Below are 57,071 nucleotides of genomic sequence, written 5' to 3'. Positions count from 1 at the left end.
CCTTCGGACAACCCATTATCCAGTCGGTGAATGCCAGTAGCGGTGTCATCAGTCTGGCCAGCCCCATCGGCATTGCCTATTCGGCAGGCATGCGGGTGCTGTGCATGCCGCCACTCAATGCCGGACAGATTTGGTCGCACAAGAATTACTGGGCTGGGGCCAATGCATTGCAAAAATCCGTGGCGATTGAGGTGCTGGCCATCATGCCGCGTGCCCAGGGTTGCTGGCCCGCCGCCTGGCTGTATGGTGATGGCACGGTAGTTCGCCCGGCACTGACCGGCTCGGAAATCGACATCATGGAGATGTACTGCGCCAGCTTTTCCCCAAAATTACCCGGGGTACTGATCCAGACCACGCACAGCCCATCCGGTGCGGCGCAAGTGCATAGTGTTGCCACCGGCAACGGAACTTGGCTGACTGCCAGTTACTGGCGTCCACCAGCATCGGTCATTGATGGAAACCCGCATCGCTTCCAGATGATCTGGAACGGCAGTGCCGTGTATTACTTCGTCGACGATGCGTTTGTTTGTGCCGACCTGGGCATGGCAAGCTGGACAGGCCAGCCAGCGACCATAGGCTGCAATCTGGCAGTCGGCTCGGTGCAAGGCAGCAGCATGCAGATGGGCCTGTATCCGGCGCATACCCCCATCAGCGGCGTGATTGACAGCTTCATCATCCAGCAAATCAACGCCTGGACTCTGTAATACCGGCCCGGCCCCACACTTGCTGGGCCGGTTTACACCGCAGCCCCTGAATTGATAAGGGCGACGCGGAGACTGCGCATGATTGTTCAGGCTCAAATCACATCCGGGTCGATGAACAGGCTGGAGCCATCGCTAAAGCGCGACAGGCGGAAGGGATGGGCGTCCACCACCGGCGTGGTGTCGCACAGCAAGTCGGCAGCCAGTTGCCCCGCACCCGGCCCGATGCCAAAGCCATGACCGCTAAACCCTGCCGCCAGTACCAGGCCGGGCAAAGCTTCCACCCTGGAAATCACCGGGACCAGATCCGGCGTCAGGTCGATGCGCCCGGCCCAGCTGGCGGCCATTTCCACTCCGGCAAGTTGTGGCCGGCCATGGCGGAAGTGCGCCAGTGCCTTGCTGGTGATGGCCGGATCGGGAAGCGGGTTGTAGATGCGTTCCTGCTCGAATACCGTCGGCACACCGGCAGCAGGCAGCTGCTGCCAGCGTCGCTGTTGCTGAAAACTGTGCCAGCCCAAGCCAAGACGAATATTGCGCCAGTTACGCAGCAATAACGGCGTGAAGCGACCAAGATAACGGAAGCTGTCCGGGCCAACTTCATGCTGCTCGCCTTCCAGCAGGGTGACGGTATAACCGCCATCCAGCCGGCGGCGCAGGCAGACATCGGCACTGCACAGGGTGCCGGGCACCACTTCCGGCGCGGGCGTGGTGCGCAACACCGTGGCGCGGACATTCAGCTGCGGCAACACCACGCCATGCTGGCGCAGCAGCAGTGAGGACCAGGCACCACCTGCCAACAACACGCGCGGCGCACGCACGATGCCGTGCTCGGTTTCCACCCCCTGTACCCGGCCCAGCTCCAGCAGCAGGCGGCGCACTGCGGTTTGCTGATGCAGGGTCACCCCCAGGCGGCGCGCCTCACGCGCCAGGGCCGGTACGGCGACGCCGGGTTCCGCCCGGGCATCATCCGGGGTGTGCAGGCCACCCAGCCATGGGCCATTAACGCTGGGCAGGGCGGCTTCGGCAGCAGCAGCATCCAGCTCGTCCACATGGATACCGGCAGCACGGCCATTGACCGCCCAGCGGCGCCAGCGCGCCAGCACGGCAGGGTCACGCGTCAGGCTGAGCAAGCCGGTACGCCGGAAACCCAGGTCGGTATCCAGCTGTTGCTGCCAGGCATCCCACAGCGACAGGCTGTGCACGATCAGGGGTAATTCGCGCCGGTCGCGGCCTTGCTGGCGCACCCAGCCCCAGTTGCGGCTGGATTGCTCGGCCGCTACCAGGCCCTTTTCCAGCAAGGCCACTTTCAGGCCACGCCGGGCCAGCTGCAAGGCAGCACTCACCCCGACCACACCGGCACCGATGATGACTACATCGGCACTGACGGGGAGCGGGTCGTTTTCTTCCACCCAGCTGAAGGGTTGGCGCAGGATGTCTGCAAAGGGTTGAGCGTTCATATTGTTTATCCACTTGATTCGGTAGTAAGGCGACCGGCCTGCATGTGGACGGCACGATCGCACAGGTGATCGATCACATCACCATCATGGCTGACCAGCAGCATGGACAAGTTTTGTTGCTGTTTCAGTCTGGTCAGCAGGTTGAGGATTTCCGCCTGTACCGACATATCCAGCGCCGAGGTGGGTTCATCCAGCAGCAACAGCCGCGGCTGCAGCAGCAAGGCACGCACGATGGCAATACGCTGGCGCTGGCCGCCGGAAATCTGGTGCGGATAGCGCGTGGCGATGTCCGGCTCCAGCCCCACGTCCTGCAAGGCCGCATCCACGCGTGCCGCGATATCCTGCTCGCCCAGCAACTGCAATGGCTCGCTCAGGGTACGCCGCAAGCGATGGCGCGGGTGCAAGGAGGCGTAAGGGTCCTGGAACACCATCTGCACATCGCGCCGCAACTGGCCGGCAAAACGATGTCCGGGTCGCAGTTTAGAGCCAAACATGGACATGACACCATGCCAGTGCGGGTTCAAACCAGCCAAGGCCCACAACAGGGAAGACTTGCCGCAGCCGGAAGCGCCAATCAGGCCGAAACACTCGCCCTGCCTTACTTCCAGATTGACATCGTGCACCACCTGACGGCTGTTTCTGCCTGCCTGGTGACTGACGCCAAACCCCTGTAAACGGATGATGGTTTGCTGTGTCATGCCAGCGTCTCCAGCCATTGCCGGTCAAATACCGGCAGCACCGTGCCGTGACTGTGCTTGCCGGGGCGGCAGGCCCACAGCGTACGGGTATAAGGGTGGGTAGCCTGCGGTAAATCCGCTGCTGCCAGTTGGTCCACCAGTCGCCCCTGATACATCACCAGCGCGCGCTGGCAATGCTGCGCCACCAACGGCAAGTCATGGCTGATCAGCAGCAGGCCACTGCCCTGCTCGGCCACCAGTCGCAACATCAGCGCCAGCATCTGCTCCCGTAGGGCGGCATCCAGTGCCGAGGTGGGTTCGTCGGCAATCAGCAAGGCCGGCTCGGTAATCAGGGCCATGGCCAGCATCACCCGCTGGCCCATGCCGCCGGATAGCTGATGCGGCAAGGCATGTTGCAGGCGGGCCGGGTCGGGCAGGCCGACTGCATCCAGCATGTGCAGCACCTTGTCGCGCCTTTCCCGCGCCGACAGGCGGCTATGCAGCAACAAGGGTTCCTCCAGCTGAGAGCCAATGCGCAAAGCCGGGTTCAGCGCGTATTTGGGGTCTTGCAGCACCATGGCAATCTGCCGCCCCCGCAGGCTGCGCCACTGTTTTTCATCCAGCGACAGTACATCCTGCCCGGCAAAGGACAAGCGCTGTGCCTGCAACTGGCAGGACGGCGCCAGCAAACCCATCAGCGCACGTGCAGTCAGCGACTTGCCGGAGCCGGACTCACCTACCAGCGCCACGCACTCGGTGCCCATGGCAAAGGAAATGCCTTTTACCAACTGGCGTTGCGGCTGCTGGCGCAAGGAAATGGTCAGCCCCTCTACATCCAGCAAGCACGGCTTTTGTTGATCAGGCGGCATGGCGCGGGTCCATTCTGTCACGCAGGCCATCGCCCAGCAGATTGAATGCCAGGCTGGTGAGCAGGATGGCACCACCCGGTGCCGCTGCCACCCACCACTGGTCAAAAATCACCTTGCTGCCTTCTGCCACCATCGCACCCCATTCGGCCATCGGCGGTTTCACCCCCATGCCGAGAAAACCCAGCCCGGCTGCTGCCAGAATGATGCCCCCCAGGTTCAGTGCAGTGCGCACGATGGCACCGGGCAGGCATAGCGGCAGGATATGCCCCACCATCAGCCGCCAGCCCTTGATGCCCTGCATGTGGGCGGCAGCCAGGTAGTCGCTGCGCCGCAGACTGAGGGTTTCGGCACGCGCCTGCCGGGCGAAACCGGGCCAGCTGGTCAGCGACAGCGCCAGCGCACCATTGAGCAGGCCCGGCCCCATGATGGCGACAAAGGCCAGCGCAATCACCAGGCTGGGCAAGGCCAGAAAGGCGTCGGTAAGCCGCATCAGCAGCACCTCCAGCCAGCCGCCTCGATAGCCGGCAGTAATGCCCACCAGCAGCCCCAGGGGCACGGTAAGCAGCAGGATGAGCGCCACCAGCAGCAAGGTGGGCCGGGTGCCGAACAGCACCCGCGACAACAGGTCGCGGCCGAAGCCGTCGGTTCCCAGCCAGTGACTGGACGATGGCGGCTGCAAACGCTCGCTGATGTTTTGCAGGTTCGGGTCCCAGGGGGTCAGCCAGGGCGCCAGTACCGCCAGCACGATGATGCCGCTGATGATGGCGCTGCCCAGCGTGAAAGCATTGGTTTTGGACAACAATGACATGATGATTTATCGCGATGAGGGGTGAGCGATGTCGGCCTGACGGCTGCGCGGGTCCAGCAGCAACACCAGACTGTCCGCCAGCATGTTCAGCAGCACGAAGCTGCTGCCTATCACCAGCGTGGACCCAAGTATGGCAGCCACATCCGAGGCAAACAGCGCCGTGGTCAGGTAGCGGCCTATACCCGGCCAGGCAAACACGGTTTCGGTGAGCACCGCACCTTCCAGCAGGCTGCTGTAAGACAAGGCCAGCACCGTTACCAGCGTGCCGCTGACATTGGGCAGCACATGCCGCCACAGGATGCGCCAGCGCCCCGCACCCTTGGCGCGCGCCAGCGTGACGTACTCCTTGCCGCACTCTTCCAGCAATGCCGCCCGCAACAAGCGCGTGATACCCGCCATGGAAAGCATGGCCAGCAGCAGCACGGGCAGCCACAGGTGCGAGACGGCATTGCGCAATATTTCGGCATCGCCACTGCGCCAGCTGTCCAGCAGGATGAAGCCGCTGCGCTCATTCAGGCTGTACAGGTAAGCATCATCCAGCTGGCCCGGCCCGCCGGCCCAATGCAGGCGCGCATAAAACAGCAGCAGACCCAGCAGCCCCAGCCAGAACACCGGCACCGAATAACCGAGCAAGGAAAAACAGCGCACCAGATTGTCCAGCCAGCCGCCGGGCTTCAGTGCCGACAGCAGGGCCAGCGCCACGCCGCACACCGAAGCCACGACGATGGCATAGGTCGCCAGCTCCAGCGTAGCCGGAAAGGCGCGCGCCAGATCGCTGGCCACCGCTTGGGCGGTGGTGCTGGAAATGCCCAGATCGCCATGCAGCAAGCGCAGCAGATAGCGGCCCAGTTGCAGCGGCAAGGGCTGGTCCAGCCCCAGCTCATGACTGACCTGGGCATAAGTCTGCTGACTGGCATGGTCGCCAGCCACCTGCAACACCGGGTCGATGGGCGCCATGCGCGACAGGAAAAAGGTCAGCGTCAGCAACACCAGCAGGGTCAGCAGCATGGTCAGCAACTTGCGCGCCAGGCCCCACAGCGGGCCAAACAGCAGACGCTCAAACATGTTGCGCATTACTTGCTGACCTTGTCGTAAAACACCATGTCCGGGTTTACACCCTGCACATAGCCTTTCAGGTTGCTGCGCACGGCAATCAGGCTGCGGGCCTGCAGGCCGATCACAAACGGCGAGGACTTCTGTACCGTCTTTTGCAACTTCTGATAGGCGGCGGCGCGGCTGGCCGGGTCGGCAATATCAATAGCCGCCAGTGTTTGCCGGTTCAGCTCCGGAATATGCCAGCCGGCACGCCAGGCCAGGGTCTTGCTGCCGTTTTCCGGGTTATAGGCAAAGGCCGAGGCATTGGTATGCGGGTCGAAATAATCCGGCCCCCACGATGTCAGCACCGCATCGTAATCCTGAGCCTTCACCTTGGTGGATACCTGTGCGCTGATGCCCGGCAGCAGCTCCACCTTCACCCCGCCCTTGGCAAAGCTGGCCTGCAAGGCCTGGGCGATGTCCAGATAAGGCGGCTGGTTGTTCACCGACAATTTCAGCGTGACATTGCTCAGCCCGGCCCGGGCCAGGATGGCGCGCGCCTTGTCCGGGTCGTAACGGTAAGGCTGGTCTTTCAACACCCCCGGATAGCCATCGGGCAGGAAGGACTGATGCACCTGGAACTGGCCTTGCAGCAGCTGATTGGCAATCTTCTGGTAATCGAACAGCCAGCGCGCAGCCTCCCAGAATGCCGGATTACCCAGCGCCGGAGAGGCCTTGCTGTTGATCTGCAGGAAATACAGGGACGCATAAGGAATGGCCAGCGGCTTCACGCCGGGTTTGCCTGCCAGACCTGCCAGCTGGTCCGCTCCCAGATTGCGTGCGATGTCGGCATCGCCCTGCTCCAGCAACAGGCGGCGTGCTGCGGCATCCGGCACGTTCTTGATGACAATGCTTTTGAGCTTTGGCACGCCGCGTGGTGAAGCAGGGTTGGCATCCAGCACCAGTGCCTCGTGCGGCACATAGCTGCGAATGCGGAAAGGGCCGCTACCGGCGGAATGACTGCCCAGCCACTGATGGCCCAGGTCATTGTCCTGCTGATGTGCCAGCGCCTCCTTGCTGTCCACAATGGAAGCTACCGGGGCAGACAGCAGACGCAAGACAAAGTCGGCACTGGCGTCCAGTGTCCAGCTCAGCTGTACGGTCTGGCTATCCACGCGCCGGATCAGGCTGTCCACGTTCTGCGCCGTCCAGCCCAGCTGGCTCAGGATGAAGGATGGTTCCTGGTTCAGTTTCACCACCCGCGCCAGTGAAAACACCACGTCGTCTGCGGTGAGCGCATTACCCGAGGCAAAGCGCGCCTTGGGGTTGAGTTTGAAAATCAGGCTGCGCTTGTCCTTGCCAACCTGCCAGGAAAGCGCCAGGTCCGGTTTAAGTCGCTGCGGGTTTTGCACATCGGCCTGTACCAGACGCTGGTACAGATTATTGAAAGCCTGCACCGTAGTCAGCTCAAAACCCTGGGCCGGGTCAAAACTGGAGGTATCATCAATAGACTGGGCAATAACCAGGGTATTGGCCGGCGTTGTGGCCAGCGCCGGATAGCAGAATGCTGTCAGGCTGGCCAGCAGCGGCATGGAGTACGAGATTTTTTTCATTTGCTTTATTTATCTGCCAGTAATCAGCCAGATATTAAACAAAGCATTGGCAACCACTAAATCAGAATTTCTGCTATGCAAATCAGCAAGAAATCAAACAAATTTACTCACCGCATTTAACGATTTTTTACCTGAACCACCCTCCTCCGATAATGGCATTCCTGTCACTCGCAATACCGTCCGGTTCAGGAAAATCTGCATTGCTTATACATAAATGGATTTTGGAAAAAACCCGTCAAATCAAATAATGGGTATCCAATTCAAGGAGGATCAAGCATGCAAAAGCAGATTGCGCTTGCCATATTGACCGGGCTGACGCTGTGCCAGCTGGCCAATGCCGGCACCCCGAAAAATGTCCTGGTGGTGGCACAGTCCATTGACGACCTGGCCAGCCTGGACCCGGCCGAAGGTTTCGAATTCAGCAGCGTACAGTCATTCAACAGCCTGTATCAGCGTCTGGTGCAATCCAACCGCAGCAACCCGGCCAATATCGAAGCGGCGCTGGCCAGTCACTGGGTGGCCGGCAAGGACGGACAGTCCCTGCAATTCACCCTAAAGCCGGGAGCACGCTTTGCCAGCGGCAACCCGGTCCGGCCGGAAGATGTCATCTTCTCGCTGTCACGGGCAGTCAAGCTGAACAAATCCCCGGCCTTCATCCTGAATGAACTGGGTTGGAAAGCCGAAAATGTCGATGGATTCCTGAAAAAGACCGGCAACAACCAAGTGGAACTGTCCTGGCCCGCCAAGGTGGGCCCCAGCTTTGCGCTGAGCATTCTCTCGGCCCCGATTGCCTCCATCGTGGATGCGAAAACCGTGCAGGCCAACGAACAGAATGGCGATGCCGGCAATGGCTGGCTGAAATCCCACTCGGCCGGCAGCGGCAGCTTCCAGCTGCGCGAATACAAGCCGCATGAAGCACTGGTGCTGGATGCAAATCCCCGCTCCCCGGCCGGTGCGCCACTGCTCAAGACGGTGATTTTCAAGAATGTGCCGGATGCCGCCGCCCGCCGCCTGCAACTGGAACAGGGTGATGCCGACATTGCCCGCGACCTGAGCGCGGACCAGATTGCCGCCCTGAGTGGCAAAACAGGGGTGAAGGTACAGGTTTTCCCGTCCGCCGCACTGTATTACGTCGCTTTCAATACGGTCAGCCCCAGCAACAGCAGCCTGAAGAACCCGGCCGTATGGGAAGCGGCACGCTGGCTGATCGACTACGACGGTGTGGCCAACAAGCTGCTGCGCGGGCAATTCAAGGTGCATCAGTCCTTCCTGCCCAGTGGTTTCCTTGGCGCACTGAAAGACCAGCCCTACCGCTTTGACCCGGCCCGTGCCAAGGCCATTCTGGCCAAGGCCGGCATCAAGGACCTCACCATCAAGCTGGATACCTTCAATCAGCCGCCCTACGCCGACATTGCCCAATCCTTGCAGGCCAGCTTTGCCCAGGCAGGCATACGGCTTGAACTGCAACCGGCCATTGGCAGCCAGGTATACGCCAAGGTGCGTGCCCGCAGCCACGAAGGTGTGCTGCTGAGCTGGACACCGGACTACTTCGACCCGCATTCCAATGCCAGTGCCTTTGCCATCAACCGCGACGACGGCACCAAAACCCTGGCCTGGCGCAATGGCTGGGTGATTCCGGCGCTGAGCGACAAGACCGACCAGGCAGTACAGGAAACCAGACCGGCCAAACGGGTGGCCTTGTACAGTGCGCTGCAAAAGGACATCCAGAAGAACTCGCCGTTTGTGCTGGCCTTCCAGGCGAGCCAGCAAGTGGTGTTGCGCAGCAATGTGCAAGGCTTCTTGCAGGGCCTGAATGCCGACCAGGTGTATTTCGACAAGGTCAGCAAGTAACTGGCTGACGCTGGCCATCAAGAAAAAACGCAGTGCACAAATGCACTGCGTTTTTTATTTGACACCCGCTAGTAAACCAGAATCAGGCTGCCCCCAGATAGGCATTCTGCACCGCGGCATCATGCATCAGCTGCTGTGCGGGGCCAGACAGGGCAATCCGGCCGTGTTCCAGCACATAGGCATCGTCAGCAATGCGCAGGGCCGAACGCGCATTCTGCTCCACCAGCACCACCGTCACCCCGTGCTGGCGAATGGTGTCAATCACCCGGAAGATCTGCTGCACAAACTGCGGTGCCAGCCCCAGCGAAGGTTCGTCCAGAATCAGCAGCCGCGGCCTGGCCATCAGTGCCCGGCCTATGCACAGCATTTGCTGTTCGCCACCGGACAGGGTGCCGGCCAGCTGTTTGCTGCGTTGCTGCAGGATGGGAAAGATGTCATGTACAAAGGCCAGCTCCTGCTGCCAGTCCCGCTGCGCCCCGGCACCCAGTTGCAGGTTCTCCCTTACTGTCATATTGGAAAAAATCTGCCGCCCTTCCGGCGCATGCGACAGGCCGCTTTGCACGATGCGGTGGGCAGGCTGGCCGTGGATGGCGGCACCGTCAAACCGTATGCTGCCCTGCTCCAGCGGATAGATACCGGAAATGGCGCGCAACAGCGTGGTTTTGCCCGCGCCATTGGCACCCAGAATGGTGACAATGCGCTGCGGCTCCACAGTGAGGGAAACCTCACGCAGAATCGGCACCCCGCCCAGCGTCACGCTGATGTTTTCAACTTCCAGCAATGCCATCAGGCCTCCTCGCTGCCAAGATAGGATGTAATCACCGCCGGGTCGCGCATCACCTGCTCCGGGCTGCCTTCGGCCAGCAAGCGGCCGGATGACAGCACCAGCACACGGTCGCAGATTTTCTTCACCAGGCTCAGGTCATGTTCCACCAGCAACAGGCTCAAGCCTTCCTGGCTTAACTGGCGCAGAAAGTCAGCCAGCGCAGCGGTTTCGCTGTCATTCAGCCCGGCCGCCGGTTCGTCCAGAATCAGCAAGCCCGGTTGCAAGGCCAGGGCGCGGGCGATTTCCAGATACTTGCGCTTGCCATAGGACAGATTGGCCGCCAGCTCGAACGCCAGCCCGTCCAGCCCGGTCCGGCGCAGCGCCGCCCAGGTGGCCGCACTCACCGCTTGGGCGCTGTGCTGCTTGCGGCCCCACAGTGCGCGCCAGCCAAAGCGTTGCTGGCTGAGTGCACCAATGCTGACATTGTCAAACACCGTCATGCCGGGAAACACCCGCAGGTTCTGGAAGGTCCGCGCAATGCCCTGCCGGGCGATTTGCGGCACCGGCAGGCCGTCGATGCGCTGTCCGGCATAATGGACCTCACCCCAACTTGGCCGCGAAAAGCCGGTAATCACGTTGAACAAGGACGTTTTGCCCGCGCCATTCGGCCCGATCAGCCCGGTAATGCCGCCAATGGGCAAGCTCAGTGAAATGTCCTCCAGCGCATGCACACCGCCATAACGCAGTGTCAGCTGTTTCAGTTCCAGCAAGGTTTCGCTCATGACTGCTCCAGCGCTTTGAGATGGCTGCGGAACACCCGCAATGCCGAGTATTCGCCAATCAGCCCCTTGGGCAGGAACATGATGAAGCCGAACATGATGGAGCCCACCACCAGCATGCGGTAATCACCCAGGCTGCGCAGCAGCTCCGGCAACAGGGTGAGCAACAAGGCCCCCATGATGGCACCGGGCAAGCTGCCCAGCCCGCCAATCACCACCATGGCCAGAATGGTGATGGATTCGCTGAAGCGGAAATCGCCCGGCGACACATAGCGGGTGGAGTGCGCCCACAGTGCACCGGCCAGACCGGCAATGAAGCAACCCAGCACCATCACCTGGATTTTCAGCCGCGCCGGGTCCAGCCCCATGGCGGCCACGCACTGCTCGTCCTCACGCAAGGCACGCAGCGCATTGCCGTAGTAGGAATGGATGGTCCGTTCCAGCAGCAGATAGCACAGCAGGAACACCAGCATCACCAGCCCCAGGTTGATGGCCGGGCTGGCCGTACTGAGCGGGGCGATGTCGGTAATGCCCATCGGGCCACGGGTAAAATCCACCCAGTTAAGCAAGGTGACATACACCGCCTGGCCTATGCCCAACGTGGCCACGGCAAAGTGGACATTCACCAGCCGCCGCGTCAGCCAGGCAGTGAGTCCGCCCAGCAGCGCCGCCGCCAGCCCGGCCAGCGGCAGGGTAAGCCAGGGCGAAAACTGGTACTGGCTGGACAGCAAGGCGGCGGTATAAGCCCCCACGCCGTAAAAGGCCGCATGGCCCAGCGTCATCATGCCGGCCACGCCGGTAATCAGGTTGGCACTGGCCGCCAGCAGACCGAACACCAGCGCCATGCTGGCCAGCCGGTACAGGTAGCTGGCATCCAGCCAGCCCAGCAGCAGCCACAAGACGGCCAGCAGCAATACCGGCCTTGTTGAACGGGACAGACTAGACACGTTCCACCTTCTTTCCGAACAAGCCGCGCGGGAAGTACAACAGGGTGATGAGCAACAGGCCGTAGCTGATCAGCTCGGACCAGCCCTGCGACACGAAGTCGGTGGACAGTGCTTCACACAGCCCCAGCACGATGGCACTGATGACGGCACCGGGGATGGAATCCAGCCCGCCCATCACCATGGCGACAAAGGCCTTGATGCCGGGCGAAAAACCCATCTGCGGGAAAATATTGCCCGAATACAAACCCACCACAATGCCGGACACCGCGCCCATCAGCGAGCCGATGGCAAAGGTGGCAATGATGATGTGATTGACATTGATGCCCACGTGCAAGGCACCCAGCCGGTTGTTGGACACCGCGCGGATGGACAGGCCCAGCCGGGTACGGAACAGCAACCATTGCAGCAGCACAAACATCAGCAAGGCCGTGACGAAAATCAGCACCTGCCCGCTGGCAATGCTCAAGGGCCCCAGCTGGATGGGCGTCATCAGCAGATAGGCTTGCGGAATGGACTGCATGTCGGCACCGACATAAAGCTGCATCAGCTCGCGGGTGATGATGGAAATGGCCAGCGAGGACAGCAAGGTTGCCTCGCGTAGCGCCTTGGACTTGAGCGAGGCCTCGTCATTGAAGCGGCGGAATGGCCGGAAGGCCACCCGCTCCAGCAACACGCCCAGCACCAGTCCGGCAGCAGCCACCAGCAGCAGCACGGCAAACGCCGGCGGGGCCAGCACCTGAATGGCCAGCAGCCCGGCAAACGCCCCCAGCATGTAGATTTCGCCATGGGCGAAATTCACCACATTGAGCACGCCGAAAATCAGCGTGAAACCGATGGCAATCAGCGCATACACCAGCCCCTGCGCCAGCCCGTTCAGTAGCTGCTGCACCAGGAAAACATCAAAAAAATCCAGCATGTGCATTCTCGTGCGGGCCGTGAATCAATTGGCTACCGAAGTGAAGTCGCCATTGCGGATTTGCAGGCGCGACAGGTTCTTGGACGGCTCGCGGGTTACCGGGTCAAAGGTGGTGTTGCCGGTTACGCCGGGGAAATCCTTGGTGGCGGCCAGTGCATTGCGTACGGCCTCACGGCTGGCCTTTTCACCACCGGCCTTGGCAATGGCATTGAGCATGATGCGGGTGGCGTCATAGGCCTGACCGGCAAACATGGACGGCTCCACGTGGTAACGCGCCTGGTAAGCCTTGACGAAGGCCTGCACGTTAGGCTCCTTGCTGCTGGCGGTAAAGGTGGTGGAAATCTTCACCCCTTCCGCTGCCGGGCCAGCCAGCTGGATCAGCTTTTTCTCGTACATCGAGGACGAGCCATATACCGGCACATTGAAGCCCAGTTGCTGCTTTTGCTGCAGCAAGGCCGCACCGTCTTCATACATCAGTGCGAGATAAATGGCATCCGGGTGGGTACGGGCCACCTTGGTCAGGATAGCGCGAAAATCGCGGGTACCCGGGTTGAAGCTTTCCAGAGCGGTGACTTCACCACCGGCATCCTTGAAGGATTTGGCAAAGTTCTTGCTGGCGGTCTGGCCCCAGTCGTTCTGGATGCTGATGACGGCCACTTTCCTGATATTGTTCTGGCTGATCCAGCGGGCGTTATACGGCCCTTCGAATGCCTCGGTGATGATATTGCGGAATTGCCAGGGGCTGATCTTGACGAAATCCGGGTGCGAAGCGGTTTGCGACAGCTGGGCCAGATGGGTTTCGGCATAGACCTTGCCCGCGGCAATGGAAACCGTGGAGGAGAAATCGCCGATTACCCCGACAATGGAATTGTCGTCGGAAAACTTGTGGGCAATCGACACGCCTTCCAGCGCATCGCCCTTGCTGTCGGCAAACTTGATGACTACCGGTGCCGCTTTGTGCGTCTGATTATATTCATCCAGTGCCAGATTGGCGGCATTACGAAACTGGTTGCCATACTGGGCATATTCACCGGTCAATGGTGCCTGATAGCCAATGGCAACCGGGGCGGCAAACGCGGACAGAGAAAGCGAGGAAAAAGCGGCAACAATCAGTGCCTTGTGAAATTGACTGGCGGCAAACATGAGTAATCCTTGGCTGACATTGATGGCAATGAATTGGCAAAAAACAGGCTGCCATGATGCAAACAATGGCAGCCGCAGGGTTATTGCCGCCAATCTAGCACTGCCTTTGCAACCGCTGATTTCCCATTCTTCACATGCTTATCATTAATTCATGCTTGACAGCACGTACCAGCCAGATAACGCGATAAATCAATTAAAAAACAGCGCTTAGTGACAATAAAATTCCGCACTGAATGCCCATGGCGCAATATTGAATAATTGTCTTTATTTCAGATTTACTGTGCAGGAATTGATATTTGGCCAGCCAAAAAACCATGCTAGGGTGTGGGTTTTTGGCCATGGACGTTTTGCAGCATGACAAGCAGCACACAAGCACAGGGCCTGGCGGCTCTGGAAAGCCGAATCCGGCAAGACCTGGATTATCTTGGCCTGCCGGCCAAAAACTGGACCATTCCTGCCCGCCACCCGGAAGGTGAAGTCAAGGATGTGGTGATTGTCGGTGGCGGCATGTCCGGCCTGGCAGTGGCCGCCGCGCTGGCATTCAATGGCGTTGATGCCGAAATCTACGACCAGTCCCCCGCCGGACTGGAAGGCCCCTGGGCCACCACCGCCCGCATGATTACCCTGCGCTCGCCCAAGGAACTGCCCGGCCCTTGTCTTGGCATTCCCAGCCTCACCTTCCGCGCCTGGTACGAGGCGCAGCACGGCCTGGAAGGCTGGCAGCAACTGGACAAGATTCACCGCCTGAGCTGGGCGGAATACCTGCGCTGGTATCGCGATGTGCTGCAACTGAAGGTGCATAACCTGCAAAAACTGGTGGATGTGGAAGCGCGCGCCGATGGTGTGGTTGCCCTGTTTTTCCGCGACGATGCCAGCGGAGAAACGCGCCGTGTTCTGGCACGTCATGCGGTGCTGGCCACCGGCCGTGACGGTCTGGGCGGTGCCAGCCTGCCCGCCTGGGCAGCCCGCCTGCCACGCAGCCACTGGGTACATTCCGGCGATGACTGGGCAGGCGAAATGCTGCGCGGGCGCAATGTCACCGTGATTGGCGGTGGTTCCTCCGCCATGGATGCCGCCGCCACGGCACTGGAACACGGGGCCAGAAATGTTTCCCTGCTGATCCGCCGTCACGACCTGCCGCGCATCAACAAGAGCAAGGGCACGGTCAATCCCGGCATGGCGCATGGTTTCCGCTTGCTGTCGGACGAATGGAAATGGAAAGTCCGTCATTACCTGAACACCACCCAGGTGCCGCCACCGCACAGCAGCACCTTGCGCGTGTCCCAGCACCCCAATGCCAGCTTTCACTTCGGCATTCAGGTGGAAACCGCCCGGCTGGAGGATGACCGGGTTGTGCTCAGTACAAATCTGGGTGAAGTCACCACCGATTTCGTGATTTTCTGCACCGGCTTTTGCACCGACTGGGCACAGCGGCCGGAATATGCCCGCATCGCCGGCCATGTGCGGCTGTGGCAGGACCACTACCCCAGCCTGCCCGGCGCGCCCGATCGTGAGCTGGCAGGCTCGCCTTATCTGGGCAAGCTGTACCAGTTTCTGGAAAAACAGCCTGGCAGCCTGCCGGGACTGGAGCGGATTCATTGCTTCAACTACGCAGCGGCCCTGTCGCAGGGCGCCAGCGCCGGTGATATTCCGCAAGTCAGCGACGGCGCACAGCGCCTGGCTTCCGGCCTGATTGCCAGCTTGCTGGAAGAAGACATCGATCAGCACTATGCCCGACTGCAGCAATATGCCGAACCGGAGCTGTATGGCAATGAATGGCAAGCGGCCACCACACTGCCCCAGTCCTGAGCAAGCACCAGCGGCTGGCTGACCACGGCAATCATGAGTACGGGCAGACTCCTCAAGGATCTGCCTGCACTCTCCGCTCCTGCTGCGGCAGCGGCCTGATTCCGATGTCGCCCAGATACTTGCTCAAGGCCGCGCGCCATAGCTGCGGCTGGTGAAAGACAAAGTGCCCGTCCCCGGGAATGGGCGGCAACAGCAGCAACGTGGATTTACCCCCCGCACTGACAAAAGCATCCTGTGAGGCTTTGATGGTATTGGCGGAATAGCGGCTATCGTTTTCGGTAAAAACCAGCAAGGCCGGCACTTGTGCTGTTTTCCCCACCTCGGAAAAGCCATCAATCATCATCTGGTTACGATATTCCGGCCCGCCGCTGGCTGTCTTGTTCGTGGTGCGCCCGCCAGAAAAATTCACCACGCCGATCACCCCCGGCAGATTGATGCCGGCCAGATACATCGCACAATAACCACCGGCAGACTGCCCGGACAGGATAATCCGCCCGGGGTCGATTTCCTTTCTTGATTTCAGATAGTCGATGGCGGGGACAATATCTGCCGATTGCGCCTTGGCCTTGTAGAGTGGCGCGGCATCGTTGGTCGAGAAATGATTCTGCAATCCCCCTTCGGAAAGCCCCACGCCCTGGCGTGAGGGAAAGGCCACGGCAATGCCGTGATACAGAAACTCGCGCGCCACGATCATGTCGCGAAAGCGCTGCTTGTCCCGTACATGCGGGCTATCCAGATCCATGTCGCCATGGTTGAACACCAGCAGCGGAAACGGCCCCGTCCCATCCGGAAACAACAGCGTCATTTCCAGCTCGGCATGTCCCAGTACTGCAGGGACGGCATAGTGGACAATTTCCTCGTGCCAGGCTGGCAGCATGTCGCCATGACCTATGTACGCAGCCACCGCCGCGCCATCCAGCCAGCGGGCCACAAGGGCGGCAAACTCATCATCCAGTGCAGCAAGCACATGCTGGCTGCCTTTGCCGCATCCCGGCTTGAATTCGGTTTGCGGATAACGCGCCTGCACCAGTGCAAAGCCATTGAGCCGGGCCAGGTATTGGGCTTCCGGATAAGGGGCGGCATCACACTGCGCGCCAGGTGCATGAATCAGCAAGACCGGGTTTTTTATGCCATGCCAGTCTTTGGTTCTGGCCTTGAGAAAACCGCCACTGACCACGATGACGCCATGCACACCTTCAAGGCGGGAAACCACATCCAGCACCGGCACGGCCTCACCGGCAAACAAGCCAAGGCTGACCGGGACGCCCGGATATCTGGCCGCCAGATAATCCAGCACGGCCTGCAAATCGCGACGCAGTGACAAGGGTGGACGGTTCTCAGGCATATGGCCTGCAGCGTCGTCCGGCGTGTCGGCAAAGGCCACGGCAATGCCTTTTTGCTCAAGAACTGCGCTGGTCCGTATCCATGGCCCGTTCAGGTCTATGTGCGGCCCGCCTGCCGTACTTTTTATCGCAGGCTGACCATTGGGCGAAGGGTAAAGCACGATATGCCTGATTTTCCCGTCCTCTGGCAGGTGAATGGCCATATTCAGTTTCACCTTGCCAGCCTCGCTCTGGCGACCGGTGTCGACCGAAACCAGCTGCCACGCAACAGGCCGGGCATTGCCCGCCTGGCTTTCTGCCTGTGGCGTCATGGCGGCGGCAAGCAACACCGTCGCCATGAAAACCCTGCGCCAGGCCCGCTGCACCATCCTGTTGATGACTGCGCCATCTCGCCAAGCCGACCACACCATGCCCATACCTTATGCATTCAATGTCAGAAAAAAATGAAACCGTATTGCCAGCGCACCAGTGGTCGGCCAGACCGGCCCCAGCCCTTGCGACCAGCGGACCTGCCCTGCACATCAATACCGGCATGCCCGGCCACCCGCTGCGGCTACCGCGATGCAGACAGCTCGCGTCAGTCATATGGCATAGCATACCGCGATTGCCGTCCGGGCCGAACCCGGCATGAGCAAACCCGGCGGCAAGCTACCTGACAAATCGCAACCGCTTATTCACTTTTCTGATAATCATTGTGGAAATTATTGTTTATTGTGAATAAGCCTGGCTTGTTATAGTCCACCCATACCGCCGGATGGCGGGATGACAAACAAAACAACAGCCAGGAGTACATTGTGAAACGATTTGCCATTGCCGCCCTGCTCGCCTCCATTCTACCGGGCCTTGCCGCCGCCGAAGACCTGGCCAAGATCAAATCCGCCGGTGTCATCCGCGTGGGTACTGAAGGCACTTACGCCCCGTTTACCTATCACGATGCCAGCGGCAAGCTGGTGGGTTTTGATGTGGAAATTGCCCAGGCCGTAGCCGCCAGGCTGGGCGTGAAAGCCGAATTCATCGAAGGCAAATGGGACGGCCTGATTGCCGGCCTGGATGCCAACCGTTACGACGCCGTGGCCAACGAAGTGTCGATTACCGAAGCGCGCAAGGCCAAGTACGACTTCTCCAACGCCTACATCGCCTCCAAGGCCGCGCTGATCGTCAATGGCAACAGCCCGATCAAGAGCTTTTCCGACCTCAAGGGCAAGAAGTCCGCCAACACCCTGACCAGCAACTTCGGCAAGCTGGCGCAATCCTTCGGTGCAGAAGTCGTGCCGGTACAAGGCTTTAACGATTCGCTGGAGCTGCTGGCTTCCGGCCGCGTGGATGCCACCATCAACGACAGCCTGTCCTTCCTGGATTACAAGAAGCACCAGCCCAACTCCAAACTGCGCATTGCCGCCACCGAAAAGGACGCCGACTTCTCCGGCATCATTTTCCGCAAGGGCAACCCGCAGCTGCAGGCCGCCATCAACAAGGCGCTGGCTGACATCAAGGCTGACGGCAGCTATCAGAAAATTTCCTTCAAGTACTTTGGCGAAGACGTGTCGCACTAAGCGATACCAGCTCGTACGGCGTGCCAGCTTGCCCCGTTCTACGGGGCAAGTTTTTTTGCACAACACGAAAACAATAATGGAGTCAGCACATGCCTGAATGGTTGAAACTGATGGTGGAATCGCTGCCGCCGCTGCTGTATGCAGGGCTGGTGTTCACCGTACCGCTTACCCTGCTGTCCTTTGCCTTTGGCCTGTCGCTGGGCTTTGTCACCGCGCTGGTGCGGCTGTATGGCCCCAAGCCACTGGCGGACGGCTTCCGCTTTTATGTGTGGCTGATCCGCGGCACCCCCTTGCTGGTGCAGCTGTTCCTGATTTTTTACGGCCTGCCCAAGGCCGGCATCGTGTTCGACCCGCTGCCGGCAGCCGTTATCGGCTTTTCGCTGAATGTGGGTGCCTACACCTCGGAAGTCATCCGCGCCGCCCTGCTGGCGGTACCGCGCGGCCAGTGGGAAGCCGCCTATTCCATCGGCCTGACCTGGGCCCAGGCCATGCGCCGCACCATCCTGCCGCAGGCCAGCCGCGTGGCCGTGCCGCCCCTGTCCAATACCTTCATCTCGCTGATCAAGGACACCTCGCTGGCAGCGGTGCTGACCGTGCCGGAAATTTTCCAGGCCGCGCAGCGCATTGCCTCGGTCACCTATGAACCGCTGATCCTGTATACCGAAACCGCGCTGATCTACCTTGCGTTCAGCTCCGTGCTGTCCGCCGGCCAGCAAAAGCTGGAAGCCCGCTTTGGCCAGCACCTGCACCAGGCCCAGGAGACGAAATGATTCAACTGCACAATATCGACAAGCATTTTGGCAGCCAGCACGTGCTGAAGGACGTGTCGCTGCAAGTGGCACCTGGCCAGGTGACGGCGCTGATCGGCCCGTCCGGCAGCGGCAAGAGCACCCTGCTGCGCTGCATCAACCTGCTGGAAACCCCTAGCGCCGGGCAGATTACCCTGGGTGATGCCAGCCTGCAGTTTGGCCATGGCCATGCCCAGCCGGGCCGTCAGGACATTCATCGCCTGCGCCTGCAAACCGGCATGGTGTTCCAGAACTTCCAGCTGTTTCCGCACCGCACCGCGCTGGAAAACGTGATGGAAGGCCTGCTGGTGGTAAAGAAATGGCCGCGCGCCCAGGCTGAGTCGCGCGCCCGCGAGCTGCTGCAACAAGTAGGCATGGCGCACAAGGCCGATGCCTGGCCCGCCACCCTGTCCGGCGGCCAGCAGCAACGGGTGGCCATCGCCCGCGCCCTGGCCCAGTCCCCCGGCCTGCTGCTGTGTGACGAACCCACCTCGGCACTGGACCCGGAGCTGGCCAGCGAAGTGGTGGCGGTGCTGCGCCAACTGGCCGCCAACAGGATGACCATGCTGATTGCCACCCACGACCTGCGACTGGCCGCCACGCTGGCCGACACCGTGGTGTTTCTGGAAGATGGCCGCATCGTGGAGCAAGGCAGCAGCCGCCAGTTGTTTTTGCAGCCGCAAAACCCGCGTACCGCCAGCTATGTGTCCACGCTGAAGGAAGGCCTGCCGGAAGACTGGTAAAACCTGGCACCGCAGGTAAACAAGACAAAGGCGTCCGCCGTGAGGGGACGCCTTTGTTGCGGCTGACCAAGTGATTTGGTGCGCTTGTACCGGACCCGGCAAAGCCGGGCCTTTCGACTCACTGATTGATTCCGCAGCCTTCCCGTCTATTCCCTATCCCCCGGCCCTTTCCCTGAAAGGGAGCCTCGCTTTCTGTCCAGAAAGCGAGAAGAGCCTGGCTGGCATCAGGGCGCAGTGTCAGAACACCGGCACCACCGCACCCTGATAACGCTGGTCGATGAACTGGCGTACATCGTCGGTGGACAGCGCCGCCACCAGTTTTTTCAGCGCCGGGCTGCTGCGGTTGTCCTCGCGCGAGACGATGATATTGGCGTAGGGCGACTGGCTGCCTTCGCTGAACAGCGCATCACGCTTGGGTTTCAGCCCGCCTTGCAGCGCGTAGTTGGTATTGATCAGCGCAATGTCCACCTGGTCCAGCACGCGTGGCAGGGTGGCGGCTTCCAGTTCCTTGATCTTGAAATGGTGCGGGTTGCTGCTGATGTCACGCGCGCTGGCCAGGATGTTGGCCGGGTCCTTCAGGCTGATCAGGCCCTGCTTGTGCAGCAGCAGCAAGGCGCGGCCGGTATTGGACGGGTCGTTGGGAATGGCGATGGTGGCACCGTCCGGCAGCTCGCTGGTCTTGTGGTACTTGTGCGAGTACGCGCCGAACGGCTCCACATGGATGGCCGCCACGCTGACCAGCCGGGTGCCCTTGGACTTGTTGAAGCTATCCAGGAAAGGCTGGTGCTGGAAGTAGTTGGCATCGATTTCCTTGCCCGCCACTGCCAGGTTTTCCTGCAGGCCATTGCTGAACACCTTGACCTTCAGATCAATGCCTTGCTTGGCCAGCGCCGGTTTTACATGCTCCAGGATCTCGGCGTGTGGTACGGCTTCGGCACCGATGGTCAGCACTTCAGCGTGAGCGGTGAGGCTGGTGGCCAGGCCGAACAGTGCCAGCCAAAGGGTTGCGCGTTTCATGCATATTCTCCTGCGGAGGTGGGAAGGGAAGCTGCCTGCAATGCTTGCGGGGAAAGCAGGTCGGCATGGTGCCGGACGGCTACCTTGGGATGGGAGCGCAGCCGTCCTTTGAGATAATTGTCACCAATACGGTAAAACAGCGGGTTGTCCGGGTCGGCCTCCGGGCCGCGTGCTTCGGCGGCCAGCGGTGCCGTCAATTGCAGCAGCGGAATGGTGGCATCCAGCCGCGGGCCGAGGAAAAAGGCCACCGACAAGCGGTCCTTGCCTTCTGGCGGGCTCAGCACACGATGCACATTGGCTCGCAGATAACCGTCCGATGCCATTTCCAGCGATTCACCGATATTGACGATGAAACTGCCCGGCAATGACGGGGCATCAATCCAGCCCTGTTCGGTTTCCACTTGCAGGCCGTCCTGGCTATCGTCTTGCAGCAACAGGGTGAGGAAGCCGCCGTCCTTGTGCGGCCCCACGCCCTGCCCGGCTGCGCCTTGCTGGCTGCCCGGATAACGGATGATTTTCAGATGCTCAACCGGGGCTTCGACAAAGGCATCGTCGAAAATATCGACCGGCTGCTGCAGGGCTTCGGCAAAGGCACGCAACAGGCGGATGGAAAGACGGGTGGTTTCCTGCTGCCAGTCCAGCAGCACCGGCTTGAGTTGCGGCAAGGCTGTCGGCCATTGATTGGGGCCTTGCAGACGCCACCATGGCCCCTGTGCGGCCAGGTCGGGTCGCGGGGGACGCTCGGCACCGATATCCAGTTGTTCGCGCCAGTCGGCAGCACCACGGGTACGCTCTTCACCGGCACGGGTATAGCCACGAAAATGCGGCGAGTTTTCCATGTCGATGGCCAGTTTGTCCTCTTCCGGCAGGGCAAAGAAGGCGCGTGCGGCCTGGCGTAGTGCCGTCACCTTGTCAGCGGCGATACCATGGCCGACCAGATAAAAGAAACCGTGGTCGCGTGCTGCGCCACGCAGTTGTTGCAGCAGTTGCTGACGTTGTTCGGCGCTGCCATCGAGCAGGCTGAAATCGATGACAGGCAGGGCAAGAGGGCTTGGCATGACAACTCCGTAAAGCGGCACCACCGGGGTGCCGGGAAGCTTCACGATATGCCATGCCAATGCCTGTGCGAACCAAGAAAAACTGATTTGAATATCAAGCCGTCAGCGCGGCTGACAAGGGCGGTGCCTGCCTGAACAACGGCGTGCCGGTGCCGCCCGGACAAGCAGGATGAATGGTGGCGCAAAGCCGCACAGCGGTGTTGTCTGCGCCAAACTGTGACAGTAACAGCCTGCCCTCAGGCTGCCTCGACACTGCCACCCAGATAGAACTGGTGTACGTCTTCACGCGCAGCCAGCTCGGCCGAACTACCCGACAGTGCCACATGGCCGTTTTCCAGCAGATAGGCCTGATGGCTGTAGTGCAAGGCCAGGTTGGCATTCTGCTCGGCCAGCAAAAAGCTCACCCCTTCCTGCCGGTTCAGCGCCTGCAGTATCTCGAAGATTTCCTCGACGATTTTCGGTGCCAGCCCCATGGATGGCTCATCCAGCAACACCAGCCGTGGTGCAGCCATCAGTGCGCGGCCAATGGCCACCATCTGCTGCTCTCCGCCCGAGGTATAGCCTGCCTGCGAGCGACGACGCTCTTTCAGCCGCGGGAAATACTGGTAGATGCGTTCCAGGTCCTGCTGCAAGGCAGCGCGGCTGGGCTTGCGCACAAAGGCACCGGTCAGCAGGTTTTCTTCCACGCTCAGGTGGGCAAAGCAATGCCGCCCTTCCAGCACCTGCACCAGCCCGCGCTGCACCAGCTCATGCGGGGCGGTATGGCTGACATCCTGCCCGGCATAGACAATGCGCCCTTGCTGCAGGCAGCCGCGCTCGGCTGCCACCAGGCCGGCAATGGCCTTGAGGGTGCTGCTCTTGCCTGCCCCATTTGCCCCCAGCAAGGCCACGATCTGCCCCTCGTCCACCTGCAAGGAAACACTGCCCACGGCCAGAATGGCCTGGTTGTACACCACCTGAATGCCTTCCACCTGTAGTAAGGGCTGGCTCATGATTCAACTCCGCAATCCGTCAAAAACCGGGTGACAAAAACCCGGCGCAGCAAGCCGCGCCGGGCGTGGACAGGCTCAGGCCATCACGATTCCTTGCTGCAATCGCGCGGGGTGATGCCCTTTTCCTTGGCGTACTTGTGCGAGGAGTCCTCGATGATGGGGCGCAGCAGCTTGCGGTCGGCCTGTACCCACGGCGAAATCACCTTCCACTGCTGGCCGTCCCACTGCTGGAAGCGCACCGCACCGCCGCCTTCGTGGTCGGCGCAACTCAGTTGCAAGGGTTGCAACAGGCCCAGCGCGCCCACTTCCTTCAGCCTCTTGTCGTCAAAGTGCAGGTGCTCGAAGCCCCAGCGCACCTGCTCGCCGGTCAGCGGTTTCTTGCCGAACTTGGCCTGCGCCAGGCGCACGGCTTCCACGTTCAGGATGCCGTTGACCACGCCAAGGTTGTAATACACCGTGCCAAAGCGCTTGGCATCGGCCAGATTGCCCTTGCCGGCATCCAGCACGGTTTTCTTGATGCCTTGCAACACCGGGAACTGGGTGCCGGACGGGTGGGTGGTGATGGAGATGAAACCCTTGGCAGCGGCACCGGCCGGGGCGGCGTCTTCTTCCGAGTTGCTCCAGATATTGCCGATGATGTGGTCTGCCGGATAACCGGTTTTCTGCGCGGTTTTCAGTGCCACCGGGTTCATCACGCCCCAGCCGCGCAGAATCACCCAGTCCGGTTTTTGCTGGCGGATGGTCAGCCACTGCGACTGCTGCTCGTTACCCGGATGCGGCACTTCCAGCGACACCAGCTGGAAGCCGTATTTCTTCGACAGCAGCTCCAGGATGGGGTTGGTTTCCTTGCCATAGGGCGAGCCGTGGTAGAGCACGGCAATCTTCTTGCCCTTCAGCTTGGCAAGGCCGCCGGATTTCTGGCCGATGTAGTTGATGATGGCCGACACCTCGGAGTACGGGTTCAGCTGCAGCGGGAACACATAAGGAAACACGCTGCCGTCGGTGGAGTCGGTACGGCCATGGTTGATGGTGATCAGCGGCAGCTTGTCGGCGGTGGAGCGCTCCAGCGTGGCATAGGCAATGCCCACCGACAGCGGGTTGGTGGCGGCAGCCGGCGCGCCGTTCAGGCCTTTTTTCAGGCGCTCGTAGCACTCCACCCCTTTTTCCACCACGTATTCGGTTTCGCACTCGCTCCAGCTGAGCTTGACGCCGTTGACGCCGCCTTCCTTGATATTCACGTATTGCAGGTAATCGATAAAGCCGCCGAAAAAGCCGGTGCCGCCAGCCGCATACGGCCCCACGCGGTAGCTTTGCAGCGGGAAATACTGCTCGCCGCCTGCCTGTGCCGTGGCCGATGCTGCCGCCAGGCCCAATGCCAGTACGACCGCCCCTTTCAGTGTGTGCAGATGATTTTTCATTATGGGTAAACTCCCTGGTTCAGTAGACGAAACTGCTAACGGAAACAACAAGACAAAAACATTCAGAAGCGCAGTGGCCACAGCCGGGCGCGGGCGCGCCAGCCTTGCCACAGCCGCGCCAGGCCGTCCGGCTCCTTGATCAGGAACAGGATGATCAGCACGCCAAAGATGATTTTTTGCAGATTTTCCAGCTGGCCGGCGGGCAGCACGCCGCTTAACAAGCTGCCGGACAGGATGGACAGCACGATGGGCAGCAGCACGATGAAGGCCGCGCCAAGGAAATTGCCCAGAATGCTGCCCATGCCGCCCAGGATGATGATGAACAGCACCTGAAACGAGCGGCTAAGGTCGAAACCATGCGGCTCCACCGTGCCCAGATAGGTAAACGCCCACAAGGAGCCAGCCACCCCCAGGATGAAAGAGCTGATGGCAAAGGCCAGCAATTTGGTACGCAGGATGGGGATGCCGATCACCGCAGCGGCAGTGTCCATATCGCGCACCGCCATCCAGTTGCGGCCCAGGCTGCTGCGTACCAGATTGGCCGCCAGCACAAACAGCGGCAGCACCACGCTCAGGGTGAGCAGATAACGCCCGGCCGGGCTGCCGAAATCGTGACCGGCCACCAGCAGCGGTGGTGCGGTGATTACGCCGGATTCGTTACCGTTGGAGAACCAGGCAAACTTGGTGAGCAGCCATTCGACAAAGAACTGTGCCGCCAGCGTGGACACCAGCAGATAAAAGCCCTTGATGCGCAGGCTGGGCAGGCCAAACACCACCCCCACTGCCGCGGCCACCACGCCACCAGCGACAAAGCTGAGCAAGAGCGGCAGGCCCGGCAGCAGGAATTGCAGCTTGTAGCTGGCAAATGCCCCCACCGCCATGAAAGCGGCCGAACCCAGCGACAGCTGGCCGGCATAGCCGGTAAGCAGGTTCAGCCCCAGCCCGGCCAGTGACAACACCAGAAACGGAATCAGAATGGCGCTGAACCAGTAGTCGTTGCCAATGAAGGGCAGCAGGCCAAAGGCCAGCGCCAGCAAGACCCACAGCGCGGCACGCTGCTGCCATAGCCGCAGTGCGCGGCCATCCTGCCGGTAGCGGGTGCTGAATTGGCCGGATTCCTGATAAAACATGCCTACTCTCCTTTTTAGAACTGCTAACAAAACCTCGTAGAGAACCCGAGCCAAGGCGCGCCGACGCAGACAGTACAGGTAGTACGGCAAGGAGGTGCAACGCAGGCACGGGGGTTTTGTTAGCGGGTCTTACACCCGTTCGATGGCACGCTCGCCAAACAAGCCCGCCGGCCGCAGCAACAGGAACAGCAGCGCCAGCACATAGGGAAACCAGTTTTCAATGCCACCGCTGAGCAGCGGCCCCAGATACACTTCCGCCAGTTTTTCGCTGGCCCCCACAATCAGGCCACCGACAATGGCACCGCCTATCGAGGTAAAGCCGCCGATAATCAGCACCGGCAAGGCCTTGAGCACGATCAGTGACAGGGAAAACTGCACGCCCAGCCGCGCGCCCCACAACAGCCCGGCCACCAGCCCCACCAACCCGGCCACTGCCCATACCAGCACCCACATGCGTTGCAGGCGGATGCCGACCGCCAGCGCGGCCAGCTGGTCGTCCGCCACTGCGCGCAGCGACAGGCCGATGCGGGTCTTGTTGAACAGCAAGGACAGCAGCAGCACCAACAGCCCGGCGCTAGCGGCGGCAAACAGGTCGAAGCGCGACAGCATCAGGCCGCCCAGCTCCAGCGGTGTGTCCTCGATGCCCAGGTCCAGCCCGTGCACCTGCGCGCCCCACAGCGCCTGGGCCACGCCCTCCACCACATAGCTCAGGCCTAGCGTGGCCATGAACAGGGTGATGGGTGGCCGGTTCACCAGATGGCGCAGCACCAGCCGCTCCAGCAACAGCGCCAGCAGCAGCATGGACAATAGGCTCAGCACAAAAGCCACCCAGAACGGCAGGCCACGCTCCAGCAGGCTGACAAAGGTGAGCGCGGCAAACAGCACCATCGAACCCTGGGCGAAATTGAATACCCCGCTGGCCTTGTAGATCAGCACGAAGCCGATGGCCACCAACGAGTACATCACCCCGGCCAGCAAGCCGCCGAGCAGTACTTCCATGAAAAACGACATCAGACAGCCCCCTTACAGGTCCCCGCCCCGCACGGGCAAGCTGGCGGGAACAAGGTGAACACGAATCAGAAAACAGGTTTCAGTGACGCTGCTGGCCCAGATAAGCGGCAATCACCTCGGGCAGCGCACGCACCGCTGCGGGCTCGCCATCGCCGATCTTGCGGCCGTAGTCCAGCACCACCACGTGGTCGGACAGTTCCATCACCACGCCGATGTCGTGTTCGATCAGCACGATGGTGGTGCCGAACACCTGGTTGACCTCGCGGATGAACTGGCTCATTTCGCGTTTTTCTTCGCGGTTCATCCCGGCCATGGGTTCATCCAGCAACAGCAGGCGTGGCCGGGCTGCCAATGCCCGCCCAAGCTCCACCCGCTTTTGCAGGCCATAAGGCAGCTGGCCCACCGGGATGTGCCGCCAGGCTTGCAGGCGCAGAAAGGCAATCACCTCCTCGGCTACCGCACGCTGGGCTTCTTCATCGGCCACCGCACGGCCTACACGGAAGGCCAGCTCCAGCCAGCTGCTGCGGCTGGCCAGGTTGCGACCGGTGAGGATGTTGTCCAGCACGCTCATGCCCTTGAACAGCGCAATGTTCTGGAAGGTGCGGGCAATGCCTGCCACCGCAGCCTCGTGCGGCTGCATGGCGCGGCGGGCGCGACCGGCAAAGCGGATTTCCCCTTGCTGCGGCTGGTACACCCCGTTGATGACATTGAGCAAGGAGCTCTTGCCCGCGCCATTGGGGCCGATCAAGGCGCAGATTTCCCCTTCGGCCACGTCAAAGCCGATGTCGGTCACCGCCTTGACACCCTTGAAGCTCAGGGAGATGTGCGCCAGGCTCAGCAAGGGCGCTACGGTCTGGGACATAGTGTTGTTTCCATTTCTTGATTCAGGCTTGCAGGGGAGGCGTAGTGGAAGGCCGCCATTGCTGCGTGCTGCCTTCCGGTTCTGGCTGCAGCGCTCTTTGCTGCCATTCACCGCTATCCGGCCAGTTGCGCACCTCTACCCCCAGCACGGCAAAGAAGTGGCGGGTGTTTTCCGCCAGCGGCGCACCCAGCAGCAACGGGACACGCGTGCGGCTGAAACCCAGTACGTCGCGCAGCGGGCGAATCACGCTGTAATACCCGGCCCAGCGCCAGAAGCGCCCGGCATCCGGTTGCAGCACGCGGTCTACCAGTGCACGTTGCCAGCTGCCGGTAGGTGGCAGACGGCTGCGTGCCAGCTGTTCCAGCCGGCTGTAGGTTTCGCGCGTACCGGCCACCAGGGTGGGGCCCAGTTCGCGACGGTCGTTGTCGCGCGTGGCAAGGTTTTCCGGGAAATTCAGCCGGAAACCGGCTTGCAGCCACGGTGCCAGCAGGTAGCGCACCTGGGCGGAACTGGCAAAGGCACGCGAGGCCAGTGCGTCTTCATTGGCAGTCAGGCCTTCGGCCTGTAACAGCTGGCTGCCCGCCTGCAGCAAATGGCCATGCTGCAAGGCCTGCTGTTGCAGCTCGCCCCGGCCATCCACCCGCCAGAAGCGGAAGGCCACCGCGCTGTTACTGGCCAGCAAGGCGGGCGCAGGCAAGGCCGCGCCTGCTTGCTGCAACTGCGCAACCGACAGCCAGCCTGGGCCTACCCGCTGCTGCAAGCCACGCCCTTCGGTGTAGAGCAATAGCGCGGGGCTGGGCAAATCACGCGGCAGGCTGTGCAGGGCCTCGGCATCCTCCACCAGCAGCCAGCGCGGCTGTAAGTGCAGCAGGATGGCCTGCAAGTCACGCACCGGCTGTTGCGGGTCCAGCGCCACCGCCTCCCCGCCCAGCCACTGAGCCGCCAGGCTGAGCAACAGCACTTCGGGGCGCGGGTGACTGAGCAACACCAGGCTGTGCCCGGCCGCAAAGCCTTGCGCAGCCAGACCAGCCGCCAGTGCGGCCACTTGCTGCTGCAGCTCGGCCCAGCGCCATTGCTGCCAGATACCCAGCCGCTTGTGGCGCAAGGCAATGGCCTGCGGCTGTTGGTCGGCCTGCCATGCCAGCCAGGCTGGCAGGCTGGCGCTGCCGGGCAGCGGTGCTTCCTGATGTCGCTTCATCACCCTTGCTCCTGTCAGGCGGCTACGGCTTCGTGCTCTTTGGCGCGCGCTTCCAGCTCACGCACCAGCGGCAGCACTTTTTCGCCGAAGTAGGCCACTTCTTCCTGGAAGTGCAGGAAGCCGCCCAGCACCAGGTCCACTCCCACGGCCTTCAGGGCGACGATGCGCTCGGCAATCTGCTGCGGGGTGCCAATCAGGTTGGTCTTGAAGCCGTCGTTGTACTGCACCAGGTCTTCAAAGGTGGACTTGGCCCAGTTGCCCTCGCCTTCCGGGCTGGCCTGACCGGCCTGCTTCACCGCATCGCCAAAAGCGTTGACGGCTTCCGGGTCGGCCTTGTCGATGATTTCGGCCAGCACGGCGCGGGCTTCTTCTTCGGTATCGCGGGCAATGATGAAGGCGTTGACGCCAATCTTGACCTGATGGCCGTTGACTGCTGCCTTGGCGCGGATGTCGTCCACCTGCGCCTTGATGCCTTCCACGGTATTGCCGTTGGTGAAGTACCAGTCGGACACACGTGAAGCCATGTCACGCGCGGCACGCGAGCTGCCACCCTGGAAGATTTCCGGGTGCGGCTGTTGCAGCGGTTTCGGCTTCAGGGTGTAGTCGCTGAAGCGGTAGAAGTCGCCCTTGAAGCTGAAGTTGTCCTGGGTCCAGATGCCCTTGAGCACGCGGATGAATTCTTCCGAACGGCGATAGCGTTCGTCATGCTCCAGCCACGGTTCGCCAATGGCGGTGAATTCGCCCTGGAACCAGCCGGAAACGATATTGACTGCCACGCGGCCACCGGTGAGGTGGTCGATGGTGGCAATCTGCTTGGCCAGCACCGCCGGCGTCCACGGGCCGGGCAGAATGGCGGCAATCACACGCAGTTTTTCGGTGGCGGCCAGCAGCGCATGGCTGAAGGAAACCGACTCGTGCTGGTATTCCGCGCCATAACCGGCGGTAAAGCGGATTTGCGACAGCGCGTATTCAAAGCCGGCCTTCTCGGCGATTTGCGCCAGCTTGCGGTTGTAGTCGATGTCCCAGCTGGTGCGCTGTTCGATCTTGCTGACCACCAGGCCACCGCTGACATTGGGTACCCAGTAGGCAAACTTGATGGCGTTTTGTGCTTGGCTCATGTGATTTCTCCGTGTAGATGCAGGTAATGGTCAAGAGGGCAATGCAGTGTTGATTCAGGCCAGGGAAGATGTCGTGCTGGCGGACTGCGCGCTGGCAATCACCGGCTGGCGGTGGCTGATCAGCGGCAAGGCGCGCTCTACCGCCAGGCGGATGCGTGCCTGCAAGGCGCTATCGCTGACCTGGTAGTCGCTGAAGTCGGCCTCGGCGGCGTATACCCCAAGCGGCAGGGTTTGCGCCTGGAAGAAGCTGAACAGGGGGCGCAGCTGATGTTCGATCACCAGCGCATGGCGCTCGCTGCCACCGGTTGCAGCCAGCAGTACCGGCAGGTCGAACAGGGCTTCGTGATGCACGAAGTCAAAGAAGTGCTTGAACAGGCCGGTGTAGCTGGCGCGGTAAACCGGGCTGGCGACAATCAGCAAGTCGGCCTGCTCCACCGCCTGAATGGCTTCGCGCACGGATTCCGGCAAATCCGCCGGACGGGTGACGCCACCGTAGTGCGGGGCCAGATCGCCCAGTTCGATCACACGGGCTTCAACTGGCAGGTGGCCGGACAATTCGGCCAGCAAGGCCTGCACCAGCGCCAGGGTGCGCGAGGGGCGCTGCAGACTGCCGGATACGGCAACAACATTAAAAGAGTGGCTCATGCTTGCTCCATCATCAGGGTTCTCCTGATACATAGCAGTAAACGTGCCAGCTTTATTTTTCTTTAATATCAATAACTTGCACAAATTTAACCATAACCGGCAACTGCTGCTGCCGCACCAGCATGCTGACCGGCTGCTGCCTGGGCAGCACCGGCAAAACCATGCAAAACAAAGCAGGATTGCTGATATGCAAAAAACATCAATCTCAATCCTCTGCCGCTTGTTTCGAATACAAAAAAGCACACCCCACAGGGTGTGCTTTTCATGATGAAGACGGTTGTCGGACCGGTCTGGCTTCAGCTTATTTGCCGTCCCACACGATGTCCTTTACCACCAGCGGCTTGGGAATCAGCTTCAGCTTGAAGAAGGTGTCGGCAATGCGCTGCTGCTCTGCCACCACCTTGCCATCCAGCAGCTTGACGCCATAGCCGGAGCGCTTGGCTGCTACCTGCACAATGTCCTTGTCCAGGCCGATCTGGCTGGACAGCTCGGCAGACACCTCCGGGATATGGCTCTTGCCCCAGGCATCCAGCCGTTGCAGTTCTTCCAGCACCACCTTGATGACTTTGGGATTGCTGGCCACATAAGGCTTGCGTGCCAGGTAGAACTGGGTGTTGTTGACAATGCCCTTGCCGTCCGCCAGCTGACGGGCATTCAATTGCTTCTCGGCAGCTGCCAGGAAGGGGTCCCAGATCACCCAGGCATCCACGCTGCCCTGCTGGAAGGCGGCGCGGCCATCAGCCGGGTTGAGGAATACCGGGGTGATGTCTTCGTATTTCAGCCCGGCTTTTTCCAGCGCGCGCACCAACAGATAGTGCACATTGGAGCCCTTGTTCAGCGCCACGCGCTTGCCTTTGAGGTCTTTTACACTGCGGATGGGCGAATCCTTGCCCACCACGATGGCCTCGCCTTCCGGTGCGGCCGGTTCATTGGCCAGATACAACAGGTCGGCACCGGCTGCCTGGGCAAAGATGGGCGGGGTTTCACCGGTGGTGCCCAGGTCCACGCTACCCACGTTCAGTGCTTCCAGCAGTTGCGGGCCGCCGGGGAATTCCGCCCATTTCACCTTGACGCCCAGCGGGGCCAGGCGTTTTTCCAGCGTGCCCTGCGCTTTCAGCAGCACCAGCGTGCCGTATTTCTGATAACCGATATTCAGCGTGTCGCTGCCTGCAGCCAGCGCGGTGGCCGACAGCGAAGACAGCGCAAGGCCGGCAGCAGCCAGCAGGCCCAGTACACGACGACGGGTGGGGTTGAAGTGTTGCATCACGATTCCTTGTTGTTTGCAGTATGAGCTTCGGTTTTTGTCAGCCAATCTACAGGCCGAACAGGCGGGCGGCATTGCCGTACAGCACCTTGTCCAGCACATGGGGCCGCAGGCCCAGGCCGTGCAGGTCGTCTATCGACTGGCCGATGGGGCGGAAGGGATAGGACGAGCCAAACAGCAGCTGGTCGGCCATGAAGCCGTTGGCCGCCTCGATATACAGCTGGCTGCCGGGCAGGAACTGGTACATGTCCGGCACTACCAGCACGTTTTCGTGACGGAAGGCAATGCCGACAATCTCCGCCACCCGCGGCCAGTAGCCGTGGTAGCAAACAATGGGCAAATGCGGGAAATCCGCCGCCACCCGTGCCACACCGGCCGGGTCGTTAAAGCGCGGGTCCGGCGTGGTGGGGCCGGACATCAAAAACACCGGCACGCCCAGTGCGGCGCAGGCCTCATAAACGGGGTAGTACACCGCATCGTCCGGCTGGCGCGCCGGCACACCAAAACCCGGTTCGATATCAATACCGGCCAGGCCCAGTTGCCTGATGGCGCGCTCGGCCTCTGCCACCGCCGCCTGCTCGCCCTGCAAGGCCGGGTCCACCCCGGCAATGCCCAGCAGGCTGTCATGGCCATGGACGATCTGGTGAATGGTGTCATTAGGCAGATGCTGGCCCGGCGTATGCCGCCCCACCACCACCGCACGACTCAGCCCGGCGTTTTCCACTTCATCCAGAAAACCCTGCTGGGTAAGCGAGGAGACAAAGTGCTGGTCGTCACGCGAACCCACGCGGCGGTTGAGCCAGCGCGCGGCTTCGTAAGCCTGCGTGCCGGGCGAGGCACCAAAGAAGTCGTGCAGGAAGGCAGGCCTGCAACGCATGTCGATCACCCTCATGCCGCCTCCGTTTCGGCCACGGTTTTCTGCACCACGGTGCTGGCATCAAACGGCCCGCCGGTCTGCACGCGGTCGTCGCCATACACCCAGCGCTTGCCCGGCAACAGCGGGAACACCAGTTCGGCAAAGCGGTAGGCTTCTTCCAGATGCGGGTAGCCGGAGAGGACAAAGCTGTCCACGCCCAGGTCGGCATATTCCTTCAGCCGCGCGGCCACGGTTTGTGCATCGCCCACCAGCGCGGTACCGGCACCGCCACGTACCAGGCCGACACCGGCCCACAGATTGGGGCTGACTTCCAGCTGGTCACGCTTGCCACCGTGCAGCGCGGCCATGCGACGCTGGCCTTCGGAATCCATGGCGGCAAAACGCTGCTGCACCTTGGCAATCACTTCGTCATCCAGATGGCTGATCAGCGCATTGGCCGCCGCCCAGGCTTGCTCGGTGGTTTCGCGCACAATCACATGCAGGCGCACGCCAAAGCGCACGGTGCGGCCCAGCCTGGCGGCGCGGGCGCGCACATCGGCAATCTTCTCGGCCACGGCTGCCGGGGGTTCTCCCCAGGTGAGGTAGGCTTCCACATGTTCGGCCGCCAGGTCGTGCGCGGCATTGGACGAGCCGCCAAAGTACAAGGGAGGTGCCGGTTTCTGTACCGGCTCGAAGAAGTTCTGCGCGTTTTCCACCGTGTGGTATTTACCGGCGTAGCTGACGGTTTCCCCGGCGAGCAGACGTTTCCAGATATGCAGGAATTCGCTGGCTTCTTCGTAACGCTGGTCGTGATCGAGGAAAATGCCGTCGGCGGCCAGTTCGGCCGAATCGCCCCCCGCCACCACATTCAGCAGCAGACGGCCATTGCTGGCCTGGTCCAGCGTGGCGGCCATACGCGCGGCAGCGGTGGGCTTGGTCAGCGCGGTGCGCAGTGCCACCAACAGCTTCAGCCGACTGGTGACCGGCACCAGACTGGAGGCGGTGACCCACGGGTCCAGGCAGCCGCTGCCAGTGGGAATGAGGATGCCGTCGTAACCAAGATTGTCCGCCGCCACGGCAATTTGCCGCAGGTATTCATTGCTGACGGCGCGGCCGGAGCCGGACTGGCCCAGATAACGGGTATCGCCGGAGGTCGGCAGAAACCAGAAGATGTCGAGACTCATGCTGCTTCCTTTGCTGGCAGATTGCATGACGCCGCAGCGCACCGGACTGGCGGCTGTGGCATGAAGGTGATGGGCCGATTCTAGTCAGCGCCCTGCACTGCACGAACCAAGGAAAACAGCAAAGCTAATCAATTTAAGTCATAACCTGTCATGACAGCTTGCCCGGCGTTTGGGCTTATACTCGGCACAATCCAATCAAGCCCTGCCCGCTCATGACCACATTAGCCACGCCCCAGGCCCTGCATGCCCGCATCCGCGAAAGCCTGCGCAGCCAGATTCTCAGCGGCCATTACGGCCAGCACGACAAACTGCCATCGGAAAAGCAGCTGATGGAAAGCTTTGGCGTCAGCCGCATTACCGTGCGCCATGCGCTGGGCGCACTGGAACAGGAAGGCATGATCTTCCGCATTGCCGGCAAAGGCTGCTATGTAGCCAAGAGCAAACCCGCGCAGACCCTTACCCGGCTGCAAGGCTTTGCCGAGGCCATGCACAGCCAGGGCTACGCCGCCTGCAACCGGGTGCTGAGCCTGCAAACCCTGCCCGCCAGCGAAACCGTGGCGCTGGCCTTTGGCATGACCGTAGGTACACCCATGGTGGAACTGCGCCGCCTGCGCTATCTGGACAATCTGCCGGTGTCGCTGGACATCAGTTACTTCACCCAGGAACTGGGCTTGCGGCTGGCGCGCGAAGACCTGGCCAGCCGCGACGTGTTTCATATTCTGGAAAACGACTACGGCCTGCCGCTGGGCCATGCGGACCTCAGCATAGAAGCCACACTGGCCAGCGCAGAAGAAGCGCAGCTGCTGGACGTCAGCACAGGAGCACCTCTGCTGGCGCTGCAACGCATGACCCGTGGTGCCGATGGCGCCGGGCTGGAGCTGGACTTCATCCGTTACCGTGCCGACCGCTTTCGCTACCAGCTGCGGGTGGAGCGCAATTAAGCCAGCGTCCTGTGCAACAGCCCCCTGCTGCGCAGGCAGCAGCCAGCCAGCACCGTTGTGCTGATTTACAGCAAAAAGCCGCATTTTTCGAGGTAAAACCAGGCATTTTCGCAGGCACGCTTATTGCCATTCTTGTGGCATCCCCGGATATCCGGACTTACACAAGGAAACGCGATGACGACCTCCCTGAGCGACCAAGCTGCCGTTCGTGTCAACTCTCCCGAGCCTTTCGCCGCCCGCCCGCGCCCGACCACTCCGGCGCACATCATCCGCGACGATGCCGAAGCCATCGCCGTGGCGCGTCAGCTGGCCATCCGTTTTGCCCACGATGCCGCCCTGCGCGACCGCGAGGGCCTGCTGCCGCTGGCCGAAGTGGATGCCTACTCGCAAAGCGGCCTGTGGGGCATCAACGTGCCCAAGGCCTATGGCGGCGCAGGCGTGTCCTACGCCACGCTGGCCGAGGTGATCAAGATCATCGCCGAAGCCGACTCCAGCATCGCCCAGATCACCCAGAACCATCTGGCCATCAACCTGCATATCGCACTGGATGGCAGCGAGGCGCAAAAGCAGGAACTGTTTGGCCTGGTATTGCAGGGCTACCGCTTTGGCAATGCCTTCTCCGAACTCAACAGCAAGACCGTGGCCGCGTTTGAAACCCGCTACCAGCTTGACGGTGACACGGCGGTGGTAAATGGCGAGAAGTTCTACACCACCGGCGCACTGCTGGCCCATATCGTGCCCATCGTGGCGGTGGGTGAAGACGGCCTGGGCGCACTGGTATTTGCCGACCGTGACACCCCGGGGCTGAGCGTGATCAACAACTGGTCCAGCTTTGGCCAGCGCACCACCGCCTCCGGCGGCGTGAAGATTGAACAGGTACGCGTACCGGCCAGCCGCGTGCTGCCGATTGCCGCCTTCGACACCCCCACCGTAGCCGGGCCGGTATCGCAAATCATCCAGGCCGCCATCGACGGTGGCATTGCCCGCGCCGCGCTGGCGGACACCATCGAGTTCATCCGTTCGCAAAGCCGCCCATGGCTGGATAGCGGCAAGGACAAGGCCGCCGACGACCCGTTTACCGTCTCCGCCATAGGCCTGCTGGAAATCCGCCTGCATGCTGCCGAGGCGCTGCTGGAAAAGGCCGGCCGCCTGATCGACGCCGCCCTGGGCCAGCCGGATGAAAGCAGCGTGGCACTGGCCACCGTTGCCACCGCCGAAGCCAAGGTGCTGACCACCGAAATTGCCATCGAGGCCAGCAACAAGCTGTTCGAACTGGCCGGCACCCGCGCCACGCTGATTGCCCACAACCTGGACCGCCACTGGCGCAATGCCCGCGTGCACACCCTGCACGACCCGGTGCGCTGGAAATACTTCCACATCGGCAACTACTACCTGAACCACATTGCGCCGCCGCGCCATCCGTGGAACTAAGCCATCACCGGCAGTGCGGCAGTGCAGCACTGCCGGTATTCGCCCAATCGCCAAACAGGAAACAACCATGAGCCAACACACTCTGCCGGACGACCTGTCCACCGGCACCGACTACGAAACCCTGGCCCAGCGCTTTCGCCCCATCTTTGCCGAAATCGCCCAGACCGCCCTGCAACGCGAACGCGAACGCAAGCTGCCCTACGAGCCGATCAACTGGCTGAAACAGGCCGGTTTTGGCGCGGTGCGCGTGCCCAAGCGATATGGCGGGGCCGGTGCCTCACTGCCGCAGTTGTTCCAGCTGCTGGTGGAACTGGCCACCGCCGACTCCAATCTGCCGCAAGCGCTGCGCGGCCATTTCGCCTTTGTCGAAGACCGCCTGAATGCCCCGGCAAGCCCGGAACGCGCAGTCTGGTTCCAGCGCTTTGTTGCCGGTGAAATTGTCGGCAATGCCTGGACCGAAATCGGCGAAGTGGCCGTGGGTGAGGTCATTACCCGCGTCAGCCGCCAGGGCGACAAACTGCTGCTCAATGGCCGCAAGTTCTACAGTACCGGCAGTATTTTTGCCGACTGGATCGATGTTTACGCCCAGGTGGATGGCAGCAACCAGGACGTGATTGCCGCCATCCGCACCAATGACCCCGGCGTAACACAAAGCGACGACTGGGACGGCTTTGGCCAGCGCACCACCGGCAGCGGCACTTCCGTGTTTGAAAACGTGACGGTGGAACCGGAAAACCTGATCGACTTTGCCAGCCGCTTCAAATACCAGACCGCCTTCTACCAGCTGGTATTGCTGGCGGTGCTGGCCGGCATCGGCAAGGCGGTGGAGCGTGATGTGGCGCAGCAGGTGCGCGACAGAAAGCGCGTATTCAGCACCGGCAACGCCAGCAGCGTGAGTCAGGATGCGCAGATCCAGCAAGTGGTGGGTGAAATCTCCGCCCTGGCCTATGCCGCCGAAGCCACCGCCATTCGCGCCGCCCACCCGGCCCAGCGCGCTTACGAAGCCCGCTTTGGCAACGATGCCGCGCGCGAACGCCAGGCCAATATCGACGCCGAGCTGGAATCGGGCAAGGCACAGATCGTGGTATCCGAGCTGGTATTGCGTGCCGCCACCCAGCTGTTCAACGCGCTGGGCGCATCGTCAGCCCGCGCCGAACTGCTGCTGGACCGCCACTGGCGCAATGCCCGCACCGTAGCTTCGCACAATCCGCTGATCTACAAGGCGCGCATTGCCGGTGACTGGGCCATCAACGGCACCGAACCGCCTTATGTCTGGCAGATTGGCCGCGGCAAGGCCTGATGGTTTTACGAAGCAGAAAATGAAAAGGCCCGCGCTTGCGGGCCTTTTTTGATTGATGGCTTATGTGCAGCATGGAAAATCATCTACGGCAGAATATATTCATTCCGAAAATTGCATGATTATCAGCAGCGACACAGCAGACATGCGTCGCAGGCAGCACACATAAATCTGTCCAATGAAAACAGCATCACAATCATTCATGCAACATTGGAACAATAGGCATTGTTTTTCAAGAACAACGCTGACTGCGCCTTATTTTCAGGCAATATAAAATATATTCAGCGCTGGCATGCATATTGCAATCAAACAGGAATTCAATCCAACCACCGGAGTAGTCATCAATGAGAAGAAAATTCCTGCTATCTGTGCTGGCTATTGCCACCTCGCTGGCTGCCACACACTGCTTTGCCGAGACCGCCATTCCATCCCTCAGCGGAAAACGCATTGCGCTGAGCACGGTAGGTACCAGCATTTACTATGACAGCCGTGCATTTCAGGCTGAAATTGACGAGGTAAAACGGCTGGGTGGCATCCCCATCACACTGGATGCAGGTCGCAATGACAAGGCACTGGTTACACAACTGCAAACCGTCGTTGCCCAGAAACCGGATGCTGTCATTCAATTGCTGGGAACGTCCTCTGTCATTGAACCCTGGCTGAAAAAAATCAAGGATGCCGGCATCCCCTTGTTTACCGTGGAAGCCGAATCCCGCTACAGTATCAATGACGTCACTGCCAATAATTACGAAGTTGGCCTGCAGCTTGCCGAAAAGCTGGTAAAAGACCTGAAGGGCAAGGGAAATATTCTTGCATTCAATGGCTTTTATGGCGTAAAAAGTTGCGGACTTCGCTACGATGCTTTGAAAAAAGTATTGGAAAAATATCCGGATATCAAAATCATCCAGCCGGAATTGCGTGATGTGATTCCCAATACGGTGCAGGATGCCTATTCGCAAGTCACTGCACTGCTGAACAAATATCCCAAGGGAAGCGTACAGGCGATATGGGCCGCCTGGGATGTGCCACAACTAGGCGCGACCAAGGCATTGATTGATGCCAAGCGCAAGGAAATCCTGACTTACGGTGTGGATGGCTCGCCGGAAATCATCAACCTGCTCAGCCAGGGTGATGCGCCAATTGGTGCGGTCATTGCACAACAACCGGCGCTGGCTGGCCGTATCGCGGTACAGAATGTTGCCCGTTATCTGGCGGGGCAGAAAAACCTGCCCAAAACCAGCCCGGTACCCACGCTGCTGGCCACCAGCGCCAATGTCGCAGAAATCAAACGCATTCGCGGCGACAAATAAAGTAGCAAACGGAAAGTTTCATTCCGCCCCATCCCCATGCCAGCATGGGGATTTTTCATGCCCGGCCGGACCAGCCAGCAACATCATCACCAACAAAAAAAGGGCGTCTGCATGACGCCCTTCATCCCTGACCACTAGCCAGTCAGACCGGACTACCGCGCCGGGCTCCAAAACTGATGATCAGCACCAGCAGGATAAACCCACCGGTCGCTACCTGCTGCCAAAAGAAACTCCAGCCAATCAGCAACAGGCCGTTTGCCACAATATTCAGGAACAGCACACCAGCCAGGGTTCCCAGCACATTGGCCCGCCCGGATCGATTCAAGGTGGTGCCGATAAACGTTGCACCAATTGCATTCATCAAAAAGGCATTTCCGGACAATGGCACATAGGAGCTGACCGTGGTGGTGAGCAGGATACCGGCAACCGCCGCCAGAAAGGCGGCCACCACAAATACCGAGCCGGTAATCCAGCGTGCGGACAAGCCGGTATACCGCACCACGGCCGGCTGCAGACCGGTAGCAGTCAGCAAGCGGCCATAAGATGTTTTCCCCAGCACAACAGCCGCCACAGCAGCCAGCAGCAAGGCAAGAATGATCGGCAGCGGAATGCCCAGCAGGCTGGTACCAACCGTGTTGAGCTGTGCCGCATGATCGATGTAAATGGGCTGACCGCCGTTGGATAGCAATTGCTGGGTACTGGTGCCGATAAACAAGGTACCCAGTGTTGCCAGGAAGGGCGTGATTCTCAGGTAGCCGGTCAATACCGCATTGAAAGCACCCGCCAGCAAACCGGCCAGCAAAGCCAGCACAATGGCCGCAGCCGGTGAATAGCCATGATTGAGTGCCAGCACCAGGGCCAGGCCGGAAAAATCCAGCGCCGTCCCCACCGACAAATCAATCCCCCCGGTAGCCACCACAAAGGTCATGCTGACCGCTGTAATGGCAAGAATGGAAAAATTGTTCAGTAGCAGGCTCTTCCAGTTTGGCAGCGTCAGGAATGCCGGTGCCTGCATGGCAAAGAAAACCACCAGCACGATGATGAGGGCGGGTACCAGCAAGCGTACCCACGCCCCCTCCTTCAGAAGCGCCCGATTGTAGATGTGTGCAAGCGGCATGTCAGACCTCGCGGGAACGCAGGAAAGTGGAGGCAGCAACAATGGCCAGAATCAATGCGCCCTGCACCCCATTCACCCAGAAATTGGAAATGTTCAATAACTGGAATCCGTTGATCAATGAACCGATAAACAGACCCGACAACAGCGTGCCACCGATTGTTGGTACAAAGCGTCTTGAAAACACTACGCCAAGCAAGGCAATGGCAATCACTGGCAGCAAAAATTCCTGCGAGCCGGTACTGCTGCCACTGAAAAAGACCGATGCACAAATTCCGGACAGCCCACCGCACACACCACTGATGACATAACTCAGAAACACATAGCGGCTGCTGGGCAGGCCGATGGCCCGGGCAGCTTCCCGGTGCTCGCCGATGGCATAGAGTCGCAAGCCGAACGGGGTGTACTGGATCAGCAGCAGCAATACCGCGGCGCTCAGCAGCAACAGGTAGCCCAGCAGCGGAATGCCAAAGCGGTCACTGCCGGAGAGCAGGTCGATCAGCGGGCTGCTGGCAGGCAGGACGGTATTCTGGGTTAATACCAATTCCAGCCCGGCCAGCAGATTCATGACCGCCAGCGTCGCCAGCAAGGGCGGCAGGCGAAACAGCACAATGGTCAGACCGTTCAGGCTGCCGGCCAGCGCTCCTGCGCCAACCGCACTCACAACAGCAATCGCATCACCGCTGCCGTGATTGATCAGGGTGGAATAAATTGCGGAAGTAAAGCCCAGGGTGGCAGCTACCGACAAATCTATGCCGCCGTGAATGACATTCCCGCCACCGGCGATAACAACCACCGTCAAACCAAAAGCGAGAATACCCAAAATCGATGTCTGGGCAAAAATATTGGCAATATTGGTAAGGCTGAGAAAATGAGGGGCAAAGACGGAGAAACCAAACAAAACCAGGGTAAAGACGATATACGCGCCGCCCTGAACCAGATGCAGGGCAAGCGGTTTGCTAATTGAGCTGGACACTGACATTCTCCAGAGCAGGTTGTTGTGCAGTTTGGGCAATGGATTCCGACGCAGTAGCCAGCACCGCACCGGTTGCAACAGCCAGTATTTCGTCCACATTGGTGTGGGCGGCGGGTACATTGCGTATGATTTCACCGCGATAAAATACCCCGATGGAATCGCTCAGCCTGGTCAGTTCAAGCAAATCCGAACTCAACAGTATGACTGCGGCGCCCTTGCTGACCAGTTCGCCAATCAGGCGGTAGATTTCCACCTTGGCCCCCACATCCACACCCACTGCCGGTTCATCAAAGATATAAACGCGGGCATCGCGCTGTAGCCACTTGGCAATGGCAACCTTCTGCTGATTACCACCGCTAAGCTGGGACAGATAAGCATCCTTGCTGCTGGTTTTGATTTGCAGTGCCGCTATCAACTGCTCTGCCGCCGCAGCTTCTTTTTTTCCGGACAGGAAACCCAGGCGAGAAAACTGCTGCAGGCTGGCCAGGGCAATGTTTTCCGACACGGTCAGACTGGTGGCTATGCCATGTCTGCGCCGGTCTTCCGGAACCAGACCGATGCCCGCCTTGACCGCATCTGACGGAGAGCTGATCCGTAATGGCTGGCCAGCAAGCCGTATCGTACCGGTGTCCGGTTTTTTCAAACCGAACAGGCTTTCTACCAATGCTTTCACGCCAGACCCAACCAGCCCGGTCAGTCCCAGGATTTCGCCTTGCCTTACCGTAAAGGAAATATTCTGGTACTGCCCGCGCAAGCCAAGCTGCTCCACCGACAACAGGACATCTCCCGTTTGCACCAGGGCCTTCGGATACATTTCCGTAACATCACGGTTAATCATCAAACGCGCTATCTCGGCACTGGACACATCAACCGGCTTGACGGTGGCAACGTTTTTACCATTACGTAAAATGGTGACTTCATCGCAAAGGGTTTCTATTTCCTGCAGGTAATGGGAAATATAAATAACGGCAATCCCCTGCTGTTTCAAGCGCAGGATGATTTTTTGCAACTGGTCCACTTCACGTTTTATCAGTGCCGCAGTCGGCTCATCAAATACAATCAGCCGCGGACTGGATAACAATGCCCGGGTGATTTGTACAATCTGTTGTTCCGCCGTAGTTAATTCACCAATCAATGCCTGGCCGGACAAGGTAATATCAAAGTACTCCGCCAGGTAACGCTCGGCCTCTCTTGCCATTTTTCGGCGATTCAACAAGCCGAACCAGGTTTTTTCCTTACCCAGAAACAATGCCTCGCCCACAGTGAGCGTGGCAGGCAGCAGCCTGTCCTGATGAATGAAATGAATACCCAGCGCTTCAACGGTGGCAGGTTCCAGGCGTGACACTGGCTGGCCATTCAACAGGATTGACCCGCCATCCGCATGGTATAGACCAGCCAGAATCTTGATCAGTGTTGATTTGCCTGCTCCATTCTCGCCAACCAGGCCATGCACTGTTGCCGGCTTTACCTTTAGTGTTGCGCCGTCCAGTGCTTTGGTGACGCCAAAGTGCTTGCTGATATCCCTTAGTTCCAGCACTGTATTTTCCGTCTGGCTCATGTGCTTTCTCTTTCTGCCAAGGGTGAGTAAACACGGTAAGGATCAGGCGGCTGCATCAGTCGCCACGCAAGCGGTTTACCTCAGCCACGTTGCCATGGTTTGCCAGCAAGGTGGGTACATAGCTTTCCTTGGGTAATTTCTGGCCTGCCAGATATCTGGCGACATTGCGGATGGCTGTCCTGCCTATTTCGGCAGGTTGCTGTGCCACATCACCGCCTACCGGCGCTTTGGGGTCGTTCAGCAAGGCCAGCACTTCCGGCGAGCCATCCACGCCATAGGTTTTTATTTCGCTACGTCCCGCCGCAATCAATGCTTTTGTTGCACCCAATTGAGGAACATCCCATGCCGACCAGATGGCAGCAATACTGCCCTTCGGGTATTTGTTCAACAGCGCGGTAACTTGCGTATAAGCATCCTGAACGGTATTGGGAATCACATCACGCAGCTCTGGCTGGATAATTTTCAATTCGGGATGGTTTTTTAGCGCGGCTTTCAGCTCGTCATAGCGGATGGCGCATACAGGAACACCATAAAAACCGTTGAATACCAGGATATTGCCCTTCCCGCCGGTATCCTTGATCAGTTGCTCTGCCAGGTTTTTACCGATTTCATGATTGTCCGAGGTGGTATTGTTGATGCTGTGCGCAGAAGGAACATCAATGGTAAATAGTGGAATGCCCGCCTGTTTTATTTTTTTCAGGTAAGGATCGATCACACTGAGAGTGCCTAAGGTTTGCACCACCGCATCAGGCTTTTGTGCAATCACGGTCTGTAACTGGGAAACCAGATTCTTGTCATTGCGCCCGGCATCCAGGGTAATGGGCGTGCCACCCAGGCGTTTGACTTCTGCCACCTGGGCCTGGAAGGCCTTCAAATCAAAATAATGGTCGGTTCCGGTCACGCTGATGGCAATACGCTTGCCCTTCAGCGACGGAACCACGGCATCGTCGGCATGTGCAGTCCAGGCAACGGCCATTGTCAGTGCGGCAGCAATCAGCTTGCCAAACGGTTTCTTCAGCATGTTGTTCTCATTTCAAATGATTGGCAGGACAACCGGACACCCGCGGTGGCAAGCAGATGAACGGCATCATGCGGCAGCCTGCAACCACCAGACTGGTGCGGGCTGCCAACGGGATGGTGGAATCAGGCCGGCTGCAAATCCGCCGCTGCAGCCTGCGCGTGCTGTTGCTTCCAGGCTTCGATGTCGCGGTATTGCGCGGCCGGGTGGTTGGCGGGCAATAGCGGGCCGGCGCCAAACAGCTTTTCGCGCAGGGTGCCAGGGCGGTATTCCGTCTGGTACACGCCACGGCACTGCAATTCCGGCACCAGATACTCCACCACGTCCTCGAAGGTTTCATGGGCGACGGCATAGGCCAGATTGAATCCATCGGTGTCGGTGGCTTCCACCCAGTCCTGCAGGATGTCAGCCACGGTGGCGGCCGAGCCGACAAACACCGGCCCCAGCCCGCCAATGCCGCCAAAGCGCGCCAGCTCGTCGATGGTCCAGGCCTTGCTGCCATTGGACAGATGCTCCACCTCCGAGATGATGGCGTTGGTGTCGACATGGCGCACCAGCTCGGTGGGGGCGTACTGGCCGAAGTCGATGCCGGTCCAGCCGGACATGAACACCAGCGAGCCATCGTAGGAGGCATAGCGCTGGTATTCGGCAAACTTGGCCTGGGCCTTGGCGTCGGTTTCGTCCACGATCACCGTTACCAGGTTGAATATCTTGATCTGCTGCGGGTCGCGCCCGGCAGCGGCAGCCTGGCTGCGTACATCGTCCACATAGCGGCGCAGGATGTCCTTGGTGGGCGCGGCCACGAACACGCACTCGGCATGCTGGGCGGCAAAGGCCTTGCCACGGCCGGATGCGCCAGCCTGGAACAGCACCGGTGTGCGTTGCGGCGAGGGTTCGCTCAGGTGATAACCCGGCACCTCGAAGTATTTGCCCTTGTGACCGATTTCATGCACTTTTTCCGGGTGGGCGAAAATGCCGCGTTCGCGGTCGCGCACTACCGCCCCCTCTTCCCAGCTGCCTTCCAGCAGCTTGTAGATGACTTCGATATATTCGTCCGCCACGTCGTAACGGTTGTCGTGCTGGCGCAAGCCGCCCTGGCTGATGTTCTTGGCACCGCTTTCCAGATAGGAAGTGACAATATTCCAGCCCACCCGGCCCTTGGTGTGGTGGTCCAGCGTGCTAAGACGCCGGGCAAAGGGGTATGGGTGTTCGAAAGAGGTGGATGCGGTGACGCCAATGCCCAGATGCTTGGTGGCCAGCGCAATGGGCGCGGCCAGTTGCAGCGGGTCGTTGACCGGCAACTGGGCCCCTTCGCGGATGGCGTGGTAGTTGCTGCCCTGATACACGTCGTAGTAGCCAATCACATCGGCGATGAACACGGCATCAAAAAAACCGCGCTCCAGAATGCGCCCCAGGTCGGTCCAGTATTCCAGGTCCTTGTATTGCCAGGAACGGTCACGCGGATGGGTCCACAGGCCGGGCGACTGGTGGGCCACGCAGTTCATTTCAAAAGCGTTGAAGCGGATGGTCTTGCTCATTGCAGTTCCTGTCGGGGTTGAATGATTACCCGAAGGACAGTGCAATTTTCATACCGGCAAACGGAAATATTCATCATCATTTCCGCTAAGCTATCCACTTTTTATCATGATTTTATTTTTATAATTATCTGTTTATTTTCAATTGCTTAACAAACAATATCAAAGTAACTTGCCGATGCTTGTTGATGATTTACTTTAACTGACCCAGCCACGGAAACAAGCAGCTGCTGCCCTGCCAGCACGTTGGCAGCAGCGCATGCGGCATTGGCAGCAGACATAAGAAAACGGCCCGCAAGCGAGCCGTTTTATCAATTTTGAAAAAGCACACCCCCAGCACACATCACTCCTGCTGCAGCTCCTCCTCGATGCCACGCAGGCGTGCCGGAGCCAGCAGCTTGAGCGCCACAAACCACGCCAGGCCAAGGCCGACCAGTACCAGGAACACATAAGGCAGCCAGGCATACACGCCGGTCGGCAGCGGATAGACACTGCCCACCAGCGGAATGGCCAGCAACAGCACCGACACCAGGCTGATCAGCACATGCTGCGGCTTGAGCTTGCCCTGACGGCGCAGATACAAGGGCGCGCCCACCGCCACCAGCACGTAGGCCAGCAGATAGCCATAAGTGGCCACCGAGCTGAGATAGCCGTAGGAATCCAGCAAGGCCGTGCCATTGGCGGTAAAGATCAGCCCCACGATCAGCGCCAGCACCACCAGCAAGGTCACGGCGATATGCGGCGTGGCATTGCTGGCATGCGCCTTGCCGGTGGCCTCGTGCAGCAGGCCCTGCCGGGCAAAGGTGTAGACAATGCGGGCGGCAGCATTGATGGAGGAGAAAAACGCGGCGAAGAAGCTGAGCGCTACCCCGGCATCAATGATCAGACCAAAGCCACCCAGACCCAGGCGATGCGCCAGGATGGACAGCGGGCCGTCAGCCTGATCCAGTCCCGGATGCTGGCCATGGAAAGCCGCCACCAGCGCATAGGACGCCAGAATGAACAGCAAGGCCGGGCCAACAATGCTGATGATGACTGCACGCGGAATGGCCTTCAGCGGCGATTGCGCCTCGGCACCCAGCACGGTGGCGCTTTCAAAACCGGTAAAGCTGAAGAAGGCCAGTACCATGCCCAGGCGCAATTGCTCGGGTTTTACCCCTTCCAGCGCGATCTGGGACTGGTCGACATGGCTGCTGCCATTGAGCAGATAGGCAATCAGCACCACGGCAATCAGCAGGATGGTGAGCAGCTCCACCAGCAGGGTAAAGCGGGTGGACAGCCGGATGTCACGGTAGGCAATCGCCCAGGCTGCCAGCGCCACCACCACGGTCAGCAACAGGCTGACGGCCAGTGGCGGATGGGCGGCAACCAGGCCCAGCTCGCGCGCCAGCACCAGGAAGGTATTCACCGTACCTTGCAGGATGCCGGCGGCCCCGACCGCATAGGCAATCAGCAAGGACCAGCCGCAGATTACCCCCCAGATGGGGCCAATGCCCTGCGAGGCATAGGCATACAGCGCACCGGGCGATGCCGCGCTGCGGGCAAACAGGGTAATGCTCCAGGCGGAGAACAGCAGCGCCACGGTGGCAAAGGCATAGGCCAGCCAGGTGCCGTTACCGGCGGTGGCAAATACGGCCGGCACCAGAATGCCTACCCCGCCGGACACGCCGACCAGTCCGATGGACTGCGCCACCAGCTCGGGCAGGCGCAGGTAATTGCGCCGCAGCGTGCCGGTCTGGCTTTCTGTCTGGGCGGCCGGGCTGTCCAGCACCGCCTCGCCTTGGGTGGAGTGAATCATGAAACACCTCTTGATGGTTGTTGTAGGCTGACAAGTCACCGGCACCGTCACCCTGCCCCGGCGCAAAAGCGCCATGCGGCAAGGGGGCGGTACGGTCAACAGCCGGTATGTCGGATGGGCATGGCAGCTCCGGCGGCCCGCAGCAGGCGGGCCGCATGCGCGGTGATCAGTTCCAGGAATGCCGCGCCGGCTTGATGCCGTTCAGCGTGTAATTGCCGATGGCGTGGTACTTCCAGCGCACCGGGTCGTGCAGGGTGTGCACGCGGGCATTGCGCCAGTGGCGGTCATAATTGAAGCGGCCCTGCGTGGCCTTGCTGCCGCCCAGCTCGAACAGCTTGCTGGCTGCCAGCAGCGAAATTTCCGTGGTGGCAATCTTGGCCAGCCCCACCGCAATGGCTGCCTCGGCCACCGTGTCTTCGGTCGGCTCGGCCTTGGCAATGTCGATAAAGCGGCCCGCCCGCTCCAGCAGCGCCTCTGCTGCCACCAGCCGGTATTGCAGATCACCAATGGTGACAATGGTCAGCGGGTCGTCCGCCGCCCGCTCTACCCCGCTATCTATCCACGGGCGCGCCTGCTGGCGGACAAAATCCACGGTATCGGCCAGCGCGGCGCGGGCAATGCCCAGGTCGATGGCGGCGGTGGTGATCTGGGCGAATGGCCCGGCAAAGGTGGGCCGGTCGTAGGAACGGTGGGTGTAGAAAATCTGGAAAGGCTTCAGGCGCACCTGCTCGGCAATCACCGTGCCACTGGCCGTGGTGCGCTGGCCAAAACCGCTCCAGTCATCCACCACGGTCAGGCCCGGCGTGCCTTGCTCGACAAAGGCCAGCAAGGCCTTGCCTTCTTCATCCACCGCCAGTACCGGCACCCAGTGCGCGTACAGTGCGCCGGTGGCGTAGAACTTGCGGCCATTTAGCACATACTCGTCGCCATCGCGGCGGATGGTGGTCTGGATGTCCAGCACCGTCTTGCCACCGGCTTCGGAAAAGGCATTGCCATAGCGCTGGCCACGCAGCACCAGGTCAAAGAAGTAACGCTGCTGCTCCGGGCTGCCTTCCAGCCGGATGTCCTCCACCAGGCAATAATGATTTTGCGGAATCTGTCCCAGTGACGGGTCTGCCGCCGAAATGATGGCAATCACCTCGGCCAGCGTGACGGCAGACACCTCGGCACCGCCAAAGGCGCGCGGCACGGTAATGCCCCACAGGCCGCTGCGCGAGAACAATTCCACCTCGTCAAACGGCAGCTTGCGTTGCTGGTCGCGCAGCGCGGCCTGCTCGGCCAGTTGCGGAGCCAGTGCGCGTGCCACTTGCAGGGCTTCGGCATCGTTACGGATCACCGGTACGACATCCGGTGTGGTAACAGGAGTGGGGATATCCAGTACGGCGCTGCTCATGGTGCTTTCCTTGTGGGCCGCCAGTCAGTGACCGGCAGCAAGATGGCGAAGTGATCCACCATCTCATTGCAAACAGCATGCCAGCCATTTATCTGTTTAATTTCAACAGCTTGAAAAAATTACACCCACAAGAATGATGAGCCGGCAGCAGCAATCTTGCTGCACGACTGCTGCCATTCCAGCAGGCACAAACCCCCGGCACAAACAAACACACCCGCCATGGCGGGTGTGGATAGCAGAACGGCAAGGCTGGATCAGGCCGGCTCTCCGACTGGTGCAGCGCTTGTCAGCGCTGCCATTTCGGTTCGTTCGCGATAGGCAATCAGGTCGGCAATGGTGATGATGGGCAGGCCATGCTGGCGGGCAAAGCGCAGTAGCTCGGGGCGGCGCGCCATGCTGCCATCGTCATTGACGATTTCACACAGCACTCCGGCCGGGGCCAGCCCGGCCAGCCGCGACAGATCCAGCGCTGCCTCGGTGTGCCCGGGGCGCGCCAGCACCCCGCCCGGCGCATAGCGCAGCGGGAAGATATGCCCGGGCCGGGCAAAGTCGCCAGCCGGAATACGGCTGTCCGCCAATGCCCGCAGCGTGGCGGCGCGGTCGGCTGCGCTGATGCCGGTACTGGTGCCGTGCAGGTAGTCCACGGTCACGGTGAATGCGGTGCGCTGCGATTCATTATTGCTGCTTACCATCAGCGGCAGTTGCAGCTGGTCCAGCCGCTCGCCGGTCAGTGCCACGCACACCACGCCGCTACTGTAGCGCACCAGGAAGGCCATCTGCGCGGCGGTGATTTTCTCGGCTGCGATGATCAGGTCGCCTTCGTTTTCACGGTCGGTATCGTCCACCACCACGGCAAAACCACCGGCAGCAATGGCGGCAATGGCTTGTTCCACACTGTCAAAATCGTCTTCAACTGCTTGCAGGTTCTGGGTCATCTTGGTTCTCATGAATAAAACGAGGGGGTCGGGTACTGGCCATTCAGTGCCCAGTCACCCAGCTCTTGCAGCTTGTAATCCAGCGGGTCGTGCAGGCTGTGCACGCGCAAATTGCGCCAGAAGCGGTCCAGCCGCAGGGCGGCGCTGGTGGCGCGTGCGCCGGTCACGTCGAAAATGCGGCTGGTCAGGTCCAGTCCGCTGCGGCTGGCATGCACCTTGGCGGCGGCAATCTGCAGGGCCAGCTGGCCGCGGCCTGCCTCATCCAGCGCATCGCCCTGCTGCCAGGCCTCATCCAGCTGGTGGCTCGCGTGGTTGGCCAGCACACGCGCACCTTCCAGTGCAGCCTGGAATTCACCGTAATGCAGCAGGGTGTAAGGGTCCTTGCTGGCCGTAGTCGCCAGCGAGGCGGGCCACAGGCGGCGTTGCTCCAGCGTGTAGCGCCGGGCTTCGGCCACCGCCCCTTCGGCAATGCCCAGATAGATATTGGTGAGAATCAGCTGCGCAATCAGCGGGCGTAGGCAGGCGCGTGGTGTGGATAGCGGGCCGGGTTGCAGCAGCAATTCATCCGCCCTCACCCGCACCTGCTCGAAACGGGCAGAGCCGCTATCGGTCTGGCGCTGGCCGATATTGTCCCAGTCCTGATGAATGTGCACGCCTTCCCGAGCGGTGGGGATGACGGCAATCAGCAAACCACCCTGCCCGGCGCGCAAGGCCGAAGCCAGCAGCATGTCCGAATCGGTGGCGCCGGAGCAGAAGCTCTTGTCACCATGAAAGCGATAACCGTCGCCATCCGGCGTGGCCAGCGTGCGGGTATCCAGCGGATTGAGCGCATTGCCCCAGAACCAGCGTTCACGCACGGTCTGCTCGAACCAGGGCTGCCATTGGTCGGGCCGCCCGAACAGCTGGGCAGTGGCCAACAGCAAGTGCTGGAAGGCAAACACATGGGCAACCGAGCTATCCACCCGTGCCAGTTCACGCACAATCTGCAAGGTAGTGCTCCAGCTTTCGCCCAGGCCGCCAAATTCGCGCGGAATGATCAGGCCAAGCAGGCCGCTGTCGCGCAATGCATCGCGTTCGGTCTTTGGGGTGCCACCTTGCTGGTCACGCGCAATGGCTGTGCGGGCAAAACGGCTGGCCAGTTCGCGGGCAATGGCCAGCGGGCTGTCGGGCGCAATGGATGAATCAGCCATGCTGCCTCCCGCTCTGACGATACGGCTGGTGGCCAAATGAAACATTTTTGCTGCTGAATAAATGAATAAGCATGAAATTACCTGCGGCGGAAATTAAACCGGGTGCGGTTTTGCCAGATAAGCATTAGCAGATTGCATGCCAGGCAATTCAGCCTCATTCATGCTGAATCCGGCCAGTTATTGCTGCTACAGCAGCAATTCATTCATCAGCGCTGCTGCGTGCACAGCAGCCAATAAACACGGTGCTGCACCAGCAGCAATATTCAAAAAACGGATATTGCTTGCCATCTACAGCTAATTCAAATTCTGCATATATTCCTGATAAATCCTTGGTTTACAGCAGCTGATTGGCACGGTTAAAACTGTCGCCAATGTGCCAGACAGCACACAGTTTAAAAGGATGAACGCTTGAACCTGCCCCACCACCTGCTGGCACCCTCGCCCACTGCCAGCACTCCAGCCTCGGCCCTGCTGCTGGCGCAGCAGCTGGCTGGCCAGTTTGCGGCTACTGCAGCAGAGCGCGACCACGCCGGCGGCACGCCCAAGGCGGAGCGCGACGCCATTCGCGCCAGCGGGCTGCTGGGCCTGTCCATTGCCAGCGAGCTGGGTGGCCTGGGTGCCAACTGGCAGCAAACCCTGCTGGTGGTGCGCGAATTTGCCAAGGCCGACAGTTCGGTAGCCCATGTGTTTGCCTTTCATCACCTGATGCTGGCCACGGTGGAGCTGTTCGGCCAGCCGGAACAATGGCAACCCTGGCATGAAATCACCACCCGGCAAAACTGGTTCTGGGGCAATGCGCTCAACCCGCTGGATGAGCGCACCATCAGCCGCCGCTTTGACGGCTGGTACGAGTTTTCCGGGCAGAAAAGCTTTTGCTCCGGCGCGCTGGATTCGCAAATGCTGGTCGTTTCCGCCCGTCAGCAGCACAGCGGGCAATTGGTGGTGGCCGCCATTCCCACCGGTCGCAGCGGCATCAGCGTGCAGCAGGACTGGAACAATATCGGCCAGCGCCAGACCGACAGCGGCAGCGTGAATTTCGAGAAAGTACGCATTGAAAACAATGAAGTGCTGGACAATCCCGGCCCGCTCACCACGCCACGCTCCTGCCTGCGGCCACTGCTGGCGCAGCTGATCCTCACCAATATCTATCTGGGCATTGCCGAAGGCGCATTCGAGGAAGCCCGGCACTACACCTTGCACGAGGCGCGCCCCTGGCGGGCGGCACAGGTGGACCACACCCACGAAGACCCCTACATCCTTGGCCATTACGGCGAGTTCTGGGTGGGGCTGGAGAGCGTGCGCGCCCTCACCGACCGTGCCGGCAACAGCATGGTGGCCGCACTGGCACGGGGTGAGGCACTGACACAGGACGAGCGTGGCGAAGTGGCCATGCACATTGCCGCGGCCAAGGTGGCCGCCACCCGGATGGGCCTGAACCTGGCCTGTCAAATGTTCGAGGTCACCGGCGCGCGCGCCACCCATGCCGGACTGCGTCTGGACCGGCACTGGCGTAACTTGCGCACCCACACCTTGCACGATCCGGTTGATTACAAATTAAAGGAGTTAGGGGAATGGGCTTTGATTCGCAACTATCCGACACCGACGTTTTATTCCTGAAACCCGCATCGGCCCGCAGGGCCGAGCCAGCACAAGGCCCGGCCATGCCCCTGATCACCCTGCCTAATCGGCAAAGCCTTACCACCTCCATCCGCGCCACGGCACAGGTATTCGAGGACCCGCAATCCACCGCCCTGCTTTCCCGGATACAGCTGATTGCCCCCAGCGACGCCAATGTGCTGATCATCGGCGAAACCGGCACCGGCAAGGAGCTGATTGCCCGTCATGTGCACGCGCTGAGCCAACGGGCCGACCAACCCTTTGTGGCCGTCAATTGCGGCGCGTTTTCCGAATCACTGGTGGAAAGCGAACTGTTCGGACATGAAAAAGGCGCATTTACCGGTGCCTTTGCCGCCAAACCGGGATGGTTCGAAGCGGCCAATGGCGGCACGGTGTTTCTGGATGAAATCGGTGACTTGCCGCTGAACATACAGGTGAAGCTGCTGCGCATCCTGCAGGAGCGCGAGGTGGTGCGGCTGGGTTCGCGCAAGCCCATTCCCATCAATGTCCGGGTGATTGCCGCCACCAATGTGCGGCTGGAAGAAGCGGTGGCTGCCGGCCACTTCCGCGAGGACCTGTTCTACCGCCTGCGGGTGGCCCATCTGGCCCTGCCCGCCCTGCGCGACCGCCCCGGCGACATCCTGCCGCTGGCCCGGCATTTTGTGGATGAATACCGCCAGCGCCTGGGCTATGGCGATGTCGCCCTGCATGCCGATGCCGAGCGCAAGCTGCTGCAACACCCGTGGCCGGGCAATATCCGCGAACTGGAAAACGTCATCCACCATGCCTTGCTGATCTGCAAACAGAATGTAGTGCGCGGCGAAGACTTGCAGCTGTCCTCGCTCCAGCTAAATCGCCGCAACGAACGCCACAGCACACCGTCAAACCCGGCCCTCAGCAGCCATGACGCGGATGAAGGACACCAGCAGTTGCAGCAGGCCTTGCAGGCCCTGTTTGAAACCAATGGCAGCCATCTGTACGAAGACATCGAAAGCACCATCATCCGCGCGGCGTATAACTATTGCCACCGCAACCAGGTGCAGGCCGCCCGTTTGCTGGGCATCAGCCGCAACATCATCCGTGCGCGGCTGATCCGCCTGGGGGAAATCAGCGCGTTGCGCTAGAAACAATCGGTCCGGGCAAAACTCAAGCCCAGGCCGCGCCGCCATGCAGGTGCAGCACTTCGCCGTTCATGCTGCGGTTGTGCATCAGGAACAGCGCCGCTTCGGCAAATTCGGCTGCCTGCCCCAGCCGCCCCAGCGGCAAGCCGGCCGCCAGTGCCTGCAGCCGTGCTGCATCATCACCCAGCGCGGCGGCAAGCAAGGGGGTTTCCATGGGGCCGGGGCTGATGACATTGATGCGGCGCGGCGCCAGCTCGCGCACCAGACTGTGTGCCAGGGTTTCCACCGCCGCAGCCGCCACCGCCGCCATGGACTTGCCCGGCTGCGGACGCTGTACCACCATGCCGGAAGTCAGGGTGATGGACCCCAGCTCTGCCATGCGCGGCAAGGCAGCACGCAGACAATGCACACTGCCCCAGAAACGGCTGTCCAGATTGCGCTGCAAATCTGCAAGATCCGACTCCACCAGCCGCCCCGGGCTCAGTACGGCGGCAGTCACCAACAGGTGGTCCAGCTGCGGTATGCGGGCAAAGAATGCCTGGATGGATGTTGCATCCAGCATATCCACCGGCCAGCCGGTGGCTGACTGTCCCAGCAGGGCCAGCGCCTGCTGCAGGCGCTCAGGCTGACGCCCGCCAATCACCACCTGCGCTCCGGCTTGCACGGCAGACTGTGCGGCCGCCAGTCCCAGCCCGGAACTGCCGCCCACCACCACCACGGTTTGTCCCTGCAATGTTTGGTCTTGCATCGCCTTGCTCCTGCTTTCAGTGAAAAAACTGATGCTAAAGCTGTGCAGACAGCGTTAATGCAAGCTATTTCCTGTTTAAAAAACGACTAAATCTGTAAATATCGTAAGAAATTTCTTGGAAAGACCAGGGCTAGCGACGCAAAAAAGGCATTGCCGCAGCAATGCCTTGTCATGGATGAATCAACTGCAGGCTATTTTTGCCAGGCCAGGCTGTAGAGCTTGTCGTTGTTGGCGTAAGACTTGCGAATCTGCGCCTTCACTGCCGGGGAGCTCTGGTAGATCTGCACAAACTTCAACAGCCGCGGGTCACGGGCATTGTCCTCGCGAGCGACAAAGCGCAGTGCATATTGCTCGTCGTCCTTGCCGGAAAAAATCAGCGCGCTGCCGGGGTCAAACGCATGCGCCGCCACGATGAAATGCGGATAGCCCTGCGCCAGATCGACATCATTCACCACCCGCACCAGCTGCGGGCCTTCCACTTCCACAAACTCCAGCTTGCGCGGATTGCTGACAATATCGCTCAGCTTGCCGCGTGCACCCACGCCGTCGCGCAGCTTCACCAGCCCGGCTTTTTGCAGCAACAGCAAGCCACGGCCCTGATTGATGGGGTCGCTGGCAATGGCCACCTTGGCACCGGTTTTCAGTTCGGAAAACTGTTTGATGCGGCTGGAGTACAGGCCGATATTGGCCAGAATGCCCAAGCCTACCGGCTTGAAATGATAGCCCTGGGTCTTGATGACATTGTCGAGAAACGCCTGATGCTGGAAGTAATTGGCGTCCAGGTCCTTGCTGGCCAGCGCGACATTGGGTGTGGTCCAGTCGGAAAACTCCACTACCTCCACCTCCAGCCCCTGTTTTTTTGCTTCTTGTGCCGCCACTTGCACCGAGTCGGCATAGGCACCCGGTGTAACGCCAATCTTCAATGCCGCCGCCAGCGCGCCTTGCGCCAGCAGCAGGCCGACCAGCGCCAGCGCGCCCAGTTTCTTCTGGTGAAGTTTCATGATTTTCCCTTGAGTGTGTGATGTTGTTTTGGTTTCTTGTCGCGTCAGCGTGGCCGGTAGCCCGCTGCGGCATGGCGCGCCGGTAGCCGGTCGCCCTCGGCAAACAGCTTGTGGCGCAGGCTGCCTTCGGCGTATGCCGTCTTGTAACTGCCGCGGTTTTGCAGCTCCGGAATCACCAGGTCGATAAAGTCTTCGTAGCTTTCCGGCGTCACGGTGCGGGACAGGTTGAAGCCATCCACGCCCACCTCGTTGACCCAGCTTTCCAGCTCGTCCGCTACACTGGCTGCATCCCCCACCAGCGTCGGATAACGACTGCCCAGGCGGAAACGCTCCAGCAGCTTGCGCCGGGTCAGCTGGTTGGCGGCGGCGGTTTTGGCGGCCGACTGGATGGCATTGCTGCCACCGTATTCAATCGGGTCATCCAGGCCGTAACGGCTGAAGTCCACTCCGATGCTGCTGGCAAAGTGGGCAAGGCCCGCTTCCGCGCTGGCGTACTGCCAGTAGTCGTCAAACTTCTCCTGCGCCTCGGCCTGGGTGTGTCCCACCACGGCGGCGATGCCGATGAAGATTTTCACATCCTCGGCACGGCGACCGGCGGCCACCGCCTGACGGCGGATGTCCTGCACCAGTTGGCGGGTCTTGTCCTTGTCCTGGGCGGCAATGAAGATGCCCTCGGCGTGACGGGCGGCAAACTGCTGGCCACGGTCCGAGCTGCCGGCCTGAAACAGCACCGGCGTGCGCTGGCGCGAGGGTTCGCACAGGTGGTAGCCATCCAGCTGATAGAACGGCCCCTGATGGCTGATGCGGTGGATGCGGCTGGCATCGGCAAACACCCGCGCCGCCTTGTCGCGCTGCACTGCGCCGTCTTCCCAGCTGCCTTCCCACAGCTTGTACAGCAGCTCCAGATAATCATCGGCGCGGTCGTAGCGCTGGTCGTGTTCGTCCTGGGTGAGCAGGCCCATGGCGCGCGCACCGCTGTCCAGATAGCCAGTGACAATATTCCAGCCCGCGCGGCCACCGGTGAGGTGGTCCAGCGTGGACATGCGCCGGGCAAACAGATACGGCGGCTCGTAGCTGAGGTTGGAAGTAACACCAAAACCCAGATGCTGGGTCACTGCCGCCATGGCGGGCACCAGCAATAGCGGGTCGTTGACCGGGAGCTGGATGGCTTCGCGCGCGGTCAGGTCTATCGACTGCTGGTACACATCGTAGACACCGATGATGTCGGCGATGAACAGGCCGTCGAACAGGCCCCGCTCCAGCGTTTTGGCCAGCTCGGTCCAGTAAGACAGCGTGTTGTAGTCCACCGAGTTGTCACGCGAGTGGGTCCACAGGCCGTGGTTGATGTGGCCGACGCAGTTCATGTTGAAGGCGTTGAGCAGAATCTGTTTTTTCGCCATGTCACAGCGCTCCGTGCCGCGGCGGCAGCACATCGTTCAGCACGTAATTGCCGATGGCGTGGAATTTCCAGCGCACCGGGTCGTGCAGGGTGTGCACGCGGGCATTGCGCCAGTAGCGGTCCAGATTGCGCGCTTCCAGCGTGGCGCTGGTGCCGGCCAGTTCGAACAGCTGGCTGCCGGCCTGCAAGGACACTTCGGTGGTCAGCACCTTGGCTTCCGCCACCGCCACCGAAGCCTCGGCCACACTGCGGGCATCGGGGAAAGCCTGTGCCTGCAAGGCATCCAGCACCCGTCCGGCGCGGCGCAGCAAGGCATCGGCGGCCCGCAAGCGCACCCGCAGATTGCCCACCCGCTCCAGCAAGAGCGGGTCGCGGCTGGCCTTGTCCACGCCGGAATCTATCCAGGGACGGGCGTACTCGCGCACATAGTGCAGGGCTTCCTGGTAGGCACCACGCGCCTGGCCCAGGTCGATGGCGCAATGCAGGATCTGGGCAAACGGGCCGATGGGAGTGGGCCGGTCAAACGAGGCCTTGAACGGCACAATCCACTCCGGCTCCACCCATACCTCGCTGAAGCCGACCGAGCCACTGCCGGTGACGCGCTGGCCGAAACCGTCCCAGTCGTCGGTAATCTCCACCCCGGCACTGTCACGCGGGATGAAAGCCAGATAGCTGTCCTGGTTGTCATCCACCACCAGCGTGGGAATCCACTGCGCGTACAGCGCGCCGGTGCAATAAAATTTCTGACCGCTGACGCGATAGCCCTTGCCGTCAGGCGTCAGGCGGGTGCGGCGCTGGTAGTCCTTGTGGCCGATTTCGGCCAGCGCATTGCCAAAGCGCACACCATCCAGCGCCAGGCCGTAGAAAAAGCGCTTCTGTTCTGCGCTGCCCCCCACGCGTAGCACTTCCAGCGCGTAGAAATGGTTTTGCGGAATCTGCGCCAGCGAGCCGTCCGCCGCGCTGATGGTGGCAATCACCTCCGCCAGCGTGACGGCGGACACGCCGGCACCACCATATTTGCGCGGCACGGTAATGCCCCACAGCCCGCTCTGGCTGTAGCCTTCCAGCTCGGCCCAGGGCAGGATGCGCTCGCTGTCGCGCCGGGCGGCGTCGCGGGCAAATTCGCTAGCCCAGTGGC

The 57,071-nt window shown here is 60.8% G+C and carries 52 protein-coding genes (1 of these 52 running past the window's edge); 13 read left to right on the top strand and 39 right to left on the bottom strand.

The window, feature by feature from the left end; translation table 11 throughout:
* Positions 1-704, top strand: the 3' end of a protein-coding gene (locus JHD62_RS09235; RefSeq protein ID WP_199102643.1) for a family 16 glycosylhydrolase. It extends 736 nt beyond the left edge of the window; 704 of the gene's 1,440 nt are visible here — the last part of the coding sequence; its start codon lies off the left edge, out of view; it ends in the stop codon at positions 702-704.
* Positions 705-796: 92 nt separating this feature from the next.
* On the opposite strand, the gene JHD62_RS09230 is transcribed toward JHD62_RS09235, so the two are convergent.
* The 6 genes from JHD62_RS09230 to JHD62_RS09205 are packed head-to-tail and all read right to left on the bottom strand — an operon-like array spanning position 797 to position 7,160.
* A complete protein-coding gene (locus JHD62_RS09230; RefSeq protein ID WP_199102642.1) occupies positions 797-2,158 on the bottom strand; it encodes an FAD-binding oxidoreductase in 1,362 nt (453 codons plus the stop codon).
* 5 nt (positions 2,159-2,163) lie between these two features.
* On the bottom strand, positions 2,164-2,856 hold the full coding sequence (locus JHD62_RS09225) for an ABC transporter ATP-binding protein (protein WP_199102641.1): 693 nt from the start codon (positions 2,854-2,856) through the stop codon (positions 2,164-2,166).
* The gene (locus JHD62_RS09220) at positions 2,853-3,704 is read right to left on the bottom strand and encodes an ABC transporter ATP-binding protein (RefSeq protein WP_199102640.1); all 852 of its coding nucleotides are present in this window, start codon (positions 3,702-3,704) and stop codon (positions 2,853-2,855) included. Before JHD62_RS09220 ends, JHD62_RS09225 begins: the two co-directional genes overlap by 4 nt.
* Positions 3,694-4,512 carry an ABC transporter permease gene (locus tag JHD62_RS09215; protein WP_199102639.1) on the bottom strand — a complete coding sequence of 273 codons (819 nt, stop codon included), beginning with the start codon at positions 4,510-4,512 and terminating at the stop codon, positions 3,694-3,696. The genes JHD62_RS09220 and JHD62_RS09215 overlap by 11 nt, the downstream gene beginning before the upstream one ends.
* Positions 4,513-4,518: 6 nt before the next feature.
* Positions 4,519-5,586 carry an ABC transporter permease gene (locus tag JHD62_RS09210; protein WP_199102638.1) on the bottom strand — a complete coding sequence of 356 codons (1,068 nt, stop codon included), beginning with the start codon at positions 5,584-5,586 and terminating at the stop codon, positions 4,519-4,521.
* Positions 5,586-7,160, bottom strand: coding sequence for an ABC transporter substrate-binding protein (locus JHD62_RS09205; RefSeq protein WP_199102637.1), 1,575 nt, complete (start codon positions 7,158-7,160; stop codon positions 5,586-5,588). The genes JHD62_RS09210 and JHD62_RS09205 overlap by 1 nt, the downstream gene beginning before the upstream one ends.
* Positions 7,161-7,436: 276 nt before the next feature.
* On the opposite strand from JHD62_RS09205, the gene JHD62_RS09200 reads away from it, so the two are divergent.
* Positions 7,437-9,011, top strand: coding sequence for an ABC transporter substrate-binding protein (locus JHD62_RS09200; protein ID WP_199102636.1), 1,575 nt, complete (start codon positions 7,437-7,439; stop codon positions 9,009-9,011).
* Positions 9,012-9,093: 82 nt separating this feature from the next.
* Here the strand turns inward: JHD62_RS09200 and JHD62_RS09195 are convergent, their stop codons facing one another.
* From JHD62_RS09195 to JHD62_RS09175, 5 genes are read right to left on the bottom strand one after another with little or no spacing between them, the layout of a single operon-like run.
* Positions 9,094-9,792, bottom strand: coding sequence for an ABC transporter ATP-binding protein (locus JHD62_RS09195; protein WP_370541048.1), 699 nt, complete (start codon positions 9,790-9,792; stop codon positions 9,094-9,096).
* Positions 9,793-9,797: 5 nt separating this feature from the next.
* A complete protein-coding gene (locus JHD62_RS09190; protein ID WP_199102647.1) occupies positions 9,798-10,559 on the bottom strand; it encodes an ABC transporter ATP-binding protein in 762 nt (253 codons plus the stop codon).
* Entirely contained in the window at positions 10,556-11,503 is a 948-nt protein-coding gene (locus tag JHD62_RS09185; RefSeq protein WP_199102635.1) for a branched-chain amino acid ABC transporter permease, read from the bottom strand. Before JHD62_RS09185 ends, JHD62_RS09190 begins: the two co-directional genes overlap by 4 nt.
* Positions 11,496-12,419 (bottom strand): branched-chain amino acid ABC transporter permease, encoded by a 924-nt coding sequence (locus JHD62_RS09180; protein ID WP_199102634.1) that lies wholly within the window; start codon positions 12,417-12,419, stop codon positions 11,496-11,498. Before JHD62_RS09180 ends, JHD62_RS09185 begins: the two co-directional genes overlap by 8 nt.
* A 24-nt stretch (positions 12,420-12,443) precedes the next feature.
* The gene (locus JHD62_RS09175) at positions 12,444-13,562 is read right to left on the bottom strand and encodes an ABC transporter substrate-binding protein (protein ID WP_199102633.1); all 1,119 of its coding nucleotides are present in this window, start codon (positions 13,560-13,562) and stop codon (positions 12,444-12,446) included.
* On the opposite strand from JHD62_RS09175, the gene JHD62_RS09170 reads away from it, so the two are divergent.
* Together JHD62_RS09170 and JHD62_RS09165 are read left to right on the top strand one after the other, a co-directional pair.
* Complete coding sequence (locus JHD62_RS09170; RefSeq protein ID WP_199102632.1) at positions 13,561-13,710, top strand: hypothetical protein; 150 nt, start codon at positions 13,561-13,563, stop codon at positions 13,708-13,710. The genes JHD62_RS09175 and JHD62_RS09170 overlap by 2 nt on opposite strands.
* 206 nt (positions 13,711-13,916) lie before the next feature.
* Positions 13,917-15,371 (top strand): SidA/IucD/PvdA family monooxygenase, encoded by a 1,455-nt coding sequence (locus JHD62_RS09165; protein WP_199102631.1) that lies wholly within the window; start codon positions 13,917-13,919, stop codon positions 15,369-15,371.
* Positions 15,372-15,423: 52 nt separating this feature from the next.
* Here JHD62_RS09165 and JHD62_RS09160 read toward each other — a convergent pair whose 3' ends face one another.
* Positions 15,424-17,124, bottom strand: coding sequence for a dienelactone hydrolase family protein (locus JHD62_RS09160; protein ID WP_199102630.1), 1,701 nt, complete (start codon positions 17,122-17,124; stop codon positions 15,424-15,426).
* A 384-nt stretch (positions 17,125-17,508) separates the two neighbouring features.
* Between JHD62_RS09160 and JHD62_RS09155 the strand changes: the two genes are divergently transcribed.
* The 3 genes from JHD62_RS09155 (at position 17,509) to JHD62_RS09145 (ending at position 19,798) form a co-directional block, all read left to right on the top strand.
* A complete protein-coding gene (locus tag JHD62_RS09155; RefSeq protein WP_370541047.1) occupies positions 17,509-18,267 on the top strand; it encodes an amino acid ABC transporter substrate-binding protein in 759 nt (252 codons plus the stop codon).
* An 89-nt stretch (positions 18,268-18,356) separates the two neighbouring features.
* Positions 18,357-19,037 carry an amino acid ABC transporter permease gene (locus JHD62_RS09150; protein WP_199102629.1) on the top strand — a complete coding sequence of 227 codons (681 nt, stop codon included), beginning with the start codon at positions 18,357-18,359 and terminating at the stop codon, positions 19,035-19,037.
* Entirely contained in the window at positions 19,034-19,798 is a 765-nt protein-coding gene (locus tag JHD62_RS09145) for an amino acid ABC transporter ATP-binding protein (protein ID WP_199102628.1), read from the top strand. Before JHD62_RS09150 ends, JHD62_RS09145 begins: the two co-directional genes overlap by 4 nt.
* Positions 19,799-20,035: 237 nt before the next feature.
* Here the strand turns inward: JHD62_RS09145 and JHD62_RS09140 are convergent, their stop codons facing one another.
* The 14 genes from JHD62_RS09140 to ssuD all read right to left on the bottom strand — a co-directional run bounded on the left by JHD62_RS09140 (position 20,036) and on the right by ssuD (position 33,551).
* Positions 20,036-20,815, bottom strand: a complete 780-nt coding sequence (locus tag JHD62_RS09140; protein WP_045848234.1) for a MetQ/NlpA family ABC transporter substrate-binding protein — start codon at positions 20,813-20,815, stop codon at positions 20,036-20,038.
* A complete protein-coding gene (locus JHD62_RS09135; RefSeq protein ID WP_199102627.1) occupies positions 20,812-21,873 on the bottom strand; it encodes an isopenicillin N synthase family oxygenase in 1,062 nt (353 codons plus the stop codon). Before JHD62_RS09135 ends, JHD62_RS09140 begins: the two co-directional genes overlap by 4 nt.
* A 236-nt stretch (positions 21,874-22,109) precedes the next feature.
* Complete coding sequence (locus JHD62_RS09130; protein ID WP_045848236.1) at positions 22,110-22,865, bottom strand: ABC transporter ATP-binding protein; 756 nt, start codon at positions 22,863-22,865, stop codon at positions 22,110-22,112.
* An 83-nt stretch (positions 22,866-22,948) separates the two neighbouring features.
* Positions 22,949-24,283, bottom strand: coding sequence for an ABC transporter substrate-binding protein (locus JHD62_RS09125; RefSeq protein WP_178973246.1), 1,335 nt, complete (start codon positions 24,281-24,283; stop codon positions 22,949-22,951).
* A 62-nt stretch (positions 24,284-24,345) separates the two neighbouring features.
* Positions 24,346-25,413, bottom strand: a complete 1,068-nt coding sequence (locus tag JHD62_RS09120; protein ID WP_199102626.1) for a branched-chain amino acid ABC transporter permease — start codon at positions 25,411-25,413, stop codon at positions 24,346-24,348.
* A gap of 129 nt (positions 25,414-25,542) precedes the next feature.
* The gene (locus JHD62_RS09115) at positions 25,543-26,424 is read right to left on the bottom strand and encodes a branched-chain amino acid ABC transporter permease (protein ID WP_199102625.1); all 882 of its coding nucleotides are present in this window, start codon (positions 26,422-26,424) and stop codon (positions 25,543-25,545) included.
* A 79-nt stretch (positions 26,425-26,503) separates the two neighbouring features.
* A complete protein-coding gene (locus JHD62_RS09110; protein ID WP_199102624.1) occupies positions 26,504-27,286 on the bottom strand; it encodes an ABC transporter ATP-binding protein in 783 nt (260 codons plus the stop codon).
* A gap of 22 nt (positions 27,287-27,308) precedes the next feature.
* Positions 27,309-28,484 carry an AMP-binding protein gene (locus JHD62_RS09105; RefSeq protein ID WP_199102623.1) on the bottom strand — a complete coding sequence of 392 codons (1,176 nt, stop codon included), beginning with the start codon at positions 28,482-28,484 and terminating at the stop codon, positions 27,309-27,311.
* Between the two features lie 14 nt (positions 28,485-28,498).
* Positions 28,499-29,602, bottom strand: a complete 1,104-nt coding sequence (gene sfnG / locus JHD62_RS09100) for a dimethylsulfone monooxygenase SfnG (RefSeq protein ID WP_059286526.1) — start codon at positions 29,600-29,602, stop codon at positions 28,499-28,501.
* A 54-nt stretch (positions 29,603-29,656) separates the two neighbouring features.
* Positions 29,657-30,247, bottom strand: a complete 591-nt coding sequence (gene msuE / locus JHD62_RS09095) for an FMN reductase (RefSeq protein ID WP_062788818.1) — start codon at positions 30,245-30,247, stop codon at positions 29,657-29,659.
* Positions 30,248-30,333: 86 nt separating this feature from the next.
* Entirely contained in the window at positions 30,334-30,513 is a 180-nt protein-coding gene (locus tag JHD62_RS09090; RefSeq protein ID WP_199102622.1) for a hypothetical protein, read from the bottom strand.
* A 35-nt stretch (positions 30,514-30,548) separates the two neighbouring features.
* The gene (locus tag JHD62_RS09085; protein WP_199102621.1) at positions 30,549-31,511 is read right to left on the bottom strand and encodes a sulfonate ABC transporter substrate-binding protein; all 963 of its coding nucleotides are present in this window, start codon (positions 31,509-31,511) and stop codon (positions 30,549-30,551) included.
* Positions 31,512-31,560: 49 nt separating this feature from the next.
* Positions 31,561-32,403, bottom strand: a complete 843-nt coding sequence (locus tag JHD62_RS09080) for an amidohydrolase family protein (protein ID WP_199102620.1) — start codon at positions 32,401-32,403, stop codon at positions 31,561-31,563.
* Entirely contained in the window at positions 32,400-33,551 is a 1,152-nt protein-coding gene (gene ssuD, locus JHD62_RS09075) for an FMNH2-dependent alkanesulfonate monooxygenase (protein WP_199053146.1), read from the bottom strand. The genes JHD62_RS09080 and ssuD overlap by 4 nt, the downstream gene beginning before the upstream one ends.
* A gap of 212 nt (positions 33,552-33,763) precedes the next feature.
* Here ssuD and JHD62_RS09070 point away from each other — a divergent pair, with 212 nt between their 5' ends.
* From JHD62_RS09070 to JHD62_RS09055, 4 genes are all read left to right on the top strand, one after another.
* Positions 33,764-34,492 carry a GntR family transcriptional regulator gene (locus JHD62_RS09070; protein ID WP_199102619.1) on the top strand — a complete coding sequence of 243 codons (729 nt, stop codon included), beginning with the start codon at positions 33,764-33,766 and terminating at the stop codon, positions 34,490-34,492.
* A 174-nt stretch (positions 34,493-34,666) separates the two neighbouring features.
* A complete protein-coding gene (locus JHD62_RS09065) occupies positions 34,667-35,923 on the top strand; it encodes an SfnB family sulfur acquisition oxidoreductase (protein WP_199102618.1) in 1,257 nt (418 codons plus the stop codon).
* Between the two features lie 67 nt (positions 35,924-35,990).
* Positions 35,991-37,223, top strand: a complete 1,233-nt coding sequence (locus JHD62_RS09060; RefSeq protein ID WP_199102617.1) for an acyl-CoA dehydrogenase family protein — start codon at positions 35,991-35,993, stop codon at positions 37,221-37,223.
* Between the two features lie 341 nt (positions 37,224-37,564).
* Complete coding sequence (locus JHD62_RS09055) at positions 37,565-38,530, top strand: sugar ABC transporter substrate-binding protein (RefSeq protein WP_199102616.1); 966 nt, start codon at positions 37,565-37,567, stop codon at positions 38,528-38,530.
* Positions 38,531-38,672: 142 nt separating this feature from the next.
* Here JHD62_RS09055 and JHD62_RS09050 read toward each other — a convergent pair whose 3' ends face one another.
* The 9 genes from JHD62_RS09050 to JHD62_RS09010 all read right to left on the bottom strand — a co-directional run bounded on the left by JHD62_RS09050 (position 38,673) and on the right by JHD62_RS09010 (position 50,047).
* Positions 38,673-39,647: an ABC transporter permease gene (locus tag JHD62_RS09050; RefSeq protein ID WP_199102615.1), complete on the bottom strand. Its 975-nt coding sequence runs from the start codon at positions 39,645-39,647 to the stop codon at positions 38,673-38,675.
* A gap of 1 nt (position 39,648) precedes the next feature.
* Positions 39,649-40,620, bottom strand: coding sequence for an ABC transporter permease (locus JHD62_RS09045; protein ID WP_199102614.1), 972 nt, complete (start codon positions 40,618-40,620; stop codon positions 39,649-39,651).
* The gene (locus JHD62_RS09040) at positions 40,604-42,178 is read right to left on the bottom strand and encodes a sugar ABC transporter ATP-binding protein (RefSeq protein WP_199102613.1); all 1,575 of its coding nucleotides are present in this window, start codon (positions 42,176-42,178) and stop codon (positions 40,604-40,606) included. Before JHD62_RS09040 ends, JHD62_RS09045 begins: the two co-directional genes overlap by 17 nt.
* A 55-nt stretch (positions 42,179-42,233) precedes the next feature.
* Positions 42,234-43,199, bottom strand: coding sequence for a sugar ABC transporter substrate-binding protein (locus tag JHD62_RS09035; protein WP_199102612.1), 966 nt, complete (start codon positions 43,197-43,199; stop codon positions 42,234-42,236).
* 122 nt (positions 43,200-43,321) lie between these two features.
* Positions 43,322-44,734 carry an LLM class flavin-dependent oxidoreductase gene (locus tag JHD62_RS09030; protein WP_199102611.1) on the bottom strand — a complete coding sequence of 471 codons (1,413 nt, stop codon included), beginning with the start codon at positions 44,732-44,734 and terminating at the stop codon, positions 43,322-43,324.
* Between the two features lie 340 nt (positions 44,735-45,074).
* Positions 45,075-46,529 carry an APC family permease gene (locus JHD62_RS09025; protein WP_199102610.1) on the bottom strand — a complete coding sequence of 485 codons (1,455 nt, stop codon included), beginning with the start codon at positions 46,527-46,529 and terminating at the stop codon, positions 45,075-45,077.
* Between the two features lie 166 nt (positions 46,530-46,695).
* Positions 46,696-47,922: an SfnB family sulfur acquisition oxidoreductase gene (locus tag JHD62_RS09020; protein WP_199102609.1), complete on the bottom strand. Its 1,227-nt coding sequence runs from the start codon at positions 47,920-47,922 to the stop codon at positions 46,696-46,698.
* A 254-nt stretch (positions 47,923-48,176) separates the two neighbouring features.
* Positions 48,177-48,857, bottom strand: coding sequence for a 3,4-dihydroxy-2-butanone-4-phosphate synthase (gene ribB, locus JHD62_RS09015; RefSeq protein ID WP_199102608.1), 681 nt, complete (start codon positions 48,855-48,857; stop codon positions 48,177-48,179).
* Positions 48,858-48,865: 8 nt separating this feature from the next.
* Positions 48,866-50,047, bottom strand: a complete 1,182-nt coding sequence (locus tag JHD62_RS09010; protein WP_199102607.1) for an acyl-CoA dehydrogenase family protein — start codon at positions 50,045-50,047, stop codon at positions 48,866-48,868.
* Positions 50,048-50,455: 408 nt separating this feature from the next.
* On the opposite strand from JHD62_RS09010, the gene JHD62_RS09005 reads away from it, so the two are divergent.
* Positions 50,456-51,664 (top strand): acyl-CoA dehydrogenase family protein, encoded by a 1,209-nt coding sequence (locus JHD62_RS09005; protein WP_233160780.1) that lies wholly within the window; start codon positions 50,456-50,458, stop codon positions 51,662-51,664.
* Positions 51,619-52,788, top strand: coding sequence for a sigma-54-dependent Fis family transcriptional regulator (locus tag JHD62_RS09000; protein WP_304506243.1), 1,170 nt, complete (start codon positions 51,619-51,621; stop codon positions 52,786-52,788). Before JHD62_RS09005 ends, JHD62_RS09000 begins: the two co-directional genes overlap by 46 nt.
* A 22-nt stretch (positions 52,789-52,810) precedes the next feature.
* Here the strand turns inward: JHD62_RS09000 and JHD62_RS08995 are convergent, their stop codons facing one another.
* From JHD62_RS08995 to JHD62_RS08980, 4 genes are all read right to left on the bottom strand, one after another.
* On the bottom strand, positions 52,811-53,533 hold the full coding sequence (locus JHD62_RS08995; RefSeq protein WP_199102605.1) for an SDR family oxidoreductase: 723 nt from the start codon (positions 53,531-53,533) through the stop codon (positions 52,811-52,813).
* 191 nt (positions 53,534-53,724) lie between these two features.
* Positions 53,725-54,534 carry a MetQ/NlpA family ABC transporter substrate-binding protein gene (locus JHD62_RS08990; RefSeq protein ID WP_199102604.1) on the bottom strand — a complete coding sequence of 270 codons (810 nt, stop codon included), beginning with the start codon at positions 54,532-54,534 and terminating at the stop codon, positions 53,725-53,727.
* 44 nt (positions 54,535-54,578) lie between these two features.
* On the bottom strand, positions 54,579-55,934 hold the full coding sequence (locus tag JHD62_RS08985; RefSeq protein ID WP_199102603.1) for an LLM class flavin-dependent oxidoreductase: 1,356 nt from the start codon (positions 55,932-55,934) through the stop codon (positions 54,579-54,581).
* Position 55,935: 1 nt separating this feature from the next.
* Positions 55,936-57,071: SfnB family sulfur acquisition oxidoreductase (locus JHD62_RS08980; RefSeq protein ID WP_199102602.1), on the bottom strand; the 1,136-nt coding region annotated here is incomplete at its 5' end.

The sequence above is a fragment of the Aquitalea sp. ASV11 genome, assembly GCF_016429185.1.
GTDB lineage: Bacteria > Pseudomonadota > Gammaproteobacteria > Burkholderiales > Chromobacteriaceae > Aquitalea > Aquitalea pelogenes.
This window is presented reverse-complemented; position numbering and strand designations above follow the sequence as displayed.

Bases quoted from the DNA above. Each gene is read 5' to 3' on its own strand.
- JHD62_RS09230 (WP_199102642.1), bottom strand. From the start codon at position 2,158: ATGAACGCTCAACCCTTTGCAGACATCCTGCGCCAACCCTTCAGCTGG.
- JHD62_RS09225 (WP_199102641.1), bottom strand. From the start codon at position 2,856: ATGACACAGCAAACCATCATCCGTTTACAGGGGTTTGGCGTCAGTCAC.
- JHD62_RS09220 (WP_199102640.1), bottom strand. From the start codon at position 3,704: ATGCCGCCTGATCAACAAAAGCCGTGCTTGCTGGATGTAGAGGGGCTG.
- JHD62_RS09215 (WP_199102639.1), bottom strand. From the start codon at position 4,512: ATGTCATTGTTGTCCAAAACCAATGCTTTCACGCTGGGCAGCGCCATC.
- JHD62_RS09210 (WP_199102638.1), bottom strand. From the start codon at position 5,586: ATGCGCAACATGTTTGAGCGTCTGCTGTTTGGCCCGCTGTGGGGCCTG.
- JHD62_RS09205 (WP_199102637.1), bottom strand. From the start codon at position 7,160: ATGAAAAAAATCTCGTACTCCATGCCGCTGCTGGCCAGCCTGACAGCA.
- JHD62_RS09200 (WP_199102636.1), top strand. From the start codon at position 7,437: ATGCAAAAGCAGATTGCGCTTGCCATATTGACCGGGCTGACGCTGTGC.
- JHD62_RS09190 (WP_199102647.1), bottom strand. From the start codon at position 10,559: ATGAGCGAAACCTTGCTGGAACTGAAACAGCTGACACTGCGTTATGGC.
- JHD62_RS09180 (WP_199102634.1), bottom strand. From the start codon at position 12,419: ATGCTGGATTTTTTTGATGTTTTCCTGGTGCAGCAGCTACTGAACGGG.
- JHD62_RS09170 (WP_199102632.1), top strand. From the start codon at position 13,561: ATGAGTAATCCTTGGCTGACATTGATGGCAATGAATTGGCAAAAAACA.
- JHD62_RS09175 (WP_199102633.1), bottom strand. From the start codon at position 13,562: ATGTTTGCCGCCAGTCAATTTCACAAGGCACTGATTGTTGCCGCTTTT.
- JHD62_RS09165 (WP_199102631.1), top strand. From the start codon at position 13,917: ATGACAAGCAGCACACAAGCACAGGGCCTGGCGGCTCTGGAAAGCCGA.
- JHD62_RS09160 (WP_199102630.1), bottom strand. From the start codon at position 17,124: ATGGTGTGGTCGGCTTGGCGAGATGGCGCAGTCATCAACAGGATGGTG.
- JHD62_RS09150 (WP_199102629.1), top strand. From the start codon at position 18,357: ATGCCTGAATGGTTGAAACTGATGGTGGAATCGCTGCCGCCGCTGCTG.
- JHD62_RS09145 (WP_199102628.1), top strand. From the start codon at position 19,034: ATGATTCAACTGCACAATATCGACAAGCATTTTGGCAGCCAGCACGTG.
- JHD62_RS09140 (WP_045848234.1), bottom strand. From the start codon at position 20,815: ATGAAACGCGCAACCCTTTGGCTGGCACTGTTCGGCCTGGCCACCAGC.
- JHD62_RS09135 (WP_199102627.1), bottom strand. From the start codon at position 21,873: ATGCCAAGCCCTCTTGCCCTGCCTGTCATCGATTTCAGCCTGCTCGAT.
- JHD62_RS09130 (WP_045848236.1), bottom strand. From the start codon at position 22,865: ATGAGCCAGCCCTTACTACAGGTGGAAGGCATTCAGGTGGTGTACAAC.
- JHD62_RS09125 (WP_178973246.1), bottom strand. From the start codon at position 24,283: ATGAAAAATCATCTGCACACACTGAAAGGGGCGGTCGTACTGGCATTG.
- JHD62_RS09120 (WP_199102626.1), bottom strand. From the start codon at position 25,413: ATGTTTTATCAGGAATCCGGCCAATTCAGCACCCGCTACCGGCAGGAT.
- JHD62_RS09115 (WP_199102625.1), bottom strand. From the start codon at position 26,424: ATGTCGTTTTTCATGGAAGTACTGCTCGGCGGCTTGCTGGCCGGGGTG.
- JHD62_RS09110 (WP_199102624.1), bottom strand. From the start codon at position 27,286: ATGTCCCAGACCGTAGCGCCCTTGCTGAGCCTGGCGCACATCTCCCTG.
- JHD62_RS09105 (WP_199102623.1), bottom strand. From the start codon at position 28,484: ATGAAGCGACATCAGGAAGCACCGCTGCCCGGCAGCGCCAGCCTGCCA.
- sfnG (WP_059286526.1), bottom strand. From the start codon at position 29,602: ATGAGCCAAGCACAAAACGCCATCAAGTTTGCCTACTGGGTACCCAAT.
- msuE (WP_062788818.1), bottom strand. From the start codon at position 30,247: ATGAGCCACTCTTTTAATGTTGTTGCCGTATCCGGCAGTCTGCAGCGC.
- JHD62_RS09090 (WP_199102622.1), bottom strand. From the start codon at position 30,513: ATGAAAAGCACACCCTGTGGGGTGTGCTTTTTTGTATTCGAAACAAGC.
- JHD62_RS09085 (WP_199102621.1), bottom strand. From the start codon at position 31,511: ATGCAACACTTCAACCCCACCCGTCGTCGTGTACTGGGCCTGCTGGCT.
- JHD62_RS09080 (WP_199102620.1), bottom strand. From the start codon at position 32,403: ATGAGGGTGATCGACATGCGTTGCAGGCCTGCCTTCCTGCACGACTTC.
- ssuD (WP_199053146.1), bottom strand. From the start codon at position 33,551: ATGAGTCTCGACATCTTCTGGTTTCTGCCGACCTCCGGCGATACCCGT.
- JHD62_RS09070 (WP_199102619.1), top strand. From the start codon at position 33,764: ATGACCACATTAGCCACGCCCCAGGCCCTGCATGCCCGCATCCGCGAA.
- JHD62_RS09065 (WP_199102618.1), top strand. From the start codon at position 34,667: ATGACGACCTCCCTGAGCGACCAAGCTGCCGTTCGTGTCAACTCTCCC.
- JHD62_RS09060 (WP_199102617.1), top strand. From the start codon at position 35,991: ATGAGCCAACACACTCTGCCGGACGACCTGTCCACCGGCACCGACTAC.
- JHD62_RS09055 (WP_199102616.1), top strand. From the start codon at position 37,565: ATGAGAAGAAAATTCCTGCTATCTGTGCTGGCTATTGCCACCTCGCTG.
- JHD62_RS09050 (WP_199102615.1), bottom strand. From the start codon at position 39,647: ATGCCGCTTGCACACATCTACAATCGGGCGCTTCTGAAGGAGGGGGCG.
- JHD62_RS09040 (WP_199102613.1), bottom strand. From the start codon at position 42,178: ATGAGCCAGACGGAAAATACAGTGCTGGAACTAAGGGATATCAGCAAG.
- JHD62_RS09035 (WP_199102612.1), bottom strand. From the start codon at position 43,199: ATGCTGAAGAAACCGTTTGGCAAGCTGATTGCTGCCGCACTGACAATG.
- JHD62_RS09030 (WP_199102611.1), bottom strand. From the start codon at position 44,734: ATGAGCAAGACCATCCGCTTCAACGCTTTTGAAATGAACTGCGTGGCC.
- JHD62_RS09025 (WP_199102610.1), bottom strand. From the start codon at position 46,529: ATGATTCACTCCACCCAAGGCGAGGCGGTGCTGGACAGCCCGGCCGCC.
- JHD62_RS09020 (WP_199102609.1), bottom strand. From the start codon at position 47,922: ATGAGCAGCGCCGTACTGGATATCCCCACTCCTGTTACCACACCGGAT.
- ribB (WP_199102608.1), bottom strand. From the start codon at position 48,857: ATGACCCAGAACCTGCAAGCAGTTGAAGACGATTTTGACAGTGTGGAA.
- JHD62_RS09010 (WP_199102607.1), bottom strand. From the start codon at position 50,047: ATGGCTGATTCATCCATTGCGCCCGACAGCCCGCTGGCCATTGCCCGC.
- JHD62_RS09000 (WP_304506243.1), top strand. From the start codon at position 51,619: ATGGGCTTTGATTCGCAACTATCCGACACCGACGTTTTATTCCTGAAA.
- JHD62_RS08995 (WP_199102605.1), bottom strand. From the start codon at position 53,533: ATGCAAGACCAAACATTGCAGGGACAAACCGTGGTGGTGGTGGGCGGC.
- JHD62_RS08990 (WP_199102604.1), bottom strand. From the start codon at position 54,534: ATGAAACTTCACCAGAAGAAACTGGGCGCGCTGGCGCTGGTCGGCCTG.
- JHD62_RS08985 (WP_199102603.1), bottom strand. From the start codon at position 55,934: ATGGCGAAAAAACAGATTCTGCTCAACGCCTTCAACATGAACTGCGTC.